Source organism: Streptomyces sp. NPDC046821, from assembly GCF_040645335.1.
Taxonomy (GTDB): Bacteria; Actinomycetota; Actinomycetes; order Streptomycetales; family Streptomycetaceae; genus Streptomyces.
On record NZ_JBEYYB010000009.1, the window covers coordinates 333,371 to 390,093 of the forward strand.

At 71.0% G+C, this 56,723-nt stretch carries 49 protein-coding genes (2 of these 49 running past the window's edge); 21 read left to right on the plus strand and 28 right to left on the minus strand.

Features of this window, described 5'->3' with window-relative positions; translation table 11 throughout:
- Nucleotides 1-385, plus strand: the 3' portion of a protein-coding gene (locus ABZ893_RS20640; RefSeq protein WP_361405533.1) for a regulator. It extends 1,094 nt beyond the left edge of the window; the window shows 385 of its 1,479 coding nt (coding positions 1,095-1,479); its start codon lies off the left edge, out of view; its stop codon occupies nucleotides 383-385.
- 22 nt (nucleotides 386-407) lie between these two features.
- Here the strand turns inward: ABZ893_RS20640 and ABZ893_RS20645 are convergent, their stop codons facing one another.
- The 5 genes from ABZ893_RS20645 to ABZ893_RS20665 form a co-directional block, all read right to left on the minus strand.
- Complete coding sequence (locus ABZ893_RS20645; RefSeq protein WP_361405536.1) at nucleotides 408-2,657, minus strand: alpha-L-fucosidase; 2,250 nt, start codon at nucleotides 2,655-2,657, stop codon at nucleotides 408-410.
- Complete coding sequence (locus ABZ893_RS20650) at nucleotides 2,654-4,903, minus strand: family 20 glycosylhydrolase (protein WP_361405539.1); 2,250 nt, start codon at nucleotides 4,901-4,903, stop codon at nucleotides 2,654-2,656. The genes ABZ893_RS20645 and ABZ893_RS20650 overlap by 4 nt, the downstream gene beginning before the upstream one ends.
- A gap of 181 nt (nucleotides 4,904-5,084) precedes the next feature.
- Entirely contained in the window at nucleotides 5,085-6,431 is a 1,347-nt protein-coding gene (locus ABZ893_RS20655; RefSeq protein WP_361405542.1) for an NAD(P)/FAD-dependent oxidoreductase, read from the minus strand.
- Nucleotides 6,432-6,867: 436 nt separating this feature from the next.
- Nucleotides 6,868-7,674, minus strand: coding sequence for a peptidoglycan recognition protein (locus ABZ893_RS20660; RefSeq protein WP_361405545.1), 807 nt, complete (start codon nucleotides 7,672-7,674; stop codon nucleotides 6,868-6,870).
- A gap of 81 nt (nucleotides 7,675-7,755) precedes the next feature.
- Nucleotides 7,756-8,559, minus strand: a complete 804-nt coding sequence (locus ABZ893_RS20665; protein ID WP_361405548.1) for an SDR family NAD(P)-dependent oxidoreductase — start codon at nucleotides 8,557-8,559, stop codon at nucleotides 7,756-7,758.
- Nucleotides 8,560-8,749: 190 nt separating this feature from the next.
- Between ABZ893_RS20665 and ABZ893_RS20670 the strand changes: the two genes are divergently transcribed.
- Nucleotides 8,750-9,394: a helix-turn-helix domain-containing protein gene (locus tag ABZ893_RS20670; RefSeq protein ID WP_361405808.1), complete on the plus strand. Its 645-nt coding sequence runs from the start codon at nucleotides 8,750-8,752 to the stop codon at nucleotides 9,392-9,394.
- Here the strand turns inward: ABZ893_RS20670 and ABZ893_RS20675 are convergent.
- Both ABZ893_RS20675 and ABZ893_RS20680 read right to left on the minus strand, forming a co-directional pair.
- Complete coding sequence (locus ABZ893_RS20675; protein WP_361405551.1) at nucleotides 9,388-10,530, minus strand: PP2C family protein-serine/threonine phosphatase; 1,143 nt, start codon at nucleotides 10,528-10,530, stop codon at nucleotides 9,388-9,390. The two genes, ABZ893_RS20670 and ABZ893_RS20675, sit on opposite strands and share 7 nt — an antisense overlap.
- Nucleotides 10,531-10,605: 75 nt before the next feature.
- On the minus strand, nucleotides 10,606-11,094 hold the full coding sequence (locus ABZ893_RS20680; RefSeq protein ID WP_361405554.1) for a GNAT family N-acetyltransferase: 489 nt from the start codon (nucleotides 11,092-11,094) through the stop codon (nucleotides 10,606-10,608).
- 63 nt (nucleotides 11,095-11,157) lie between these two features.
- Between ABZ893_RS20680 and ABZ893_RS20685 the strand changes: the two genes are divergently transcribed.
- Nucleotides 11,158-12,090 carry a TIGR01777 family oxidoreductase gene (locus ABZ893_RS20685; protein WP_361405557.1) on the plus strand — a complete coding sequence of 311 codons (933 nt, stop codon included), beginning with the start codon at nucleotides 11,158-11,160 and terminating at the stop codon, nucleotides 12,088-12,090.
- Nucleotides 12,091-12,110: 20 nt separating this feature from the next.
- Here ABZ893_RS20685 and ABZ893_RS20690 read toward each other — a convergent pair whose 3' ends face one another.
- The 9 genes from ABZ893_RS20690 to ABZ893_RS20730 form a co-directional block, all read right to left on the minus strand.
- Nucleotides 12,111-12,629 (minus strand): DUF4240 domain-containing protein, encoded by a 519-nt coding sequence (locus ABZ893_RS20690; protein WP_361405811.1) that lies wholly within the window; start codon nucleotides 12,627-12,629, stop codon nucleotides 12,111-12,113.
- Nucleotides 12,630-12,985: 356 nt separating this feature from the next.
- Nucleotides 12,986-13,957 (minus strand): YafY family protein, encoded by a 972-nt coding sequence (locus ABZ893_RS20695; protein ID WP_361405560.1) that lies wholly within the window; start codon nucleotides 13,955-13,957, stop codon nucleotides 12,986-12,988.
- 378 nt (nucleotides 13,958-14,335) lie between these two features.
- The gene (locus ABZ893_RS20700; protein WP_361405563.1) at nucleotides 14,336-15,121 is read right to left on the minus strand and encodes a VOC family protein; all 786 of its coding nucleotides are present in this window, start codon (nucleotides 15,119-15,121) and stop codon (nucleotides 14,336-14,338) included.
- A gap of 110 nt (nucleotides 15,122-15,231) precedes the next feature.
- On the minus strand, nucleotides 15,232-17,931 hold the full coding sequence (gene aceE / locus ABZ893_RS20705) for a pyruvate dehydrogenase (acetyl-transferring), homodimeric type (RefSeq protein WP_361405566.1): 2,700 nt from the start codon (nucleotides 17,929-17,931) through the stop codon (nucleotides 15,232-15,234).
- A gap of 285 nt (nucleotides 17,932-18,216) precedes the next feature.
- Complete coding sequence (locus ABZ893_RS20710) at nucleotides 18,217-18,840, minus strand: GntR family transcriptional regulator (RefSeq protein ID WP_361405569.1); 624 nt, start codon at nucleotides 18,838-18,840, stop codon at nucleotides 18,217-18,219.
- 114 nt (nucleotides 18,841-18,954) lie between these two features.
- The gene (gene sucB / locus ABZ893_RS20715; protein WP_361405572.1) at nucleotides 18,955-20,712 is read right to left on the minus strand and encodes a 2-oxoglutarate dehydrogenase, E2 component, dihydrolipoamide succinyltransferase; all 1,758 of its coding nucleotides are present in this window, start codon (nucleotides 20,710-20,712) and stop codon (nucleotides 18,955-18,957) included.
- Between the two features lie 132 nt (nucleotides 20,713-20,844).
- Entirely contained in the window at nucleotides 20,845-22,233 is a 1,389-nt protein-coding gene (gene lpdA, locus ABZ893_RS20720) for a dihydrolipoyl dehydrogenase (protein WP_361405575.1), read from the minus strand.
- A 282-nt stretch (nucleotides 22,234-22,515) separates the two neighbouring features.
- Entirely contained in the window at nucleotides 22,516-24,048 is a 1,533-nt protein-coding gene (locus tag ABZ893_RS20725; RefSeq protein ID WP_361405578.1) for a leucyl aminopeptidase, read from the minus strand.
- 130 nt (nucleotides 24,049-24,178) lie between these two features.
- The gene (locus tag ABZ893_RS20730; protein ID WP_361405581.1) at nucleotides 24,179-24,961 is read right to left on the minus strand and encodes an adenosylcobinamide-GDP ribazoletransferase; all 783 of its coding nucleotides are present in this window, start codon (nucleotides 24,959-24,961) and stop codon (nucleotides 24,179-24,181) included.
- 67 nt (nucleotides 24,962-25,028) lie between these two features.
- Between ABZ893_RS20730 and ABZ893_RS20735 the strand changes: the two genes are divergently transcribed.
- On the plus strand, nucleotides 25,029-25,784 hold the full coding sequence (locus ABZ893_RS20735; protein ID WP_361405584.1) for a hypothetical protein: 756 nt from the start codon (nucleotides 25,029-25,031) through the stop codon (nucleotides 25,782-25,784).
- Here ABZ893_RS20735 and ABZ893_RS20740 read toward each other — a convergent pair.
- The 3 genes from ABZ893_RS20740 to cobT form a co-directional block, all read right to left on the minus strand.
- A complete protein-coding gene (locus ABZ893_RS20740; RefSeq protein ID WP_361405587.1) occupies nucleotides 25,691-26,452 on the minus strand; it encodes a hypothetical protein in 762 nt (253 codons plus the stop codon). The genes ABZ893_RS20735 and ABZ893_RS20740 overlap by 94 nt on opposite strands.
- Nucleotides 26,449-28,233, minus strand: a complete 1,785-nt coding sequence (locus ABZ893_RS20745; RefSeq protein ID WP_361405590.1) for a phosphatidylglycerol lysyltransferase domain-containing protein — start codon at nucleotides 28,231-28,233, stop codon at nucleotides 26,449-26,451. The genes ABZ893_RS20740 and ABZ893_RS20745 overlap by 4 nt, the downstream gene beginning before the upstream one ends.
- 107 nt (nucleotides 28,234-28,340) lie before the next feature.
- Nucleotides 28,341-29,534: a nicotinate-nucleotide--dimethylbenzimidazole phosphoribosyltransferase gene (gene cobT / locus ABZ893_RS20750; RefSeq protein ID WP_361405593.1), complete on the minus strand. Its 1,194-nt coding sequence runs from the start codon at nucleotides 29,532-29,534 to the stop codon at nucleotides 28,341-28,343.
- A 193-nt stretch (nucleotides 29,535-29,727) separates the two neighbouring features.
- Here cobT and ABZ893_RS20755 point away from each other — a divergent pair, with 193 nt between their 5' ends.
- The gene (locus ABZ893_RS20755) at nucleotides 29,728-30,819 is read left to right on the plus strand and encodes a methyltransferase domain-containing protein (protein ID WP_361405596.1); all 1,092 of its coding nucleotides are present in this window, start codon (nucleotides 29,728-29,730) and stop codon (nucleotides 30,817-30,819) included.
- A 7-nt stretch (nucleotides 30,820-30,826) separates the two neighbouring features.
- Here ABZ893_RS20755 and ABZ893_RS20760 read toward each other — a convergent pair whose 3' ends face one another.
- Entirely contained in the window at nucleotides 30,827-32,026 is a 1,200-nt protein-coding gene (locus tag ABZ893_RS20760) for a bifunctional adenosylcobinamide kinase/adenosylcobinamide-phosphate guanylyltransferase (protein WP_361405599.1), read from the minus strand.
- Between the two features lie 279 nt (nucleotides 32,027-32,305).
- Between ABZ893_RS20760 and ABZ893_RS20765 the strand changes: the two genes are divergently transcribed.
- Complete coding sequence (locus tag ABZ893_RS20765; RefSeq protein WP_361405602.1) at nucleotides 32,306-32,524, plus strand: hypothetical protein; 219 nt, start codon at nucleotides 32,306-32,308, stop codon at nucleotides 32,522-32,524.
- 78 nt (nucleotides 32,525-32,602) lie between these two features.
- Here the strand turns inward: ABZ893_RS20765 and ABZ893_RS20770 are convergent, their stop codons facing one another.
- The 3 genes from ABZ893_RS20770 to ABZ893_RS20780 all read right to left on the minus strand — a co-directional run bounded on the left by ABZ893_RS20770 (nucleotide 32,603) and on the right by ABZ893_RS20780 (nucleotide 35,184).
- Complete coding sequence (locus ABZ893_RS20770) at nucleotides 32,603-33,703, minus strand: trypsin-like peptidase domain-containing protein (RefSeq protein ID WP_361405605.1); 1,101 nt, start codon at nucleotides 33,701-33,703, stop codon at nucleotides 32,603-32,605.
- A 63-nt stretch (nucleotides 33,704-33,766) separates the two neighbouring features.
- Nucleotides 33,767-34,474, minus strand: coding sequence for a methyltransferase domain-containing protein (locus tag ABZ893_RS20775; RefSeq protein ID WP_361405608.1), 708 nt, complete (start codon nucleotides 34,472-34,474; stop codon nucleotides 33,767-33,769).
- Between the two features lie 83 nt (nucleotides 34,475-34,557).
- Nucleotides 34,558-35,184, minus strand: a complete 627-nt coding sequence (locus ABZ893_RS20780) for a DUF3043 domain-containing protein (RefSeq protein WP_361405611.1) — start codon at nucleotides 35,182-35,184, stop codon at nucleotides 34,558-34,560.
- A gap of 233 nt (nucleotides 35,185-35,417) precedes the next feature.
- Here ABZ893_RS20780 and ABZ893_RS20785 point away from each other — a divergent pair, with 233 nt between their 5' ends.
- The 5 genes from ABZ893_RS20785 to ABZ893_RS20805 all read left to right on the plus strand — a co-directional run bounded on the left by ABZ893_RS20785 (nucleotide 35,418) and on the right by ABZ893_RS20805 (nucleotide 42,015).
- Entirely contained in the window at nucleotides 35,418-36,212 is a 795-nt protein-coding gene (locus ABZ893_RS20785; protein WP_361405613.1) for a PspA/IM30 family protein, read from the plus strand.
- Between the two features lie 102 nt (nucleotides 36,213-36,314).
- Nucleotides 36,315-36,593 (plus strand): hypothetical protein, encoded by a 279-nt coding sequence (locus ABZ893_RS20790; protein ID WP_361405616.1) that lies wholly within the window; start codon nucleotides 36,315-36,317, stop codon nucleotides 36,591-36,593.
- Between the two features lie 120 nt (nucleotides 36,594-36,713).
- Entirely contained in the window at nucleotides 36,714-37,925 is a 1,212-nt protein-coding gene (locus ABZ893_RS20795) for a sensor histidine kinase (protein WP_361405813.1), read from the plus strand.
- Nucleotides 37,922-38,611 carry a response regulator transcription factor gene (locus tag ABZ893_RS20800; protein WP_361405619.1) on the plus strand — a complete coding sequence of 230 codons (690 nt, stop codon included), beginning with the start codon at nucleotides 37,922-37,924 and terminating at the stop codon, nucleotides 38,609-38,611. The genes ABZ893_RS20795 and ABZ893_RS20800 overlap by 4 nt, the downstream gene beginning before the upstream one ends.
- 197 nt (nucleotides 38,612-38,808) lie before the next feature.
- Entirely contained in the window at nucleotides 38,809-42,015 is a 3,207-nt protein-coding gene (locus ABZ893_RS20805) for an efflux RND transporter permease subunit (protein WP_361405622.1), read from the plus strand.
- Nucleotides 42,016-42,219: 204 nt separating this feature from the next.
- Here ABZ893_RS20805 and nadA read toward each other — a convergent pair whose 3' ends face one another.
- Entirely contained in the window at nucleotides 42,220-43,410 is a 1,191-nt protein-coding gene (gene nadA, locus ABZ893_RS20810) for a quinolinate synthase NadA (RefSeq protein ID WP_361405625.1), read from the minus strand.
- Nucleotides 43,411-43,688: 278 nt separating this feature from the next.
- On the opposite strand from nadA, the gene erpA reads away from it, so the two are divergent.
- Nucleotides 43,689-44,045: an iron-sulfur cluster insertion protein ErpA gene (gene erpA, locus ABZ893_RS20815; protein ID WP_127828130.1), complete on the plus strand. Its 357-nt coding sequence runs from the start codon at nucleotides 43,689-43,691 to the stop codon at nucleotides 44,043-44,045.
- 84 nt (nucleotides 44,046-44,129) lie between these two features.
- On the opposite strand, the gene ABZ893_RS20820 is transcribed toward erpA, so the two are convergent.
- Complete coding sequence (locus tag ABZ893_RS20820) at nucleotides 44,130-45,587, minus strand: hypothetical protein (protein ID WP_361405628.1); 1,458 nt, start codon at nucleotides 45,585-45,587, stop codon at nucleotides 44,130-44,132.
- Nucleotides 45,588-45,711: 124 nt separating this feature from the next.
- A complete protein-coding gene (locus ABZ893_RS20825) occupies nucleotides 45,712-45,924 on the minus strand; it encodes a hypothetical protein (protein WP_361405631.1) in 213 nt (70 codons plus the stop codon).
- A gap of 134 nt (nucleotides 45,925-46,058) precedes the next feature.
- Between ABZ893_RS20825 and ABZ893_RS20830 the strand changes: the two genes are divergently transcribed.
- A complete protein-coding gene (locus ABZ893_RS20830) occupies nucleotides 46,059-47,033 on the plus strand; it encodes a carbohydrate kinase family protein (RefSeq protein WP_361405633.1) in 975 nt (324 codons plus the stop codon).
- Nucleotides 47,034-47,037: 4 nt separating this feature from the next.
- Here the strand turns inward: ABZ893_RS20830 and ABZ893_RS20835 are convergent, their stop codons facing one another.
- Nucleotides 47,038-48,423: an aminotransferase class V-fold PLP-dependent enzyme gene (locus ABZ893_RS20835; RefSeq protein ID WP_361405635.1), complete on the minus strand. Its 1,386-nt coding sequence runs from the start codon at nucleotides 48,421-48,423 to the stop codon at nucleotides 47,038-47,040.
- 380 nt (nucleotides 48,424-48,803) lie between these two features.
- Between ABZ893_RS20835 and coxB the strand changes: the two genes are divergently transcribed.
- From coxB to ABZ893_RS20855, 4 genes are all read left to right on the plus strand, one after another.
- Nucleotides 48,804-49,763: a cytochrome c oxidase subunit II gene (gene coxB / locus ABZ893_RS20840; protein WP_361405638.1), complete on the plus strand. Its 960-nt coding sequence runs from the start codon at nucleotides 48,804-48,806 to the stop codon at nucleotides 49,761-49,763.
- Complete coding sequence (gene ctaD, locus ABZ893_RS20845; protein WP_361405641.1) at nucleotides 49,760-51,505, plus strand: cytochrome c oxidase subunit I; 1,746 nt, start codon at nucleotides 49,760-49,762, stop codon at nucleotides 51,503-51,505. The genes coxB and ctaD overlap by 4 nt, the downstream gene beginning before the upstream one ends.
- Nucleotides 51,502-51,900 (plus strand): cytochrome c oxidase subunit 4, encoded by a 399-nt coding sequence (locus tag ABZ893_RS20850; RefSeq protein ID WP_361405643.1) that lies wholly within the window; start codon nucleotides 51,502-51,504, stop codon nucleotides 51,898-51,900. The genes ctaD and ABZ893_RS20850 overlap by 4 nt, the downstream gene beginning before the upstream one ends.
- Nucleotides 51,901-52,035: 135 nt before the next feature.
- A complete protein-coding gene (locus ABZ893_RS20855) occupies nucleotides 52,036-53,289 on the plus strand; it encodes an Ig-like domain-containing protein (RefSeq protein ID WP_361405646.1) in 1,254 nt (417 codons plus the stop codon).
- Nucleotides 53,290-53,369: 80 nt separating this feature from the next.
- Here the strand turns inward: ABZ893_RS20855 and ABZ893_RS20860 are convergent, their stop codons facing one another.
- Nucleotides 53,370-53,768, minus strand: a complete 399-nt coding sequence (locus tag ABZ893_RS20860; RefSeq protein WP_361405649.1) for a hypothetical protein — start codon at nucleotides 53,766-53,768, stop codon at nucleotides 53,370-53,372.
- Nucleotides 53,769-53,955: 187 nt separating this feature from the next.
- On the opposite strand from ABZ893_RS20860, the gene ABZ893_RS20865 reads away from it, so the two are divergent.
- The 4 genes from ABZ893_RS20865 to ABZ893_RS20880 form a co-directional block, all read left to right on the plus strand.
- Nucleotides 53,956-54,576: a heme-copper oxidase subunit III gene (locus ABZ893_RS20865; RefSeq protein ID WP_361405651.1), complete on the plus strand. Its 621-nt coding sequence runs from the start codon at nucleotides 53,956-53,958 to the stop codon at nucleotides 54,574-54,576.
- Nucleotides 54,577-54,651: 75 nt separating this feature from the next.
- Nucleotides 54,652-55,461, plus strand: a complete 810-nt coding sequence (locus ABZ893_RS20870) for a c-type cytochrome (protein ID WP_361405653.1) — start codon at nucleotides 54,652-54,654, stop codon at nucleotides 55,459-55,461.
- Nucleotides 55,458-56,516: a Rieske 2Fe-2S domain-containing protein gene (locus ABZ893_RS20875; RefSeq protein ID WP_361405656.1), complete on the plus strand. Its 1,059-nt coding sequence runs from the start codon at nucleotides 55,458-55,460 to the stop codon at nucleotides 56,514-56,516. The genes ABZ893_RS20870 and ABZ893_RS20875 overlap by 4 nt, the downstream gene beginning before the upstream one ends.
- Nucleotides 56,513-56,723, plus strand: partial view of a cytochrome bc complex cytochrome b subunit gene (locus ABZ893_RS20880; RefSeq protein ID WP_361405659.1) — the start only. 1,424 nt of this gene lie beyond the right edge of the window; only the first 211 of its 1,635 coding nucleotides appear in the window; it begins with the start codon at nucleotides 56,513-56,515; the stop codon falls past the right edge of the window. The genes ABZ893_RS20875 and ABZ893_RS20880 overlap by 4 nt, the downstream gene beginning before the upstream one ends.

Sequence of the window (56,723 nt, forward strand, 5' to 3'; positions counted from 1 at the left end):
AGCGGTGCGGGCCGGGGACGACGTACCGCACTGGGCGCGGTTCTTCGACGAGGCGCAGCTCGCCGACGAGTTCGGGCACTGCCACCGGGATCTCCAGCAGTACCGGGCGGCGGCGCAGCACGCGGAGCGGTCGCTTCAGCTGAGGTCGCCCGGGTACGCGCGCAGCCGGCTGTTCTGCCGGGTCGTGCTCGCGTCCGCGCGGCTCGGGCTCGGCGAGCTGGACCAGGCCTGCACGCTCGGCGCCGAGGCCGCCCACGCGGCCTCCGAGATGCGGTCGGTGCGGGCGCACGAGTATGTGCGGGAGTTCGAGCGCCGCCTCGAGCCCTACCGCGACGCGGCCCCGGTACGGGGGTACCGGGACCGCATCGCCGCGTTGAGTCAGTGACGGACTACTGCCCGGTGACGGACTACTGCAGGGCGCTGCCCCGCACCTGGACCTCCGCCAGGGACAGCGGGTTGGTCGTGGACTCCAGCTGCACCCGTACGTAGCGGCCGGTCGTCCCGGCGGGCAGCGTCACGTGTGACGGCCTGCCCGCCTGTCCCGCGACCCGGACGGCCGTCACCCCCGGGGTGTTGCGGGCCTCGTCGAGACTGTCCGCGGTGATCGGGGAGTCGGACGTCAGGACCCAGAAGTCCGACAGCCGGTCCGAACAGCAGTCGGTGCGGTTCCAGATGTCGACGCCGGTCAGGTCGTCCTTCGCGCCGAGGTCGACCTGCCACCACGCCTGGTTCGACGGCTCCGAGGTGTGCGTGACGGAACCCGAGCCGAAGGCGCCGTCCGTGTTTCCGTCGACGGCACGCGACGCCGGGGCGTCCCAGGCCGTCGACTTCTGGGTGGCGGGCCTGCCGAGCGCCAGGTTCTCCAGCGCGACCTTCACCTTCACCGTCGTCGTGACCGTCATCCCCATGTGCCTTACGGTGATGGGGAGTTCATAGGTGCCGGGCTTCGCGGACCTCGGCGGGGTCACCTTGAACGGCACCTTGGTGTCCGCGCCGGGGCCCTGCGGCGGAACCTCGGACGTGCTGGGCGTGACCGTCCAGCCCTCCGGCGCCCCGAACGTCACCGTCGTGTCCGGCGCCTGCTCACGGGAGGTGTTCGTGACGACGAGCGTGCCGTCCGCCGTGCGGCCCGGGTTCAGCTCCTTCGGCAGCTCGGTACGGGTGCGGGCCAGGCTCCGTACGCCCGGGGTCTCGATCTTGAAGACGTAGGCGTACTTGCCGGTCTCGGCGGGGGTGTCCACCACGACCCGGCCCTTGTCGTCCTTGTGCCACGCGAGCGGGCCCGCGTCGGAGCCGAGCAGGGAGATACGGGTCGTCTGCTTCACGGGGGTGTCCGCGCCCAGCGTGAGCTGCTCGCCGGGCCACTTCAGGGCGGTCGCGTAGAGCGTGCCGTCCTTCACCGTGTAGCGGATGTCGTCGTCCGAGGTCGGCTCCTCGGCGTGGTGCCAGTACGTCGTGCCGTACACGGCCTCCCCGTTGGTCTTCAGCCAGGAGCCGATGTCGCGCAGGCGCTCCTGCTGGAGTTCGGGGATCGTGCCGTCGCCGCGCGGGCCGATGTCGAGCAGCAGGTTGCCGTTCTTGCTGACGATGTCGCTGAGCGAGTCGACGAGCTGGTCGGAGGTCAGGTAGTCCTCGGGCGGCTCGTTCTGGTTGTAGCCGTAGGAGTGCGCGATACCGCGGCTGGCCTCCCACTTGTTCGGGTCGATCTCGGACTTGACCGTGTACTCGGGGGTCTGGAAGTCGAGTTCGGGGGAGTCGAGCGCGCCCGTGTCGATCTTGCAGCGGTTGGCGACCGCGACCTCCTTGGGGTGCGCCCGGTTCTTCGCCTGGTTGTAGTAGTGGGCGAGGACGGGGGCCGTCTTCCAGTAGGACGCCGGCTTCTCCCACTGCCCGTCGCACCACATGATGTCCGGGTCGTACTGGTCGATCAGCTCCCGCATCTGCGGCGCCATGTAGTCACCGACGTAGTCCTTGACCGCGGGCGCGCCGGTGTACGGGACGGTGGCGCCCGTGTACGGGTTGGTGACCGGGTGGCCCGTGTACGACGGGTTGTTCCACTCGTAGAGCGAGTAGTAGAAGCCGGCCTTCAGGTCGCCTTCCTTGCGGGCCGCCTTGAACAGGTCGCCCGCCAGGTCCCGGTGCGGGCCCAGGTCGACGGTGTCGCGCCCGCTCACCTTCGAGTCCCACAGGGCCACGCCCTCGTGGTGCTTGGAGGTCAGCACGAAGTACTTGGCGCCGGCGTCCTTGAAGAGCTTCACCCAGGCGTCGGGGTCGTACTTCTCGGCCTTCCACTGCCCGATGAAGTCGTCGTAGTTCGCGGCCGTCCCGTACGTGTCCTTGTGGTGCTGGTTCGTCGGGCTGCCCGCGTTGTTCATGTACGCCCAGTACCACTCGGCGTAGCTGCCGCGCGGGCCCCAGGCAGGCACCGAGTAGGCGCCCCAGTGGATGAAGATGCCGAACTTGTCGTCGTTGAACCAGCTCGGCGTCGGATGGCTGTTGAGGGACGCGAGTGTGGGTTCGTAGTCCTTCGTGGCCGCGGGCTCCGGAGCGTCCTGGGCGGACGCGGAGCCGCCCAGGGCGGGCAGGCCGAGCAGGGTGGCGCAGGCCGCCGCGACGAGCGCGGTGCGGCGCCGGGCGCGTGATCCGTGGCGTGTCACTTGGTGACCTCCCCGAGCTCGTCGGCCACCTGGCCGTCAGTCAACGCCTCGTCCCAGGTGACGAGTTCGTCGATGTCGCCGCGCAGGCTGACCTTCTCCGTGCCGATGGAGCGCAGGGGCAGCGGGATCGACGCGTCGACCGTGCCGACGCGCGCGCCGTTCGCGTACAGGGTGGTGTGACCCGGGGTCGCGACCCACGTCAGGCGCGTCCACTCGTTCAGCGGCAGCGTGTAGTCGAACGAGTAGTCCTTCACGCCGTACTTCGTGAAGCCGACCTTGCCCGTGCCGTACTGCATGAGCTTGAGCGCGCCGGCCTTCGAGCTGAGCAGGACCTGGTCGGCGGTGCGGGACGACGGGCGGACCGAGACCGACACCGTCCACGGCTCCGCGACGTCCATGCCGCCGAAGCCGACACCGTCACGGTCCGAGTCGAAACGCCACGCCTGCCCCTTCACACCGTCCACCGGCGTCGGGTTGTTGATGATGTACGACGTGCCCGGCAGGCCGCCCGCCGTGTCCTCGGCGAAGATCGTGTTGCCGGGGCTGCCGGCGTACGTCCAGCCCTTCGGGTACGAAGCGTTGTCGAATGTCCAGTGGTGGCTGGGACGGCCCTCCATGCGGGGTGTCACGGGCGTCGGCGTGATGCCGGGCGGGTCACCGATGCGGGCGGCGCGGGCCTGGAAGTCGGCCAGGGTGTCCGGGGTCGCCGAGCCGTTCCAGGCCCGGTCGGCGAGGACCGCGCGCGGGCCGGCGCTCTGCTGCTCGAAGTAGGCGTCGTCCGCCCAGAAGTTGTAGTCGGCCCAGTTCGTCAGGCCGGAGCCGAGCATGTCGGGGGCGCTGCTCGGGGTCCACGTGTCGTACATCCAGGACTGGTCCGGGTACTTGTGGTGGTAGTTGTTCGGCGTGACGTAGAACGGGCCGATCGCGATCTCGTCGTGGCCGGGGATCACCGGCTCGCTGCCGGTGCCCTCCCAGGTGAGGAAGACGACCGGGCCGTGCACGGTCTGCTGGGGCGCGGCCATGTGCTCGGAGCCGTTGTAGACGGCGGTGCGCTTGCCGTGCGAAGTCACCACGTCGTCAAGGGTGTTGATGTACCGGTTGAGCAGGTCGCCGAGGGTCGACACGTCCGGCGCGGAGGCCAGGTAGTCCTTGACGCGCGGGCAGTCGGCGAGCTGGCCGGGGACCTCTTCGGCGCCGATCGAGAACAGCGGCGCGTCGAACCAGCCGGCGAACTCGTCGACGATCTCCTTCGTCTTCGCCACCGCCTTGTCGCTGGTCATGTCGATGATCCAGTCGGCGGTGAGGTGCGAGTGCGTGTGCGCCCCGGTGCAGGCGTTCGGGCCGTCGCCGAAGCCGATGCCGAACGCGTCACTGATCGCCGTCGCGTGGCCGGGGATCTCCAGGCCCGGCATCAGCTGCACGTGATAGCGGGCCGCGAAGGTCTTCAGGTGCTCGATGTCGGCGCGGCTGTAGCTGTGCTCGGGGTCCGCGAGACCCGGGAACTTGGGGCTGTAGAGGCGGAAGCCCTCCGACTCGGAGAGGTGCATCAGCAGGGTGTTGAGCTTCTGGTCGCCCATCCTGCGGATCAGGTTCTCCAGGTACGGGATCTTCCAGTACTTGCGGCCCGCGTCCAGGTGGACCATGCGGACCGGCTGCGCGGGGACGTCGGTCGCGCGCGCGAGGGGGACCGTGCGGTGGTCGTCGGCGGTGGAGCGCAGGAGCTGGAGCAGGGTGCGGGTGCCGTAGAAGAGGCCGTGCGTGGAGGCCGCGCTGATGTGTACGGCGCCGTCCGCGCTGTCGAACTTGTAGCCCTCGGCGCCGAGCCCGGCATCGTTGTCAAGGCCGAGCACGATGTCGCCAGGACCCGCGTGGGCCACGTCGCTCGCGATGACCGGATCGATGCCGGAGACCTGGCCGAGCTCGCCCTGAAGCTGGGTGGCGAGCTGCTGCACGGTCTGCCGGGCCGGGCCGGGGAACTCGGCGCGGCCGGAAGCCAGGGAGGTCTTGACGCGGGCCTCCGGCTGGACCAGGAGGCGGGTGCCGCTGCCGAGTGCCGTCGTGCCGCCGAGTGACGTCCAGTCGGTGGGCCGCGGGATCACGGAGGGCTGCCCGGCGAGCAGGTCGGGCCCCTGCTCGGTGGGCTCGGCTGCGGTCGACGGCACTACAGCTCCGATGAATCCGGTGACAAGGGCTAGGACGAACAGCAGGGCTGACGCCGTTCTTCGCACTGCGGCCTCCAGGGTCATGGGTACGGACGTGGGGACCGTAGAGGGGAGTTGCTGTGGTGGCAAGAGTGCGCGTACGGGAATGGGCGCACCCGCCTCCGGGATGTGCCACGGAGGCGGGCGCGTATGGGGCGACCCCTTAGAGGTCGGATGTGTGGCTACGTCGGCTGTGACCTGCCTGTGAGTCGAATGTGAGGTCGGGTCAGGCGGCGGCCGGCACCGCGCCCGCTCCCCGAGCGAGCGGAATGCCGAGATCCGCGAGGATCGCGTGCGCGGCCCGGCGGCCCGAGTGCAGGGCGCCCTGCACCGTGCTCGTGCCGCGGTGGTCGCCGCACACATAGAGCCCGTCGAGGACCCGCACCAGGCGGCGCAGGTCGTGCGGCGGCGGCATCGCGGGCACCGCCTCCGGGTCGTGGTGGACGGCGAGGGTCTCCCAGCCGTCGGTCGACGTGCCGTACAGCGCGGCGAGTTGGGACCGCAGCGCGCGCTCGGGTGGCGGCGGGCCGAGGACCGTGGAGGAGACGAGCGCCCGTCCCGCCGGGGCGCGTGTCGGGTCGACCTGGCTGATCACCGCGGTGTGCGCGACGGGTCCGAGCCGGTCGGCGTCGAGCAGCAGCGCGGGATCGGTGAGCGGCGGTTCGGGGACCGCGTGGTGGACGACCGTGACGGCGTGGAAGTCCGGTACGCGCAGGCCCGGCAGCAGCTCGGCGGCGGCGCGGGCCCCGGTCGCGAGGAGCGTGGCCCGGCAGCGGATCTCGCCGTGCTCCTCGGTCGTCACCGCGTTCGCCGAGATGGCGTTGACGCGGACGCCGGTACGGACCGTCTCCGGCGGGAGCCCGGCGGCGAGCAGCTCGGGCAGAGCGTCGGCGCCGCCCTCCGGGACGCAGAGGCGGCCGCGCGCGTACGCGTACAGGGCGAGGTCGGCGCACCGGCTCGACGTGGTCAGGTCCGGGTCGCACAGGAGCGCCGTCAGGAGCGGGCGCACGAAGCCGTCGAGGGTGCGGGCGGGCAGGCCGCCCCTGGACAGGGCGTCGGCGGAGGCGAGTTCGGGGCGCGCGAGGAGCCGGGGGACCGGGGTCGCGCCGAGCCGGGCCAGGGCCTTGGCGAGCCGGGCCTGGTCGAGGGGGCTGCCGAGCGGTGCGGTGGGGCGCGGGGTCCGGGCGGTGCGGGGGCGGGGCACCCTGGGGGCGCTCGCGAGGGCGCGTGCCGTGTTGAGTGCGCCCATCGCGCGCCGGGTGGGCGCGGGTTCTCCGGCACGGTGGCGTCTGCCGTCGCTGTGCACGAGCACCCCGGGCGAGAAGGGCCGCAGGACGAGGGAGTCCAGGCCGGGGGAGCGGCGCAGTTCGGGGTACGAGGTGCACAGGAGCCGGCCGATCCGGTCGAGACGGAACCCGTCGACCTTCTCGGTGGACATACGGCCGCCCACACCGGGGCCGGCCTCGAGGACCAGGGTGGGTACGCCGGCCCTGGTCAGGCGGTGGGCGGCCGAGAGTCCCGCGACCCCGGCCCCGACGATGACGACGTTCGCGTGCTGTACGGGCTCGGGCACGTTGCGCCTCCCTGGCGGTGCTGCGGCTGATGAGAGCCGTCCCCGCACCCCGTGCCGTCCGGCCGGCGCGTGAGGGGCGGGCCCGAGGACGTCCTACCCCCCGACGAACCCGTGTACGACTCCGAAACACCCGGGCTGTATCCGGGTCCGTCGAGGGTAGGACCGGCGGCGCCGGAAGGGAGTCGCGCGCGACCCGGGCACGGTCGCACAGGGGGCGCGGTGGCGCTCCGCTGGAGTGGGGGTGGGGCGTGGGTGGAGTGCGGGTGGTGTTTGGGTGCGGCTTCGTGGGGGCTGGTCGCGCCCACGCGGCGGAGCCGCAAATGTCACAGCCCCGCGCCCCTGAAACGCGTGCGCTGCGCGCAGCATTTCCCCGCAGGCGCGCCTGCGCGCAGGCTCCACGGCTTCCCCGCAGGCGTGCAGGCCCCACAGCAGCGCGTCACCGCCCCTGAAGTTGCGCCGCACGATTCCTGATGGCCGGGAGCGCCGCCATCAGGGCCTGGCCCGGGCAGGACGTCTCGTACTCGTCCCGGTGTGCGGCCACTGCGTTGAACTCGGCCTTCGTTCCCTTGGGGAACCGGCTGAGGCTGTTCGTGGAGACGAGCTGGACGCGGGAGCGCGGGTCGATGTCCGAGAGGCCCAGCTTCCACGCGGTGAGGGCGGCGATGGACTCCGCCATGGCCGGCGGAACCGGGGTGCCCGCGCTGAACGTGCCTATGGCCGCGATGCCCGTCGTGCCCTTGTTGAAGCCCTGTGCGTGCGCCCCCACGACCGCCTTGTCGACGCCGCCCGCGCGGCCCTCGTAGATCGTGCCGCAGCGGTCGACGAGGAAGTTGTAGCCGATGTCGTCCCACTGCCGGCCGCCCGCCTGGCCCGCGTACAGGTACCCGATGATGCGGGGCGTGTCGGCGCAGTCGTAGTTGTTCGGGGTGTCCGTGTGGTGCACGAAGACCGCCGTGACGCGGCCGGCGTACCGGGGCGGCGGCTGGTGGACGGCTGCGCCCGCGAGCCACTTCGACCGGGGCACGATCCGCGGCTCGGCCGCGGTGTGCGCGCCGTCGGCGGACCGGCGCACCGGTACCGCCGCCGGAGACAGCACCGGCGCGGACCGTTCGGCGGGGCGTACCCCCGCCGCGTCACCGGTCCGCGCCGCTGGATCCGGCCCGACGGTGACGGCGCAGAGCAGCAGCATCCCGCAGGCCGTGGCCCCGGGCGCGCAGCTCGCCGCCATTCGGATGACACGCATACGTGTCACGATCCGCCGGGCACCCCGGACCCGTCGCGCACATTACGCCGAACGGGTGAGCCGGGGTGTCGTCGCAGCAGGTCAGAAGTGCGTGCCGCCGTCGATACGGATCTCCGTACCGGTGATGAACCTGCCGTCGTCCGAGCCCAGCATCGCGACGACCGACGCCACGGTCTCGGGGCCGGCGAAGCCCTGGCCGAGCGCGGGGGCCAGCTTCATGTACAGGCTCATGTCGGCGTCCTCGGGCAGGCCCGGGCCACGGCTCTGGCCGCTGGCGCCGGAGCCGTCCGTCATGCCGGAGGAGATGGAGCCGGGCTGCACGGACGTGAAGCGGATGTTCTGCTTGCTGTACTCGCTCGCCAGGGCGTGCGTCATGGACTGGATGCCGCCCTTGCTGGCCGCGTACGCGGACATGTACGGGTGGGCGAACCCGGCCGACGTCGAGCTGAAGTTGACGACCGCCGCGCCGTTGCCCTCGAGGAGCGCCGGGATCGACTCGCGGATCATCAGGAACGTGCCGACCAGGTTGATGCGGATGACCTGCTCGAAGTCGGCGAGCGACGTCTCGTGCGTGTGCGAGGAGCGCAGGATGCCGGCCGCGTTGACCAGCGTGTCCAGGCCGCCGAGCGTCTGCACGGCGCTGGCGACGCCCTCGCGCACGGACGCCTCGTCCGCGATGTTCACGACGAGCGTGGTGAGGCGGTCGGCGGTGCCGGCCGCGGTCGCCTTGTCGAGGGTGTCCTTCAGGCCCGCCTCGCTGACGTCGGCGGCGACGGCGCGGGCGCCCTCGGCGAGGACGCGCAACACGGTGGCCTGGCCGATGCCGGAGCCACCCCCGGTGACGAGTACGCGACGGCCTTCGTAGCGGTTCAGGTTCGGGCTCATGTGCTGCTCCACTTCACTCACTTCTGCGATCCGCTTGACTGGGATCTGCTGTCCACCGTACGCCTAGGTGGCACGTATTGCCACAGCGTCACAAAGTGCCAAATTGTTCCCGGGCACATAGGCTTTCCGGGTGAGCCCGACGAACGAGCAGCAGCCGTCCCTGACCGAACGGCGCAAAGCCGCGACCCAGATGGACATCGCCCGTGCCGCCGCCGAGCTCTTCGCCGAGCGCGGGCCCGACGGCACCACCGCCGAGGCCATAGCCCAGCGCGCCGGCATCGCGCTCCGTACCTTCTACCGCTACTTCCGGGGCAAGCAGGAAGCCGTCGGTCCGCTCCTCGCCGCCGGCGGCGACGCCTGGCGTGCCCTCCTCGCCGACGCCGAACCCGGCGGTGACCTGCGTCTCGTCCTGGAGAGCGCCATCGCCGCCACCCTCTCCGCCCCCGGCCCGCACGGCTCCGAGCAGCTGGCGACGACGAGAGGGCTGCTGCGCGCCGCCCAGGACGACCCCGCGCTGCGGGCCGTCTGGTACAGGGTCAACCAGGAGTCGGAGGAGCGTCTCGGCCCGGTCCTCGCCCGGCTCGCCGGCCCCGGCGCGGACCCCCTCGACGTACGGCTCGCCGCCGCCGCGGCCACCGACGCCATCCGGATCGCCCTGGAGACCTGGGCCCTCACCGACGACCCCGCGACCGGCTCGCCCGGCTCCCCGGCGGTCCTCGCGCTGCGCTGCCTTCGCGAACTGACCGGCGGCATCAGCCTGTTGGGGGGCGCAGCGTCGGGATCCGGACACGCGGGCGAAGGGCACGAGGCAGTCGGACAGGGCACCCATCAGTGATCCTCCGCCGGATCGATCTCCTGGGGGACGCGGTCGTCCGCGGGATCGATCTCCGGGGCGAACACGAGCAGGGTCAGATCATCGCGCACGGTCCCCGCGAACCGCACTACGTCGAGCCAAAGTGCGTCGGTCAGCTTCGCCGGATCCTCCGCCCCGAACTTCACCAGCCGTTCAGCGAGCGGATAGAACGCGCCTGACGCGTCCCGCGCCTCGATCAGACCGTCGGTGAGCCCGAGCAGCCGGTCGCCGGGCCGCAGCCGCACCGTCATCTGCTCGGGCGGCGAGAGCCCCGCGATCCCGAGGCCCAGCGGCGCGCCGGACGGCACCCGCAGCTCGATGACCTCGTGCCCGCGCAGGAGCAGCGGCCGCGGGTGCCCGCACGACAGAACCCGTACGACCGGGGCGTCGTCGGGGAACTCCAGGAGCAGCGCCGTCGCGAACAGTTCGTGGTGCTCGTCCTCCGCCGCGTCGACCACGAGCCGCCGGTCGAGGCGCGCCGCGACGCCCGTCAGGTCCGGCTGGTCGAGCACGGCCTCCCGGAACGCGCCGAGCAGCCCCGCGACCGTACCCACCGCGGCGAGACCGTGCCCCTGTACGTCGCCGATCACCGCCCGCACACCCGACGGCCCCCGCCGTACGTCGAAGAGGTCGCCGCCGACCAGCGCGCCACGGGTCGCCGCCCGGTACAGGCCCGCGCAGCGCACCGTGCCGACCCGGTCGCGCAGCGGCGGGAGCACGGCGAACTGGGCGGCCTCGGCGACCGTCCGCACCGTGACGAGCTGGTCCTCGCGCCGGCTGCGGACCCAGGCGATCAGCACGCTGAGCACCGCCACGAACGCGATGGTGAGCTCGTCGGTGTTGCCGGGGTGCCCGAGGTCCATGAAGGGCAGGCTGAGCAGGGCGAGCACGACGGCGCCGAACACCGCGGTGAGGGCGGGCCCGTACGACAGGGCGGCCAGCGGCGGGATCGCGCCGAGCAGGAAACCGAGGTCCAGCTTCTCGTGCGTGGCCAGCTGGACGACGCACAGCGCGACGAGCAGCCCGACCGGCAGCCAGCGCACCCAGCGCGGCGCGGGCGCCCCGCGCAGCCAGGCCCGCTCCCTGCCGCGCCGGCGACGCGACAACGCCCCGGTCATCGGCGGGCTCCTTCCCATGGACCCCTTCACGCTCCTACGGAAGGAGCGTCACCGCACCCCGGACGGGTGCCCGTCTCAGAGAGGGCGTCCCATCAGGACGTCGTCCACGTACGCCCCGTCGAGCAGGAACTCCTCCGGGAGGACACCCTCGACGGCGAACCCCTCGGACTCGTACAGCGCCCGCGCGGGCTTGTTGTGTCCGAGTACCCGCAGCGTCAGGCGGCGTGCGCCCGATGCGCGGGCGTGGTCCACGGACGCGCGGATCAGCGCCCGGCCCACGCCCGCGCCGCGTGCCTCCTCGGCCACCACGAGGCCCTGGATCTGCCGGACATGGCTGTTGACGGCGAGCGCCGTGGGGCGGCCGACGCGCACGTATCCGACGAGCCGCCCGCCGAGTCCGGCGACCAGATGGTCCCGCGGCCCGCACTGCTCGGAGAAGAACGGCCCGTACGGCGCCGTCGGCCGCGGCTGCACCGAGTGCAGCGTCGACCACGCGGCCCGGTCGAGCCCGGCCAGCTCGTCGGCGTCCTCGAACCGGGCGGAACGTATGTACGGCGATGACATGGGCGCCACCTTATGGCGGGTGTACGACCGGCCGCCCCGCATTTCTCACGGCAGGATGGGCCCATGGCCCCGAGCGAACCCGCCCCCGCCCGACGCTCCCGGATCGCCGTCGCCGGCTCCTCCGGACTCATCGGCTCCGCCCTGACCCGGTCCCTGCGCGCCGACGGCCACGAGGTCGTCCGCCTGGTCCGGAGCGAGCCGTCCGCCCCGGACCAGGTCCGCTGGGACCCGCGGCAGGGGTACGTCGACATCCCCGGGGTCGACGGGTGCGACGTCGTCGCCAACTTCGCCGCCGCGGGCGTGGGCGACCACCGCTGGACCGACGAGTACAAGCAGGAGATCCACGACAGCCGCGTCCTCGGCACCGCGACCCTCGCCGAGGCCGTCGCCGCCCTCGACCGGCCGCCCCGCCTCTTCCTCAACGGCAGCGCCGTCGGCTACTACGGCGACACCGGCACACGCGCCGTCGACGAGAGCGCGCCGCCGGGGGCCGGGTTCCTGCCGGAGCTGTGCGTGGAGTGGGAGGCCGCGGCGGCGCCCGCCCGGAACGCCGGTGTCCGGACGGCGTTCGCGCGGTCCGGGCTCGTCGTGTCCCGGAGCGGCGGGGCCTGGGAGCGGCTCTTCCCGCTGTTCCTCGCCGGGCTCGGCGGACGCATGGGCAGCGGCCGTCAGTTCTGGTCGTACATCGCGCTCCACGACCACATCGCGGCGCTGCGGCACATCATCGACACGCCTGAGCTGTCCGGCCCGGTCAATCTCACCGCCCCGCACCCCGTCACGAACGCCGAGGTCACCGCCGCGATGGGGCGCGTGCTTCACCGGCCGACCCTGCTCACGGCGCCCGCGCCCGCCCTGCGCCTCGTCCTCGGCGAGATGGCCGGCGACGTCCTGGGCAGCACCAGGGCCGTACCCACCCGGCTCCTGGAGTCGGGCTTCACGTTCGCCTTCCCCGGCATCGACGAGACGATCCGGGCGGCCAGGCGGGGGAACGGGTGAACGGATGAACTGAGGCCCGGTCAGACCCCGAAGCGCTCCGACAGCTTCGGGTACAGCCGCTCCAGCTCCACCGCGTTCTCGAAGTCGACCGGTGTGCCCTCCGGCTCCACCGGCGCGGCCGGGATCCCGAGGTCCGGCGCCACGGCCCCGGTCAGCTCCTCGTACGCCTCGTCGGCCGCGTAACCGAGTTCCTCGCCGTCCCCGTCGATCTCCTCGTCGAACTCGCCCAGCAGGTCCGCGAGAGAGTCCGGCTCGTGCAGCGCGCCCTCGAAGACCTCCCGGCCCTGGCCGATCAGCCAGCAGCGGAAGAAGTCGAACGCGTCGTCGCTCGCCCCGCCGAGCAGCACCCAGGCGGCGCCCCACAAGTCCCAGCGGTAGGCGCGGTGATAGCGGGACTCGAAGTGACGGGCGAAGTCGAGCACCGACTCGGGGTCGGCCTGCAGCAACCTGTCGACCAGCAGCTCGGCGTGGTCCTCGGGATCGCCCTCGGCCGCCTCACGCGTGCTGTCCACGATCTCCCAGAACTCCGTCTCGTCCATCACGGGACAAGCATCGGCCTTACGTGACTCCCACGCACCCCGAGTGCCACGCGCGTGCCGCTTCGTTATACAGACCCCGGTGAGAGGCGATGGCGTCACGGATATCGGTGGGCGATGTGTGGGGCGGCGTCACGGATATGGGTGGGCCATGCGCGGGGCGGCGTCACGGATATTGGTGGGCCATGCGCCGGGCGGCGTCACCGATACCGGTCGGCCATCCTCCGCGCCGCCTCGGCGAAGCGTTCGCGCAGGGCCGGTGGCCTCCGCGTCGGGGCCGGGTGCGAAGAGCTGGGTGTACGCGGCGTCGCCTGCTGCGCGCGGGCCGACGTGCGCGCACCCTCGCCGAAGGCGCCGCCTTACCTATACCGGTCGGCCATCCTCCGCGCCGCCTCGGCGAAGCGTTCGCGCAGGGCCTGTGGGCCGATGACCTCCGCGTCCGGCCCGAGCCCGAGGAGCTGGGTGTACGCGATGTCCTCGGACTCCACGGGGACGGTCACCGTCACCCAGCCCTGGTCGTCGGGCTCGCCCGCCGATTCGCGGGCCGCGCGCGCCGACACCGGTTCGATGACGTGCCGGAGGCGGTGCAGGCCCTCCGGTGAGAGGCGCAGGACCACCTCCGCGCGCAGGATCGACTGCGCGAACTCCTCTGCGCGCTCCTCCCAGAAGCCCGGCAGGTCGAAATCCTCGTCCCGCTCGAAACGCTCCTCGCCCGCCTCGACGCCGGTGAACCGGTCGATCCGGTACACCCGGTACGCCCCGTCCCCGGTGACCCGCGCGCAGACGTACCAGACGCCCGCCTTCAGCACGAGCCCGTACGGCTCCAGCTCCCGCTCGACCTCGGTCCCGTCCCGGCGGTACCGGGCGCGCACCATCCGGTCGTCCCACACCGCGTCCGCCACCGCAGGCAGCAGCTCCGGCGTCCGCGGCTCCTGGAACCAGCCCGGCGCGTCCAGATGAAACCGCTGCGTCGCCGTCCGCGAGGCGTCCCGCAGCGAGGGCATGAGCGCCGCCGACACCTTCAGACGCGCGGCCGACGCGGCGTCCGCCAGGCCCATCTCGCGCAGCGCGCCGGGCACCCCGGACAGGAACAGGGCCTGCGCCTCCCCGCGCGCCAGGCCGGTGAGCCGCGTCCGGTAGCCGCCGATCAGCCGGTACCCGCCGGCCCGGCCCCGGTCCGCGTACACCGGCACGCCCGCCTCGGACAGCGCCTGCGCGTCCCGCGTCACGGTCCGCTCGGAGACCTCCAGCTCGCGCGCCAGCTCACCCGCCGTCATGGACGGCCGGTTCTGCAGCAGCAACACCATCTTGATCAGCCGGGCAGCACGCATGGGCCCATGATGCCGCCGCCCACCGACAACGCCGCCGCCGAGCCGCACGCGCGGGCCCACCCAGAGCGAAGCATCCGGTCAGCGCATCGGGTCACCGGGATGAGCCGCTCCGCCGCCAGCCATCACAACGGCCCGGCCAACGCCACCCGCCCCGGGTACGAGCACCAGGTCCAGCCCCACCCGCCACCGGCGCGGGCTTCCCGTCAGCGCCTCCTCGGACACGGCGAGTCGCCCTCGCCATCGCCGGGCACCTCATCGGACACAGCGGGGCGCGTGCCAACGCCACCCGCACGCGTCACGACGACCCGGCCACGCCACCCGCACCCGCCACCACGGCCCCCGCCAACACCCCCACCCGCCCCCAGCAAGAGCGCCCCGTCACCCCGCCCCCGCCCCCGCCCCATAAGCAATCACCGCGAACGACGCCCCCCACGCATCCGCCAGCACCGCGAAGCGGCCCGGTTCGATGGTCGTCGGGTGGACCAGGACCCGGCCGCCCAATTCCCCGCAACGCGCCGCCGTCGCATCCGTGTCCGCGACCGCGAGATACACCGTCCAGCGCGCGGGCACATCCTCCGGGAACGAAGCCGACGCCGTGTCCAGCATCCCGCCGAAGGGCTCGTCGTCGACGCTCCACTCGGTGTACTCGCCCGCTCCGAGCGTCCGGCGCCGCGCGCCCCAGCCGAGTACGGACTGGTAGAAGTCCTCCGCGCCGTCCGGGTCGTGCGTCACCAGCTCGAACCAGCAGAAGCTGACCGGCTCGTTCACGACGCCGAAACCCGGGTGGTTTACCGGCTGCCACAGGCCGAACGCCGCCCCCGACGGGTCCTGGCAGACCGCGAGCTGGCCCTGTTCCATGACGTCCGTCGGACCGGCGGCCACGGACCCGCCGTTCCCCTTCACCCGCGCCACGACCGCGTCGATCCCGGACGACTGGAAGTACGGCAGCCAGGCCGCGGGCTGCTTCGGGTCCCGAAGAACACCTACGCCCCCGACCAGCGCGTCCCCGGGTCCCCTGAACATGCCGTAACCGCCCGCCCGCGAATCCGGCACCACTTCGCTCCGCCAGCCGAACAGCCCCTCGTAGAAGAGCCGGGCCGCGTCCGTGTCGGGTGTGGAGAGATCGACCCAGCAAGGCGCCGAAGGGGTCTTGGTGATCTTCATGGACGGCATCTCCCATGAAAGACGGCCCCCCGGGGAACCTCCGAACCCCCTCATTCACGCACGCGTGCCCCGCCCCGGCAATCGGGACGGGGCACACATGACGCCAGTTACTACAGGCCGTAGCGCTCGCGCGCTTCCTTCACGTCCGAGGCCTTGACCTCGCCGCGGCGGGCGAGCTGGGCCAGGGCCGCGACGACGATCGACTGCGCGTCGATGCCGAAGTGACGGCGGGCCGCCTCACGGGTGTCGGACAGACCGAAGCCGTCCGCACCGAGCGAGGAGTAGTCCTGCTCGACCCACTGCGCGATCTGGTCGGGGACCTGACGCATGTAGTCGGTGACGGCGAGGACCGGGCCCTCGGCACCTTCGAGCGCCGTACGGATGTACGGGGTGCGCTCCTCGCCGCGCAGGATCGCCTCGTCCGCCGCCAGGGCGTCACGGCGCAGCTCGGTGAAGGAGGTCGCGGACCACACGTCGGCGGCCACACCCCACTCCTCGGCGAGCATCTTCTGGGCCTCGAGCGTCCAGTGGATCGCCGTACCCGAACCGATCAGCTGGATGCGCGGGGCGTTCGCGGCCGCGACGTTCACACCGGCCGACTCGGCGGTGTTGAAGCGGTACAGGCCCTTGATGATGCCCTCGTCCACGCCCTCGGGCTTGGCCGGCTGCGGCATCGGCTCGTTGTAGACCGTCAGGTAGTAGAAGACGTTCTGGTCCTCGTCCGGCGCGGCCTCGCCGTACATGCGGCGCAGACCCTCCTTGACGATCGTGCCGATCTCGTACGCGAACGCCGGGTCGTAGGTCAGCGCGGCCGGGTTGGTCGCGGCGATGACCGGCGAGTGACCGTCCGCGTGCTGCAGACCCTCACCCGTGAGCGTCGTACGGCCCGCGGTGGCGCCGACGAGGAAGCCGCGGCCGAGCTGGTCGCCGAGCTGCCACATCTGGTCGGCCGTGCGCTGCCAGCCGAACATCGAGTAGAAGATGTAGAAGGGGATCATCGCTTCGCCGTGCGTGGCGTACGCGGAGGACGCGGCGATGAAGTCCGCCATGGAGCCGGCCTCGGTGATGCCCTCGTTGAGGATCTGGCCGTCCGTGGCTTCCTTGTAGTACATCAGCTGGTCGCGGTCGACCGGCTCGTACGTCTGCCCCTTGGGGGAGTAGATGCCGAGCGACGGGAACAGCGACTCCATGCCGAAGGTGCGCGCCTCGTCCGGGACGATCGGCACCCACCGCTTGCCGGTCTGCTTGTCGCGTACGAGGTCCTTGACCAGGCGTACGAAGGCCATGGTCGTGGCCATCGACTGCGAGCCGGAGCCCTTGTCGAAGGACGCGAACGCCTTGTCGGCCGGGGCCGGCAGCGGGGCGATGGCGTGCGTACGGCGGGCCGGGGCGGGGCCGCCGAGGGCCGCGCGGCGCTCCTGGAGGTAACGGACCTCGGGGGAGTCGGCGCCCGGGTGGCCGTAGGGCACCTGGCCGTCGACGAACTGGCTGTCCGAGATGGGCAGTTCAAGGAGGTCACGCATGTCCTTGAACTCGTCCACCGTCAGCTTCTTCATCTGGTGGTTGGCGTTCTTGGACTCGAAGCCCTTGCCGAGCGTGAAGCCCTTGACCGTCTGGACCAGGATCACGGTCGGCGCGCCCTCGTGCGACAGGGCCGCACGGTAGGCCGCGTACACCTTGCGGGGCTCGTGGCCGCCGCGCGAGAGGTGGAAGCACTCGGAGATCTTGTCGTCCGTGAGGAGCTTGCCCAGCTCGACGAGCGCGGGCTCGGAGCCGAAGAAGTGCTCACGGATGTACGCGGCGTCGCGCGTCGCGTACGTCTGGAACTGCGCGTCCGGCACCTCACGCAGGCGGCGGACGAGCGCGCCCGTGGTGTCGAGCTGGAACAGCTCGTCCCAGGCGGAGCCCCAGAGCGTCTTGATGACGTTCCAGCCGGCGCCGCGGAACTGGGCCTCCAGCTCCTGGACCACGCGGAAGTTGGCGCGGACCGGGCCGTCGAGGCGCTGCAGGTTGCAGTTGATGACGAAGGTCAGGTTGTCCAGACCCTCACGCGAGGCGAGCGCCAGCGCGGCCGTGGCCTCGGGCTCGTCCATCTCGCCGTCACCGAGGAACGCCCACACGTGCGAGGAGGAGACGTCCTTGATCTTGCGGTTCGTCAGGTAGCGGTTGAACCGCGCCTGGTAGATCGCCGACAGCGGGCCGAGGCCCATGGAGACGGTCGGGAACTCCCACAGCCAGGGCAGGCGCCGCGGGTGCGGGTAGGACGGCAGACCGTTGCCGCCGGACTCCTGACGGAAGAGGTCGAGCTGCTGCTCGCTCAGGCGGCCGTCGAGGAACGCGCGGGCGTAGATGCCGGGGGAGGCGTGGCCCTGGATGTACAGCTGGTCGCCGGAGCCGTCCCCCTCCTTGCCCTTGAAGAAGTGGTTGAAGCCCGTCTCGTACAGCCAGGCCGCGGAGGCGAACGTGGCGATGTGGCCGCCGACGCCGTGCTTGGAACCGCGGGTCACCATCGCGGCCGCGTTCCAGCGGTTCCACGCGGCGATCTTGAGCTCGAGCGCCTCGTCACCCTCGATCGCCGGCTCGGCGGCGGTCGGGATGGTGTTGACGTAGTCCGTCTCGAGCAGCTTGGGCAGCGCCAGGCCCGCGCCCTCGGCGCGCTCCAGCGTGCGGCGCATCAGGTACGCGGCACGGTGCGGCCCGGCCGCCTTGGTGACGGCGTCCAGGGAGGCCTGCCATTCGGCGGTCTCCTCGGGGTCGCGGTCCGGGAGCTGGTCGAGCTCGCTCGGCTGGATGCGGGAGGGGTCGGTCATGTCGCCGCCTTCCTGAGTCGGAAAGGGTTCCCTTGGGGGAAGGGTCGGGGGTGCCCTAGGTCTTTGGCAGGACAGGGCTTACGGGTCCCTGGTGGAGACCCGTCGGCGACTCTAACTCCCTGATCGATGATCGATCAAAGGGTTGAAGGGGAAAACTTCATCAGACGGCAAAAGTGGGCATCCGGTGCCATTCAATGGGGCACCGGGTGCCTTGTTTTCCAAGGTTCGAAAGCCGTTTTCCGCAGGACGGAAGCGTGTGTTCACAACTTCTGAGCGAACCACGGCTCAGGCGCGCGGCGCGCAGCCGAGAACGTGCGACTTCACCAGCTCCGCGATGGCCGGGTCCCGGCGCCGGAAAGCGGCGACCAGTTCCTCGTGCTCCTCGGCGTACGACTGCTGCACCGTGCCGAGCCAGCGGATGGACAGGGCCGTGAACACCTCGATGCCGAGGCCCTCCCAGGTGTGCAGGAGCACGGAGTTGCCCGCGGCCCGCACCAGCTCGCGGTGGAACCCGACGGTGTGCCGCACCTGGGCGGCCGAGTCGGCGTCGTCGTCGGCCCGGTGGAGGGCCGCCACGTGGGGTTCGAGGGCCGAGCAGTCCTCCGCCAGACGTCCGGCCGCGAGCTCCGCCGCGATGGCCTCCAGACCGGCTCTGACGGGGTAGCTCTCCTCCAGGTCGGCGGCCGTCAGATTCCGCACCCGGACGCCCTTGTTGGGCGCGGACTCGATCAGCCGCAGGCTCTCCAGCTCCCGCAGCGCCTCCCGCACCGGCGTCTGGCTGACCTCCAGCTCCGTGGCGATCCGGCGCTCCACGATGCGCTCGCCCGGCTTCCAGCGTCCGCTGACGATCCCCTCGACGATGTGCTCGCGGATCTGTTCGCGCAGCGAGTGGACGACGGGCGCGGTCATGATGGCTCCTCCGGCAGGGGTATGGCCCCAAGGTGCGTTGACCTTTAGACAATACGGCGGCGCCCCCGCCCGGAGGAGGTCCGGACGGGGGCGTACGCGGTGATGAGACGAGCGTTACAGGCCGAGCTCGACCTCGAACTCGCCGGCCTCCAGGATCGCCTTGACCGTGGTCAGGTAGCGGGCGGCGTCGGCGCCGTCCACCAGACGGTGGTCGTAGGAGAGCGACAGGTACGTCATGTCACGGACGGCGATGGTCTCGCCGAGGTCCGGGTGGTTGATGACGACCGGGCGCTTCACCGTGGCGCCGATGCCCAGGATGGCGGCCTGGTTCGGCGGGACGATGACGGTGTCGAAGAGCGCACCGCGCGAGCCCGTGTTGGAGATCGTGAAGGTCGCGCCGGACATGTCGTCCGGCGTGAGGCCGCCACCGCGGGCCTTGCCGGCCAGCTCGGCGGTCTTCTTCGAGATCCCGGCGATGTTCAGGTCGCCCGCACCCTTGATGACCGGCGTCATCAGACCCTTCTCGGCGTCCACGGCGATGCCGATGTTCTCCGAGTCGAAGTACGTGATGGTGCCTTCGTCGTCGTTGATCCGGGCGTTGACGACCGGGTGGGCCTTCAGCGCCTGGGCGGCGGCCTTGACGAAGAACGGCATCGGGGAGAGCTTGACGCCCTCGCGGGCGGCGAAGCCGTCCTTGGCCTTGGCGCGGAGCTTCATCAGCTTCGTGACGTCGACCTCGACGACCGAGGTCAGCTGGGCCTGCGAGTGCAGCGCCTTCATCATGTTGTCGCCGATGACCTTGCGCATACGGGTCATCTTGACCGTCTGGCCGCGGAGGGGAGAGGCCTCCAGGGCCGGGGCCTTGGCGGCCGGAGCGGCAGCGGCGGCCGGGGCCGGCGCGGCCTTCGCGGCCTCGGCGGCGGCGATGACGTCCTGCTTGCGGATACGGCCACCGACGCCCGAACCCTTGACGGTCGCCAGGTTCACGCCGTTCTCCGACGCGAGCTTGCGGACCAGCGGGGTCACGTAGGCACCGTCGTCACCGGCGACCGCGGCGGGGGCCGGGGCGGCGGGGGCGACCGGAGCCGGGGCGGCCGGCGCGACCGGGGCCGCGGGGGCGACCGGGGCAGCGGCGACGGGGGCCGGAGCCGGGGCAGCGGGAGCCGCGGGGGCGGCAGGCGCGACCGGAGCCGGAGCCGGAGCGGCGGCCGGAGCGGCCGGGGCGGCGGGCGCGGCGGCGGCCGGAGCGGCACCGGGCGCACCGACGACGGCGAGCTTGGCGCCGACCTCGGCGGTCTCGTCCTCACCGACGACGATCTCGAGGAGAACGCCGGCGACGGGGGAGGGGATCTCGGTGTCGACCTTGTCCGTGGAGACCTCGAGCAGGGGCTCGTCCTCCGCGACCTCCTCGCCGACCTCCTTCAGCCAGCGGGTGACGGTGCCCTCGGTGACGGACTCACCGAGCGCGGGCAGCACGACGTCCGTGCCGGAAGCGGCACCGGCCGGAGCGGCCGGGGCGGCGGGCGCGGCCGGAGCCGCGGGGGCCTCGGCGACCGGGGCGGGGGCGGCCGGAGCGGCAGCCGGGGCCGGGGCCTCGGCAGCGGCGGGGGCCGGGGCGGCGGCGGGCGCGCCCGTGCCGTCGTCGATGACGGCCAGCTCGGAGCCGACCTCGACGGTCTCGTCCTCGGCGACCTTGATGGAGGCCAGGATGCCGGCGGCGGGCGAGGGGATCTCGGTGTCGACCTTGTCGGTCGAGACCTCGAGCAGCGGCTCGTCGACCTCGACGCGCTCGCCCTCGGCCTTCAGCCAGCGGGTGACGGTGCCTTCGGTGACGCTCTCACCGAGTGCCGGAAGGGATACGGAAACCGACATGGTTTCTGTTGCTCCTTAATGGGGTCTCCCCTGCTCGAGCTGAGTCGATGGCTCGGGGAAGTGCGGAAGTCTGTGGTCGTCGTCGCGCCCAGGGGACGACAGGGGACGACTGGGTCCAGCCTGAGGCCTTGATCAGTCGTGCGAGTGCAGCGGCTTGCCCGCGAGTGCCAGGTGGGCCTCGCCGAGCGCCTCGTTCTGCGTCGGGTGGGCGTGGATGAGCTGGGCGACCTCGGCGGGCAGCGCTTCCCAGTTGTAGATCAGCTGGGCTTCGCCGACCTGCTCGCCCATACGGTCACCGACCATGTGGACGCCGACCACGGCACCGTCCTTGACCTGGACGAGCTTGATCTCGCCCGCGGTCTTGAGGATCTTGCTCTTGCCGTTGCCCGCAAGGTTGTACTTCAGAGCGACGACCTTGTCCGCACCGTAGATCTCCTTGGCCTTGGCCTCGGTGATACCGACGGAGGCGACCTCGGGGTGGCAGTACGTCACCTTCGGCACGCCGTCGTAGTCGATCGGGACGGTCTTGAGACCGGCCAGACGCTCCGCGACCAGGATGCCCTCGGCGAAGCCGACGTGCGCGAGCTGCAGGGTCGGGGCGAGGTCACCGACGGCCGAGATGGTCGGCACGTTGGTCTGCATGTACTCGTCGACCAGGACGTAACCGCGGTCCATCGCGACGCCCTGCTCCTCGTAACCGAGGCCGGCCGAGACCGGGCCGCGGCCGATGGCGACCAGGAGGACCTCGGCCTCGAAGGTCTTGCCGTCGGCGAGGGTCACGCGGACGCCGTCCTGCGTGTACTCGGCCTTCTGGAAGAAGGTGCCGAGGTTGAACTTGATGCCGCGCTTGCGGAACGCGCGCTCCAGGAGCTTGGAGCTGTTCTCGTCCTCGACGGGCACGAGGTGCTTCAGGCCCTCGACGACGGTGACGTCGGTGCCGAAGGACTTCCACGCGGAGGCGAACTCGACGCCGATGACGCCGCCGCCCAGGATGATCGCGGACTGCGGGACGCGGTCCAGCTTCAGCGCGTGGTCCGAGGAGATGATGCGGTTGCCGTCGATCTCCAGGCCCGGCAGCGACTTCGGCACGGAGCCGGTCGCGAGGAGCACGTGGCGGCCGGTGACGCGCTGGCCGTTCACGTCCACGGAGGTCGGGGACGACAGACGGCCCTCACCCTCGATGTACGTCACCTTGCGGGACGCGATGAGACCCTGCAGGCCCTTGTACAGGCCCGAGATGACCTCGTCCTTGTACGCGTGCACCGCGTCGATGTCGATGCCCTCGAAGGTGGCCTTGACGCCGAACTGGCTGGCCTCGCGGGCCTGGTCGGCGATCTCGCCCGCGTGCAGCAGGGCCTTCGTGGGGATGCAGCCGTTGTGCAGGCAGGTGCCGCCGACCTTGCCCTTCTCGATCAGGGCGACGTCCAGGCCCAGCTGCGCGCCGCGCAGGGCCGCGGCGTAACCGCCACTGCCACCGCCGAGGATCACTAGGTCGAAAACGGTGCTGGCGTCGTTCGCCACGTCACGTCCTCCATGCATGTGCGCCGTACGCCGGTCTCCTGTGACCGTGCGGCGGCTGGTGTCCGGCCGCTTTTTTGCTTCGGCCCTGTGGTGGGGGCCCTGTCCTGCCGAGGACCCATCTTTGCACTTGTCGGCGGCGGACGGGACGCCGGGCCCAGGCGTGAGACAGCCGTTACACCGGAAACCCGGCCGACCGGCGCCGCGAAGCTGCGGATTTCGTCGTCAGCGAACAGCCCCCGGGCGCCTTCGCACCCAGGGGCTGTCGAACCGTGCCGAGTCGCGTCAGCCCAGGTCACCGTCGGCGGTGCGCTCCGCGAGGCGCACCAGCGTACGGACCGCGGAGCCGGTGCCGCCCTTGGGCGTGTAGCCGAACGGGCCGCCCTCGTTGAAGGCCGGGCCGGCGATGTCGAGGTGGGCCCACGTGATGCCCTCGCCGACGAACTCCTGGAGGAAGAGACCGGCGACCAGGCCGCCGCCCATGCGCTCGCCCATGTTGGCGATGTCGGCGGTGGACGAGTCCATGCCCTTGCGCAGGTCGGCGGGGAGCGGCATCGGCCAGGACGGCTCGCCGACCTCCTCGGCGACCTCGTGGATCGTCGTACGGAAGGCGTCGTCGTTCGCCATGATGCCGAACGTGCGGTTGCCGAGCGCCAGCATCATGGCGCCGGTCAGGGTCGCCACGTCGACGATCGCGTCCGGGGTCTCCTCGGAGGCCTTGGCGATGGCGTCGGCCAGGACCAGGCGGCCCTCGGCGTCCGTGTTCAGGACCTCGACGGTCTTGCCCGAGTACATGCGCAGCACGTCGCCGGGGCGGGTGGCCGAGCCCGACGGCATGTTCTCGGCGAGCGCCAGCCAGCCGGTGACGTTGACCTTGAGGCCGAGGCGCGCGGCGGCGACGACGGCGGCGAACACGGCGGCGGCGCCGCTCATGTCGCACTTCATCGTCTCGTTGTGACCGGCCGGCTTGAGCGAGATGCCGCCCGAGTCGTACGTGATGCCCTTGCCGATGAAGGCGAGGTGCTTGTCCGCCTTGGACGACGTGTACGACAGCTTCACCAGGCGCGGCGGGGCCTCCGAGCCGGCGCCGACGCCGAGGATGCCGCCGAAGCCGCCCTTGGTGAGCGCCTTCTCGTCGAGGATCTGCACCTTGATGCCGTGCTCCTTGGCCGCGACGGAGGCGACGGCGGCGAAGGCCTCGGGGGTGAGGTCGTTCGGCGGGGTGTTGATGAGGTCGCGGGCGCGGTTGAGCTCCTCGGTCACGGCGAGGGCGCGCTCCACGGCGGCCTTGTGCGCCTTGTCGCGGGGCTTGCCGCCGAGCAGGGCGACCTCGGCGAGCGGCGCCTTGCCGTTCTTGCCGCCGTTGCCGTTCTCCTTGTACGCGTCGAAGGAGTACGCGCCGAGCAGGGCGCCCTCCGCGATCGCGCCGGCGTCACCGGAGTCCTCGATCGGCAGCGCGAACGCGGCCTTCTTCGAGCCGGCCAGCGCGCGGGCGGCGCACCCGGCGGCGCGGCGCAGGGCCTCGGCGCCGTACGACTCGTCCTTCTCGGGCACCGGACCCAGGCCGACGGCGAGGACCACGGGGGCCTTGAAGCCGGAGGGCGCGGGGAGCTTCGTCACCTCGCCCTCACCGCCACTGGCGCCGAGGGTCGCGAGGACGGCGGCGAGCTTGCCGTCGTACGCCTTGTCCACGGCCTCCGCGCCGGGTGCGACGACCAGGTCCCCGGACTTGGATCCAGAGTCCTTCGCCACACCGACGACGATCGCGTCGGCACGCAGACCGGCCGCGCCGGAGGTGCTGAGAGTCAGAGCAGTCACGGTGGTGAGGTCCCTACTTTCATGGTGTCTGAAGGAGTTCTGACAGGCCGTGGGGTGGATGTCCCCCCGGGGGAGCCTACGCCCGCGTGCTCGCGGCCGCGCCGAGCGGTGCTCGACCGCCACCGGTGGGTCAGCCGAAGGTGAGCACGACGAGGGCTGCCGTGGCGGCGGTCTCGGCGACGCCGCCGAACACGTCGCCGGTCACACCGCCGAAGCGGCGCACGCAGTGGCGCAGCAGGAGTTCGGCCGCGCCGCACGCCAGGACGGCCGCCGCGGCGCCACGTATCGCCCCGTACGTCCCTCCGCCGGCGGCGCCCGCGGCCGCGGCGGCGCACACGACGACGGCGGAGGCGAGCAGCGCCCCGCGCACCGGCACCGTCCCGGCGACGGCCGCGCCCAGCCCCTCGGGCCGCGCCGGCGGGACACCCGCGCGCGAGGCCAGGGTGAGCGCGAGCCGGGCGGTGAGCGCGGAGACGACGGCGGCGAGCGCACCGCGCACCCACGAGCCGGCGTACAGCTCGGCGAGCGCGGCCACTTGGGCGAGCAGGACGAGTACGAGCGTGATGACGCCGAACGGGCCGATGTCCGACTGCTTCATGATGCGCAGCGCGTCCTCGGCGGGCTTGCCGCTGCCGAGTCCGTCGGCGGTGTCGGCGAGCCCGTCCAGATGCAGTCCGCGGGTGAGCGCCGCCGGGACGCTCACGCTCGCCACGGCGGCGAGCAGCGGCCCGGCGCCGAGCAGGATCAGCACGGCGCCGAGCGCGCCGGAGGCGAGACCCACGACGAGCCCGGCGACGGGCGCGCAGAGCATCCCGGCACGGGCCGCCTCACGGTCCCAGCGGGTGACGTCGACGGGCAGCACGGTGAGCGTGCCGAATGCGAAACGGAGGCCGTCGGCCGGGGAAGCGGGCATCCGCGCAGGCTACCCAAGGGGCCTTTCACAGCGGGCGGCGCCCAGCCTCCGGCGGCAGGATGGCCGCATGGGTCACTGGTGGTACCGGAACATCATCGAGCCGGGGAAGCTGCCGTTGCTGCTCACGCTGGCCTCGTTCCTGGTGACGTTCCTGGTGACCCGGACGATCACGCGGCTCATCCGCGCGGGCCGCGGGCCCTTCCGGAACGTCAACCCGGGCGGGATGCACATCCACCACGTCGTGCCCGGCGTCGTCCTCACCCTCATCGGCGGCTTCGGCGCGGTCGGCAGCGGCCGTTACGGGGTCGCCGCCTCCGTCTGCGCGGTGATCTTCGGGGTGGGTGCGGGCCTGGTCCTCGACGAGTTCGCGCTGATCCTGCATCTCGCCGACGTCTACTGGAGCGAACAGGGGCGGCAGAGCGTCGAGGTGGTGATCCTGGCCGGGGCGCTCGGGCTGCTCGTCCTCAGCGGTTTCTCGCCGCTCGGCGTGAACGACGTGACGGCACCGGAGGCGGAGGAGCGCGGCAGCGCGATCTTCACGCTCGTCATCAACTTCGTGTTCGTGATCCTCGCGATGTTCAAGGGGAAGCCCCGCATGGCGATCCTCGGCGTGCTGGTGCCGTTCGTCGCGCTGATCGGGGCCGTCCGGCTCGCCCGGCCCGGCTCGGCGTGGGCCCGGCGCTGGTACCGGCGGCGCCCGAAGGCCAGAGCCAGAGCGCGGCTGCGCTCCTACCGGCACGACCGGCGCTGGGTGCGCCTCGGCAGGTCCTTCCAGGATCTCATCGGGGGCACGCCGGATCCGGAGCGGTCGCTGCCCCGCTGACGTAACGAGCTCCGGCGGCGGCGTACGGCGAGGGCCCGGCCCGCCGCCGCGACGACGAGGACCGCGCCGACCGCGGCGACGTGCTCCCTGCCCGCGAGGTTCGGCTTCACCACCGCCTCGGAGATCATGACCAGGGCGATCAGGGCCGCCGTCCACCGGGCGCGGTAGAGCCAGCACGTGTACAGCGCGAGTCCCACGACGGCCGCCGACGGCCCCGTGTCGACCATCCGGGCGTCGGACGCGGGCAGCCCGAACAGTCCGTGCGGGCCGAGCCACACGCCGAAGCGCGCGTAGAGGGTGCCGGCGAGTGTGGCCGCGTACCCGACCGTGAGGGTGAGGGCGCGGCCGAGGCAGATCTCGGCGACGCCGAACACGATCAGGACCTGCGCGAGCGCACCCCACACGGGCAGGTCGAGCGCGGGCACGAACAGGGACAGCGGGGTCCGGAGCAGGGCCAGCCACAGCGGGTCCTCGGCCCGCACGGCGCCGATGTTCTCCACGAACTGGAAGCCCCAGGACCGGTTCTGGACGAACTGGAACAGGGCCGTGAGGCCGACCGCGCCGAGCGTCATCGGCACCGCGCGCCACTTCCGGGTGACGAGCGCCGTGCGCACCGTCGTCCACAGCGGGCCCCACTCGGCGCGGGCCAGTGCCGCCGCGGACCTCATGGCCGTGACTCCAACGGTTGCAGGTGTCTGTGATGCATCCAGTTCGGCAGGCCCGGCGCCTCCAGGAAGCCCTCCGCGCGGGCGGACGCCAGAGCGATCCGGGGCAGGTCGGCGCTCTTCTCGAAGAGCAGGAAGCGGGGCTCCCAGATGGGCCGGTACTTCGCGTTGGCGCGGTAGAGAGATTCGATCTGCCACCACCGTGAGAAGAAGCTGAGCAGTGAGCGCCACAGGCGCAGCACCGGGCCCGCGCCGAGCCGCGAGCCACGTTCGAAGACCGACCGGAACATCGCGAAGTTGAGCGACACCTGAGTGATCCCGATTTCCTCGGCCCGCTGGAGCAGTTCGATGACCATGAACTCCATCAGTCCGTTCTCGGCGTCCCGGTCACGCCGCATCAGATCGAGCGACAGGCCCTGCGGCCCCCACGGCACGAAGGACAGTACGGCCTTCAACTCGCCCTGGCCATCGGTGCATTCGAGCATCACGCAGCGTCCGTCCTCGGGATCGCCGAGCCGGCCGAGCGCCATCGAGAAGCCGCGCTCGGTCGCCCCGTCGCGCCAGTCGTCGGCGCGCCTGAGCAGATACGCCATCTCGTCCTCCGGGATGTCCTCGTGGCGCCGGATCCCTACCTCGTACCCCGCGCGCTTCACCCGGTTGAAGGCCTGGCGGACGGTGCGCATGGCCCGGCCGTCCAACGTGAAGTCGTCCGTCTCGACGATCGCTTCGTCGCCCAGTTCGAGGGCGTCGAGGCCGTGCCGGGCGTAGATGGTGCCCGCCTCCTCGCTCGCGCCCATGACGGCCGGGGTCCAGCCGTGTTCGCGGGCCTCCATGAGCCAGGGCTCGATCGCGCCGGGCCAGGCCTCGGGGTCGCCGATGGGGTCTCCCGACGCGAGCGAGACTCCGCCGACGACGCGGTAGGCGACCGCCGCCTTGCCGGTCGGCGACCACACCACGCTCTTCTCGCGGCGCAGCGCGAAGTAGCCGAGCGAGTCCCGGTCGCCGCCCTTGTCGAGCAGTACGCGCAGCCTCGCCTCGTCGTCGGGGGTGAGCGGGTCGACGGCCTTGCGGGAGCGGAACGCGGCGTACACGACGGCGAGCAGGAGGAGGGTGCTCAGGATGTTGATGACGACGTTGACCCAGTTCGGCGTGGTGATGTACGGGTACTTGGACTCGTCGGTCGCGACCGAGATGAGCCGCAGCGTGCCGTAGCGCCAGCGCTCCAGGAACGTCGAGTGGTCCTCGCCGTGCGCCTGATTGGTGACGGTCACGAGGAACGTCGCGAAGAGGGACGTCACGAGGAGCCCGCCGAGGCCGACCGCGGCCGCCAGCTTCGGGTTCGAGCGGTCGCCCTTGGCGTAGAACTCGCGGCGGCCGATCAGCAGCGCGGCGACGAAGGCGCCGGTCAGGACGAGGGAGATCCAGTTCTGCGCGAGCCCGCGCACCTCGGGGAAGACCATCACGAGGGCGAACAGGAGGAAGAAGAGCCCGCTCAGGACGAGGTTGAGGATCCACGCGGCGCGCTTGCGGCGGCGCATCGTGATCGCCAGGAACCAGGTGAAGACCCCGGAGGCGAAACCGGCGGTGAGCAGGTACGGGGTGAAGTAGTCGTTGGTGTTGTGCCGTTGCAGGTCCTGGCCGAGGGTGACCCATACGGCGCTCAGCAGATTGATGAACGTGACGATCCGCAGGTACCAGACGGTGAAGGCGGCGGCCCGTTTCGTGGTGGGGGTGGAGACGCGGGCGCGGCGCGGGGGCGGAGCGGTCGTCTGTACATCAGCCATAGGCAGGGAGCATATGGGGCATTTGTGGTGATATGAGGTCGCGAAACGGCGGGCCGCAGCGGTACTTGACCCGCTGTGACCCGCCGTCAGGAAGTGTGCGGCGCGCGCTACTCGCCGGCGCCGGCCGCCTCGGCCTCCGGTGACCCGGGTGCGTCGGAAGCCCGAGCCTCGGAGGCTGCGGCCTCCGCCGGCTCGGTCGTCTCGGCAGCCGGCGCCTCCGTCGACTCGCCCGCCCCGGACCCCGCGGTCTCCGCGGCCGGCGCCTCCGGCAGCTGTCCCGCCAGCGCCGCCGCGGCCTGCACCAGCGGCAGCGCGAGCAGCGCCCCCGCACCCTCGCCCACCGTCACGCCCTGGTCGAGCAGCGGCTCCATGGCCATCCGGTCGAGCGCCTTCGCCTGCGCCGGCTCCCCGCTCGCCTGGCCCGCCAGCCACCAGTCCGGCGCCCGGAACGCGACCCGCTGCCCCACGAGCGCGCACGCCGCCGACACGACGCCGTCCAGGATCACCGGCGTACGCCGTACCGCGCACTGCAGCAGGAACCCGGTCGCGGCCGCGAGATCCGCGCCGCCCACCGTGGCGAGCAGCGCCAGCTGGTCGCCGAGCACGGGCCTGGCCCGCCGCAGCGCGTCCCGCACCGCCGCGCACTTGCGCATCCACGCCAGGTCGTCGATCGGGGCGCCGCCGCGGCCGGTCACCACGGACGCGTCCGTCCCGCAAAGCGCCGCGATCAGCGTCGCCGCCGCCGTCGTCCCGCCCACGCTCACATCGCCGAGCACGACCAGATCCGTGCCGGAGTCCGCCTCCTCGTCGGCGACAGCCATGCCCGCCCGGAACGCGGCCTCCGCCTCCTCGATCGTCAGCGCGTCCTCGATGTCGATACGCCCGGACGACCTGCGCACCCGGTGCCCCGCGACCTCGGCGGGCAGCTCGCCCGGATCGCAGTCCAGCGACATGTCGACGACCCGCACCGGAACGCCCAGACGCGCCGCGAGGATCGCCGACGCGCTGCCGCCCTCGACGACCTGCCGCACCAGCGCCGCCGCGCCGCCCGCGGGCCGCGCCGACACCCCGAGTTCGGCGACCTTGTGGTCGCCCGCGAACAGCACCACGCGCGGCCGCTCGACAGGCCGGACCGGCACCTTGCCCTGGGCGGCCGACAGCCACTCGCCCAGCTCGTCCAGGCGGCCGAGCGCGCCGGGCGGCACCGTGAGCCGGGCACGGCGTTCCTCGGCGTCGCGGCGCGTCCCGCCGTCGGGGCGCTCGATCAGATCGGTGAAGTCGTCGAGATTCAGCGGGCTCATTCGCCGAACAGTACCGGCCGCCGCGCCGCCGGGCCCATGACGTGGGGCGACGTGGTGTCACGCCATGCGACGCACCGGGTCCGCAGCGTCATTGCGGGTCCCTCCCTGATCCTTTACGTTCCTGGATGCCCGGAATGTCGTACCGCTTCCCGCGCGGTGTCGCGTACCTCGGACCGTCCCCCAGGAGTTCGTGATGACCCCCACGACCGAGGCCGTCGCGCAGCGGCGGCCCGCCTACCTCACCGAACTCGCCCAGGGCACCGACCGGTTCCACGAGCCGCGCAGGACCGACTGCCCCTGGTGCGGCTCGACCCGCCTGCGCACCCGGCTGCGGACCACCGACCTCCTCCAGCACAAGCCCGGCACCTTCGTCGTCGACCAGTGCCGTGCCTGCTCCCACACCTTCCAGAACCCGCGCCTGAACCGCGAGGGCCTGGACTTCTACTACCGGGACTTCTACGACGGGCTCAACGCAGGGCACTGCGCCCGGCTCCTCGAGGCCGAGGACTCCGCGCGCCACTCCGCCCGCCGCCACCGCGCCGCCGCCCGCGCCCTGCTGCCCCTCATCGAACCCGAGAGCTGGCTCGACGTCGCCACCGGCCAAGGTCACTTCCCTGCCGCCGCCAAGGAGATCCACCCCTACACCGCCTTCGACGGGCTCGACACCGGCGCCGCCGTCGAGGAAGCCCGCAGGGCCGGCCGCATCGAGGAGGCCCACCGCGGCACCCTCACCGAACTCGCCCCCGCGCTCGCCGGCCGCTACGACGCGCTCAGCATGTTCCACCACCTGGAGCACGCCACCGACCCGCGCGAGGAGCTGAAGGCCGCCCGCACCGTCCTGCGCCCCGGCGGCCACCTCGTCGTCGAGGTCCCCGACCCCGAGAGCCGCTACGCGAAGCTCCTCGGCAAGTGGTGGGTGTCGTACTTCCAGCCCCAGCACCTGCACCTCATCCCGATGGACAACCTCCGCCGCGAGCTGGAGCGCCTCGGCTACACCGTCGTCGCCACCGACCGCCGCGAGGCCCACGTCCCGCTCGACCTCACCGCGGGCCTCGCCCTCTTCCTCGGCCACTGGCTGCCCCGCGCCGACGCCCCCTGGCGCCGCAAGGCCCCGACCCCGCTCCAGCGCCGCCTGCGCACCGCCCTCATCTACGCCGCCGTGCCCCTCGTCGCCGCCGCCTACGCGGCCGACCGGCTCCTCGCCCCGCTCGCCGCCCGCACCCGCTTCGCCAACGCCTATCGGATCGTCGCCCGCCGTAACCCCGGTAAGAGCACAGCAGACTGACCCCGCATCAGCCGCGCAGCGTGAGCGCCTGCCCGGCCACCACGAGCAGCACGTGTTCGCACTCGGACGCGAACGCCGCGTTCAGACGCCCCAGTTCGTCCCGGTAGCGGCGCCCCGACGCGGTGGCCGGGACGACCCCCGAACCAACCTCGTTCGACACGGCGACGACCGTGCGCCGGGTGGCCCGTACCGCCGCCGTCAGCTCGGACACCCGCTCCCGCAGCGCCCGTTCCCCGCCGCCCGCCCACGTCTCGTCGTCCCAGGCGCCCACGTCGTCCATCGCGTACGTCAGCCACAGCGACAGGCAGTCGATCAGCAGCGGCGGCCCGTCCTGCCCGAGGAGCGGCACGAGGTCGCACGTCTCGACGGTGCTCCACGAGCCGGGCCGCCGCTCACGGTGCAGCGCCACCCGCTGCGACCACTCGGCGTCCCCGCCGCGCGTGCCGCCCGTCGCCACATACAGCACCCCCGGGAACGCCTCCAGGCGCCGCTCGGCCTCGACCGACTTGCCCGACCTGGCCCCGCCGAGCACGAGCGTCCTGCGCGGCACGTCCGGCACGTCCTCGTACACCCCGACCGTCAGCGTCGTCCCGTCCGGCACCGCCCGTGCGCCCGCGGCCGCCAGACGCCGCGTCAGCTCAGGGCCGGGCGGCACGTCGTGGTCGATGTGGACCGCGAGCACGTCCGTCGTCGGGCCGAGCGACCCCGTCGCCCGCAGCCGCGACAGCGCGTCCGGCCGGGCCACCACGTCGGCGAGCACCATCTCGTACGGCCGCTCGGCGTGGGCGGAACCCGCGGGCGCCGCGCCCGGCGGCAGATACAGCAGCCGCTCGCCGTCCGGGCCCGTCACCTCGTAGCCCGTCCCCGGCGCGTCCATCGCCACGGCCCGCACCCGATGTCCGGTGAGCAGCGCCAGCTCGCTGCCGTCCGGCACCCGCGCGGGCGTCACGAGCCCCGCCGGTACTTCGACGGGCGGCCCGTCGTGCGGATGCGACAGCAGCACCTGCCGTACGCCGCTGAGGCTGTGGCCCGAACGGGCGGCGGCGAACGCGGCGCCCGGCGTCAGGTCGAGCAGCAGCGTGCCGTCGATGAGAAGCGCGGTCGCGGCGCGCGCGCCGGGCCCGACGGCGGTGGCGCAGGCGGCGCAGGGACAGTCGGGGCGGGGCAGACCGGTGGGCGCGCCGGTGCCGAGCAGAGTGAGTTCCACGGGAAGATCCTCCCGCGCCACCGCGAACGGCGCTCGCCCGGATAGGGCCTGTCCGGCGGATCAGGCCGGATTCCGGAGGCAGCGAACCGGTCACGCCGGTGAGCGGGGTCTGGTGCGTGCAGCTGCAAGGCGGAGGATTGAGGCATCGCGGAGCGATGGTGATTGACGACAACGCGGCAGATGCGCGTGCCAGGGCCCGCGTTCCCGGCATGATCCGCCGGACAGGCCCTAAGCTTCTGACTCGTTGGTTACTGGTCCGTTGACTCTCAGGAGGCTGACATGGCGGCATGGACGTGGAGGTTCGAGAAGTCGGACGGGACGGAGGTCCAGCCGGCGGTGCAGCCCGAGGAGTTCACGACTCAGGGCGACGCCGAGTCGTGGATCGGCGAGTACTGGAAGGCCCTCGCGGAAGGCGGCGCCGACCAGGTCAGGCTCTTCGAGGACGAGGCGGAGATCTACGGCCCGATGGGGCTGCACGCGGAGGACGCGCCGGCGTAAGGCGTTTCGAGCACGACGAAGGGCGGCTACCCGGCATGGGTGGCCGCCCTTCGTACGTGACGTTCCTCCGTCTCGTTCCTACATGTCGCCCAGCGTCACGTCCGCCGTCTTCTGGGTCCCGTTCCGCGTGTACGTCACCGTGACCTTGTCACCCGGCTTCCGGGCCGCGATCTCCTCCGAGAGCGAGTCCACCGTCGTGACGGCCGTGCCGCCGAACTTGATGATGATGTCCCCGGCCTTCAGTCCCGCCTTCTGCGCGGCCCCGCCGTTCGAGACCTGGACGATGGCCACCCCGGCCGGCTGGTACGAGTTGTCCAGGACCGTACGGCCCGTGATGCCGAGCGCCGCCCGGCCCGAGTCCGTGACCTTGCCCTGCTTGATGACCTGGTCGGCGACCGTGGTGACCATGGACGAGGGGATCGCGAAGCCGATGCCGGGCGCCGCGCCGCCGCCGAGGTCGGGGTCGGTCGCGGCGAGCGTGGGGATCCCGATGACCTGACCGTTGAGGTCGACGAGCGCGCCGCCGCTGTTGCCCGGGTTGATCGAGGCCGACGTCTGCACCATGTTCGCGATGACGGCGCCGGTCCCGCCGCCCTGCTGGCCCTCGCTGACGGTCCGTCCGGTCGCGGAGACGATGCCCTCGGTGACGCTGGAGGAGAGGCCGAGCGGCGAACCCATCGCGAGCGTGATCTGGCCGACCTGGACCTTGGACGAGTTCGCGAAACTGGCCGCCTTGAGCCCGGCGGGCACCTTGTCCAGCTTGATGACGGCGAGGTCCTGCTGGGGATAGGCGTAGACGAGCGTCGCGGTCAGCTCGTTCTCGCTGTTGGACGCGGTGACCTTGAACGTCTTCTCGTTGCGGACCACGTGCGCGTTGGTGACGATGTGGCCCTGGCCGTCGTAGACGATCCCTGAGCCGAGTTCGTTCGACGCCTGGATCTGGACGACCGACGGCAGGACGTTCTTGATGACCTTGATGTAGTTGTCCTGCAGATCGCTGCTGCTCGCGGGCGCGGCCTGCTCCGTCGTGCCGGGCTGCTTCGTGGCCGGGCCGGACGCGCCGGCCCCCGCACAGCCGCCCGCCAGCGCCACCGAACACAGGACGGCGGTCACCAGGACCAGGAGGCGCGGGGTACGGGCACGGCGGCCGAAGGGGGAGCGGGCACGAGAAACATCCATGCCCGGATTGTCACCGTCGTCCCGTCGCCCCCGCCCGCGCTGGTCCGCCGAACAGGGGGTGCGTCAGCCGCGTACGCCGCACAGGTGGAGCAGCGCCGCCACCCGGCGGTACGGCTCCGTGCGCCCGGCACGCTCCTCCGCCGCGAGCAGCGTCTGGAACTCGCCCTGCGACGGGACCGGCGCGTCGTCGGCCGCCGTGTCCGTGAAGACCCGCACGCCGTACCAGGCGCGCAGCGGTGCGCCGATCCCGGCCAGTGTCGCGGTGAGCGCGTCGAGCCGGTCGGCCCGCACGTCGAGCCCGAGCCGGTTGCGGTAAGCGACGGTGTCGAAGGAGCCGAGCGCGCCCTGCCAGTCACCGGCGAGGCCGGGCCGCATGGCGAGCCCGTCGCCGTTGCGCACGAGGAGCGAGAGCAGGCCGCCGGGGGCCAGCATCCGGGCGAGCCCCGCGAGGAGCGCGTCCGGGTCCTCGACGTACATCAGCACCCCGTGGCACAGGACCACGTCGAAGCTGCCGGGGAGGAAGTGCACCCCGGTGTCGCGCCCGTCGCCCTCGACCAGGCGCACCCGGCCGCGGATGCCCTCGGGCTCCTCGGCGAGCGCGGCCCGCGCCGCGGCCACCATCGCGGGATCCTGCTCGACCCCGGTCACCTTGTGGCCGGCACGGGCGAGACGCAGAGCCTGCGTCCCCTGGCCCATGCCGACGTCGAGCACCCGCAGCCGCTGCCCGACGGGGTAGCGCGCGGCCAGCTGCTCGTCGAGCTGCCGTGCCACGAGCTCCTGGCGTACCGCGTTGCGCAGACCACCCAGCTTCTCCAGCCAGGCCGACGCCGCGGCGCCGGTGAAGGCGTCTGTGCTCAGGGCCGCTCTCCGCGCTTGACCTTGGGCTTGGGCAGCCGCAGACGGCGCATCTGGAGCGAACGCATCAGGGCGTACGCGACGGCGCCCTTCTTGGCATCGTTCGGGAACTTCTCGGCCAGGGCCTTCTTCAGGCGGAAGCCCGTCACGGCCGAGTCCAGCACGATCAGCACGATCACGATGAGCCAGAGCAGCAGCGCGATGTTCTGCAGGGCGGGGATGCGGATCATGGTCATCACGAGGATGACGACCGCCATCGGCAGGAAGAACTCCGCGACACAGAAGCGCGAGTCGACGTAGTCGCGCGCGTACTTGCGCACCGGGCCCTTGTCGCGGGCGGGCAGGAAGCGCTCGTCACCGCTGGCGAGCGCCTGGCGCTGCCGCTCCATCGCGGCACGGCGGTCGTCGCGCTGCCGCTTCGCCGCCTCCTTGCGGTTCGTCGGCGTGTTGGCCACGCTGCGGCGCTGGGTCTGGGCCTCGCTGCGCTTGGGCGTGGGGCGGCCCTTGGGGGCCTGCGGGTCACGGGGCTGCGTGGAGTCGGTCACCGGCGCCTTGGCGGCCTGGGCCTTCTCGTCCTTGGATCGGCTACGGAACACAAAAGCCAAGGGTACGTGGTGCGGCGGCATGGACCAGAGGGGAGTGGGGAACGATCCGGCAACACCCTGCGTCCCTCACCTCGTGTACCGGGGGACACGTACTCCCTGCGCCGGATCCGGAGCAGTCCGGAGTCGTCCTCGGGGATGAGCGCATCCGCACCTGAACAGTGCGGTAATGGAGGCAGGACCCGTACTGTGGGTTCTGTCGCAGTGTGTGGTGCTGGACGTCTGCTGAATCTGTCAGAAGGGGGCGCGCGAAGCCCATGAGCGGTGTCATGAAGCGTATGGGGATGATCTTCCGCGCGAAGGCGAACAAGGCCCTGGACCGGGCCGAGGACCCGCGCGAGACCCTCGATTACTCGTACCAGAAGCAGCTGGAACTGCTCCAGAAGGTGCGGCGGGGCGTCGCCGACGTGGCGACCTCGCGCAAGCGCCTCGAACTGCAGCTCAACCAGCTCCAGACCCAGTCGACCAAGCTGGAGGACCAGGGCCGCAAGGCGCTCGCGCTCGGCCGCGAGGACCTGGCCCGTGAGGCGCTCTCGCGCCGGGCCGCTCTCCAGCAGCAGGTCACCGACCTGGAGACGCAGCACACGACGCTCCAGGGTGAGGAGGAGAAGCTGACCCTCGCGGCGCAGCGCCTCCAGGCCAAGGTCGACGCCTTCCGCACGAAGAAGGAGACGATCAAGGCGACCTACACGGCGGCCCAGGCGCAGACCCGGATCGGCGAGGCCTTCTCCGGCATCTCCGAGGAGATGGGCGACGTGGGCATGGCCATCCAGCGGGCCGAGGACAAGACGGCCCAGCTCCAGGCTCGGGCCGGCGCGATCGACGAGCTGCTGGCCTCCGGTGCCCTGGAGGACCAGACCGGCGGCAAGGACGACATCCAGAGCGAGCTGGACCGCCTCTCCGGCGGCAGCGACGTGGAGCTGGAGCTCCAGCGGATGAAGGCCGAGCTGGCGGGCGGTTCCTCGTCCTCGCAGCAGGCCATCGAAGGCGGCCAGAACGGCCAGTCCGCGAACGGGCAGCCGCAGGACACCCCTCGCTTCGACAAGCAGTAGTTCGACAAGCAGTAGCCGTCCTGCGGAGCCGGTGGTCCTGCGTAGCGAGCAGTCCCACGAAGCAGTAGTCCCACGCGCAAGTCCCACGCCGAGGAGGGCGTCATGATCGTACGGATCATGGGGGAGGGGCAGGTGGAGCTGGCCGACAGCCACTTCGCCGAACTCAACAAGCTCGACGACGAGCTCATGGCCGAGGTGGAGAAGGGGGACGGCCAGGGGTTCCGCCGTACTCTCCACTCCCTCCTGGACACGGTCCGCTCCTACGGCACCCCGCTGCCCGACGCCTCCCTCGAACCCTCGGAACTCATCCTTCCGGGGCCGGAGGCGACCCTGGAGCAAGTCCGGGCGATGCTGCGCGACGACGGGCTGATCCCTGGCTGAGCAGCCGGGGCGGGCCCGCACGGGCCTTACGCGGACGAGCGTGCCGCACGCGCGGGAGGGGGCGATACCGTGGCGCCGGTGACCCCCTTCGTACGCTGGGCCAGGACGCACCCCCGGGCCATGGACGCGGCCCTCGCGGCGGCGGTGCTGTGCTGCATGGTCTTCGCCTCGTTCGTGGATCCGCACGGCGGCCCCGACGGCACCCCCACCTTCGGCACCCGCTCGCCCGGCGTCATCGGCGTCGTCCTCATGGTGCTCGGCGCCGCCGCCCTCGTCGTCCGGCGCCGCGCCCCCATGACGGTCCTCGCGGCCACCGCCGCCGTCACCCTCGCCGAACTCGTCACCGGCGAACCCCGCGCCCCCGTCGCCATGAGCGCCGTCATCGCGCTCTACACCGTCGCCGCCAGCACCGACCGCCCCACCACGTGGCGCGTCGGCCTCGCGACCATCACCGTCCTCACCGGTTCCGCCATGCTGGCCGGCCCCCTGCCCTGGTACGCCCAGGAGAACCTCGGCATCTTCGCCTGGACCGGCATGGCCGCCGCCGCGGGGGACGCCGTCCGCAGCCGGCGCGCCTTCGTCGACGCGATACGGGAGCGGGCCGAACGGGCCGAGCGCACCCGCGAGGAGGAGGCCCGGCGCCGCGTCGCCGAGGAGCGGCTGCGCATCGCCCGCGACCTGCACGACGTCGTCGCGCACCACATCGCCCTGGTCAACGTGCAGGCGGGCGTCGCCGCCCACGTCATGGACAAACGGCCCGACCAGGCCAAGGAAGCCCTCGCGCACGTCCGCGAGGCCAGCCGCTCCGCACTCGGTGAACTCCGTGCCACCGTCGGCCTGCTCCGGCAGTCCGGCGACCCCGAGGCCCCCACCGAACCGGCCCCGGGACTCGGCTGCCTCGAAGACCTCGTCGCCACCTTCCGCAACGCGGGCCTGCCCGTCGAGGTCGCCTGCGCCGAGCGCGCCACCGGCCTCCCCGCCGCCGTCGACCTGGCCGCCTACCGCATCATCCAGGAGGCCCTGACCAACGTGCGCAAGCACGCGGGCGCCGACGCCAGGGCCGAGGTCAGCGTCATCCTCGTAGGACCGAACATCGAGGTCACCGTCCTGGACAACGGACCCGGCACGGAAGACGGCCGGCCCGGCGCCGGACAGCCCGTGCCCGACAGCGGCGGCCACGGACTCCTCGGTATGCGCGAGCGGGTCGCCGCGGTCGGCGGCAGCTGCACGGCCGGACCGCGGTACGGAGGCGGGTTCCGCGTCCATGCGATCCTGCCCGTCCAGGCCCACGCCACCGCGGGCCGCGCCACGCACACGGGGGACGCTGGATGACGATCCGGGTACTGCTCGCCGACGACCAGGCCCTGCTACGCAGCGCCTTCCGCGTCCTCGTGGACTCGGAACCCGACATGCTCGTCGTCGGCGAGGCCTCGGACGGCGCCGAGGCGGTCCGGCTCGCCAAGTCCGAGCAGGCCGACGTCGTCCTCATGGACATCCGGATGCCCGGCACCGACGGACTCGCCGCGACCCGCCTGATCAGCGCCGACCCCGCCCTCGCGCACGTCCGCGTCGTGATGCTGACGACCTTCGAGGTCGATGAGTACGTCGTCCAGTCGCTGCGCGCCGGCGCCTCCGGCTTCCTCGGCAAGGGCGCCGAACCCGACGAACTCCTCGGCGCCGTGCGGATCGCCGCCGCGGGCGAGGCGCTTCTGTCGCCGGTCGCGACCAAGGGCCTGATCGCCAAGTTCCTCGCGCAGGGCGAGGCGTACGACGAGACGGGCGGGCCCGGCGGCGCGCTCGGCGAACGTCTCGCCGCGCTCACCACCCGCGAGCGCGAGGTCCTCGTCCAGGTCGCCGGCGGCCACTCGAACGACGAGATCGCCGAACGCCTCCAGGTCAGCCCCCTCACGGTCAAGACCCACGTGAACCGCGCCATGGCCAAGCTCGGCGCCCGCGACCGCGCCCAGCTCGTCGTCATCGCGTACGAATCGGGCCTGGTACGTCCACGGGTGGAGTGAACGCCCGATTCCGTGTACTGCGGCCGCAGTATGCGGCGCATAAGAACGGGACCTGGGAGCGACGGAACCCGCCTCGGACATGCCTGAGGGTGTAGGTGGTCCCGCATTGCCTCCGGACGCGTAAGCGCGTATTACGCGCATATCCGGACGCCCGGGGCCTCCTCCTGCCGCGCTCGCCACAGAGAGAGACCCTCACCATGTCCTGGCTGTCCAGATTCAGCCTCGCTCAACGGGCCCTGATCGGGCTGATGTCGATCATCGCGATCGTCTTCGGCGCCATCGCGATCCCTCAGCTCAAGCAGCAGCTGCTGCCCTCCATCGAACTGCCCATGGTGTCCGTCCTGGCCCCGTACCAGGGCGCGTCTCCCGACGTGGTCGAGAAGCAGGTCGTCGAACCCCTCGAAACGTCCCTCCACGCGGTCGACGGCATCACCGGCGTCACCTCCACGGCGAGCGAGGGCAACGCCGTGATCATGGCCCAGTTCGACTACGGCAACGGCTCCAAGCAGCTCGTCGCCGACGTCCAGCAGGCCGTGAACCGCGCCCGCGCCCAGCTCCCCGACAACGTCGACCCGCAGGTCATCGCGGGTTCCACGGACGACATGCCGACCGTCGTCCTCGCCGTCACGTCGGACAAGGACCAGCAGGCGCTCGCCGACCAGCTCGACAAGACCGTCGTCCCGGCCATCAAGGACGTCTCCGGCGTCGGCCAGGTCACCGTCAGCGGCGTGCGCGACCTCCAGGTCACCGTCACCCCCGACGACGGCAAGCTCGCCCGCGCCGGCGTCACCTCGATGGCGCTCGGCCAGTCGCTCCAGGCGGGCGGCGCCACCATGCCGGCCGGCTCCTTCGACGAGAACGGCAGCAACCGCACCGTCCAGGTCGGCGGCGGCTTCACGTCCCTCAAGCAGATCCAGGACCTGATGATCACCGGCCAGGGCGTGCGCAAGCCCGTACGCCTCGGTGACGTCGCCAAGGTCGAGCAGCAGCCCGCCGCGGCCACCTCCATCACCCGCACCGACGGCCGGCCCAGCCTCGCCGTCGTGGTCACGATGGACAAGGACGGCAGCGCGGTCGCGATCTCGAACGCGGTCAAGGACAAGCTGCCCGGCCTGCGCCAGGACCTCGGCGCCGGCGCGAAGCTCACGGTCGTCAGCGACCAGGGCCCCGCCGTCTCCAAGTCGATCGACGGCCTGACCACGGAGGGCGCGCTCGGCCTCGTCTTCGCGGTCCTCGTCATCCTGGTGTTCCTGGCGTCGATCCGCTCGACCCTGGTCACCGCGGTCTCGATCCCGCTCTCGGTCGTCCTGGCCCTGATCGTCCTGTGGACCCGCGACCTGTCGCTCAACATGCTCACCCTCGGCGCGCTGACCATCGCGATCGGCCGCGTCGTCGACGACTCCATCGTCGTCCTGGAGAACATCAAGCGGCACCTCGGCTACGGCGAGGAGCGCCAGGAGGCGATCCTCAAGGCGGTCCGCGAGGTCGCCGGCGCCGTCACGTCGTCCACCCTCACCACCGTCGCCGTCTTCCTGCCCATCGGCCTCGTCGGCGGCATGGTCGGCGAACTGTTCGGCTCGTTCTCGCTGACGGTCACGGCGGCCCTGCTCGCCTCCCTGATCGTCTCGCTGACGGTCGTCCCGGTCCTCTCGTACTGGTTCCTGCGCCCGCCGAAGGCGATCAAGGGAGTCGACCCGGAGGAGGCCCGCCGCCAGGCCGAGGACAAGGAGGCCCGCTCCTGGCTCCAGCGCCTGTACGTGCCCGTGCTGCGCTTCGCGACCCGTCGCCGCCTCACCAGCGTCTTCCTCGCGATCGTGGTCCTCGTCGGCACGTTCGGCATGGCACCCATGCTGAAGACGAACTTCTTCGACCAGGGCGAGCAGGAAGTCCTGTCCGTCAAGCAGGAGTTGAAGCCCGGCACCAGCCTGGCGACGACCGACGCCGCGGCCAAGAAGGTCGAGAAGCTGCTCGGCGGCATCGACAACGTCAAGGACTACCAGGTCACCATCGGGTCCTCCGGATTCATGGCGGCGTTCGGCGGCGGCACCGGCACCAACCAGGCGTCGTACCAGGTCACGCTCAAGGACAAGGCGACCGCCAAGAAGACCCAGGACCGCATCGAGAAGGGGCTCAAGGGGCTCTCCGGGATCGGGCGGACCACGATCTCGGCCGGTGCCGGCTTCGGCAGCCAGGACCTGAAGGTCGTCGTGAAGGCGGCCGACGGCCAGGTGCTCCGCGAGGCGGCCGACAAGGTCCAGGCCGAGGTCGCGAAGCTCCACGACGTCACGGACGTCACCAGCGACCTGTCGCAGTCCGTCCCGCGCATCTCCGTCAAGGCCAACTCCAAGGCCGCGGCCGCCGGTTTCAACGACACCACGCTCGGCGCGGCCGTCGCCCAGGCCGTACGCGGCACCACCAGCGGCAAGGCGATCCTCGACGACACCGAGCGCGACGTCGTCGTGAAGTCGGCGAAGCCCGCCACCACCATGGACGAGCTCAAGAAGCTCCCGATGGGCCCCGGCGGTCTGACGCTCGGCGACATCGCCACGGTGCAGCTGGTCGACGGACCGGTCTCCATGACCCGGATCGACGGCGCCCGCGCCGCGACGATCACGGCCAAGCCGACCGCCGACAACACCGGCGCCGTCAGCGCCGACCTCCAGACGAAGATCAAGGCCCTCAAGCTGCCCGCGGGCGCTACGGCCACGATCGGCGGTGTCACGTCCGACCAGAACGACGCGTTCAAGAACCTCGGCCTCGCCATGCTGGCCGCGATCGCGATCGTGTTCATGCTCCTGGTCGCCACGTTCCGCTCGCTGGCCCAGCCGCTGATCCTGCTGGTCTCGATCCCGTTCGCGGCGACCGGCGCGATCGGCCTGCTCATCGCGACCGGCACCCCGATGGGTGTCCCGGCGATGATCGGCATGTTGATGCTCATCGGCATCGTGGTCACCAACGCGATCGTCCTGATCGACCTGATCAACCAGTACCGCAAGGAGGGTTACGGCACGATCGAGGCCGTCATCGAGGGTGGCCGCCACCGTCTGCGCCCGATCCTCATGACGGCCCTGGCGACGATCTTCGCTCTGCTGCCGATGGCCCTCGGGGTCACCGGTGAGGGCGGGTTCATCGCTCAGCCGCTCGCGGTCGTGGTGATCGGCGGTCTGATCACGTCGACGCTTCTGACGCTGCTGCTCGTGCCTACGCTCTACGCGATGCTGGAGCTTCGCAAGGAGCGGCGGGCGAAGAAGCGTGAGGCCAAGCGCTTGAAGCGTGAGGCCAGGCGGGCGGAGAAGGATGGGGCGCCGGCCGAACCGGCCGCGCCGGAGGCCTCCGAGTCCGGCGAGCCCGGCGAGCCCGCCTCGGACGCCGAGTCCGGTGAGCCGGAGCCTGCCGGGGTGTGACCGGCGGTTGAATGCCTAGAGCCCGGTGCGGACACCTGTGTGGTGTTCGTACCGGGCTCTTCGCCGTTGGGGCGGGGGTGCGTTGCCTGGTGCGGCTCGCCTGTGGCTCGTCGCGCCCACGCGGCGGAGCCGCAGATCGATACAGCCCCGCGCCCCTTTGGGGCGCACTCCTACGGGAAGCGACAGTTACCCAGGGCGCGTTACCTACGGCAGCGCCAGCATTCGTTCCAGGGCCAGCTTGGCGAACTGCTCTGTCTCGCGGTCCACCTCGATGCGGTTGACCAGGTTGCCCTCGGCGAGGGACTCCAGGGTCCACACCAGGTGGGGCAGGTCGATGCGGTTCATCGTCGAGCAGAAGCAGACCGTCTTGTCGAGGAAGACGATCTCCTTGTCCGGGTGCGCGTTCGCGAGGCGGCGCACCAGGTTCAGCTCGGTGCCGATCGCCCACTTCGAGCCGGCCGGGGCCGCGTCGAGCGCCTTGATGATGTACTCCGTCGAGCCGACCTCGTCCGCCGCGGCGACGACCTCGTGCTTGCACTCGGGGTGCGCCAGGACGCGTACGCCGGGGATCCGCTCGCGCACGTCGTTCACCGAGTCGAGCGAGAAGCGCCCGTGCACCGAGCAGTGCCCGCGCCACAGGATCATCTTCGCGTTCCGCAGCTCCTCGGCGGTCAGGCCGCCGTTCGGCCGGTGCGGGTTGTACAGGACGCAGTCGTCCAGGGACATGCCCATGTCGCGCACCGCGGTGTTGCGGCCGAGGTGCTGGTCGGGCAGGAACAGGACCTTCTCGCCCTGCTCGAAGGCCCAGTCCAGCGCCCGCTTCGCGTTGGACGAGGTGCAGATCGTGCCGCCGTGCTTGCCGGTGAACGCCTTGATGTCCGCCGAGGAGTTCATGTACGAGACGGGCACGACCTGCTCGGCTATGCCGGCCTCGGTCAGCACGTCCCAGCACTCGGCGACCTGCTCGGCGGTGGCCATGTCGGCCATCGAACAGCCGGCGGCCAGGTCGGGCAGGACGACCTTCTGGTCGTCACCGGTGAGGATGTCGGCGGACTCGGCCATGAAGTGCACACCGCAGAAGACGATGTACTCGGCGTCCGGCCGGGCGGCCGCGTCACGGGCGAGCTTGAAGGAGTCGCCGGTCACGTCCGCGAACTGGATGACCTCGTCGCGCTGGTAGTGGTGGCCGAGCACGAAGACCTTGTCCCCGAGCTTCTCCTTCGCCGCGCGAGCGCGCTCCACCAGGTCCGGGTCGGACGGGGAGGGCAGGTCCCCAGGGCACTCCACGCCACGCTCGCTCCGCGGGTCGGCCTCTCGGCCGAGCAGCAGGAGGGCCAGCGGAGTCGGCTGGACGTCCAGGTCAACAGGGGTCTGGGCCGTGGTCACGTCACGCACCCTTTCTTGGTATGACATTCGTGCGGCGAGGCTTCTCGTCGAAATGACGCTATCTATCATAACTGCTTCACGTCAGAATGACGATGGCCATCGTGTCGATGTGACGCAATCCGCGCCGACAGGCCTGTCCCCGGGGCGCGCCGGGTGTGCGAGCATGAAAGGGCAAGGAAGCCGAGTCGCCGAGAGGCGAAAGACGAACGCCAGGGCCGGAATGAAACCGCGGCCCCGCCGGTTGGAACGTCGGCAAGCAGTCTCCGTACAACCCTGGAGAGAAGCAGATGTCCGTATCGGACGAGACCACCACCGTGAGCGACGGCATCCTCCTGTCCGACGCCGCCGCGGAGAAGGTCAAGGCCCTCCTTGACCAGGAAGGGCGCGACGACCTGGCGCTGCGCGTCGCCGTGCAGCCCGGAGGCTGCTCCGGCCTGCGTTACCAGCTCTTCTTCGACGAGCGCTCCCTCGACGGGGACGTCGTCAAGGACTTCAACGGTGTCAAGGTCGTCACCGACCGCATGAGCGCCCCGTACCTCGGCGGCGCCTCCGTGGACTTCGTCGACACCATCGAGAAGCAGGGCTTCACGATCGACAACCCGAACGCCACGGGCTCCTGCGCCTGCGGCGACTCGTTCAGCTAAACCCTGAACACCCGCTAGGCCTGTAAGCGCGAAGCGGCGGTTCCCTGCTCGAGGGGGAACCGCCGCTTCGCGTGTGTACGGGTGTCAGCGCTGAGGCGCCGGCTCGTACCCCCGCTGCCCGTCCGCGTGCGGCACCGCCCGGTTCTGCGAGTCGACGACCTTACGGCCGTCGAGCGGCGCGTCCAGGGTCACCTTCAGCGTGTAGAACTTGGCCATCATCACGCAGATCTGGCCCTTCTTCTCCGTGTGCGTGATTTTCAGCGAGACCGTGCCGTCGTGCTCCGAAGCCGTGGCCGCGTACGTCCCGCACACGCCTCCCGTGAAGTGCGCCGTCAGCGTCCGGCCCTCCACCGTGTAGCCCTCGGGGCGGATGTCGCGCGTATCGGTCCCCGGGTCGCCGGGCCGCACACTCGGCCGCGGGCTCGGCTTCTCGGTCGGCCCGGCCCCCGGCGCCTCGGGAGACGCCAGGAACTTCGGGTCCACGGCAGGATGCGCCACCGTGTACCCCTCCCGCGCCCCCGGCGCCTTCACCTGGAACAGCCAGGACGGTACGAGGATCTGCCGCCCCTGCGAGAACTGCGCCGAGAGCCCGAACGTAGCCCCCGTGACCTGGGTGACCTGCGTCGAAGGTGCCTTCGGCGGCGCGGGGCACGGCGCCTCGTCCCGGTCCTTCAGCGGCACAGGACTCGCACACCCGCCGATCCCGACGCGACCCTGCCCGATCGCCGCAGAGTTGAGCTGGTCGAGCGTCTTCCTGGCACTGATCACGGGGTATGTGTCGCCCTTGACCGGCTTCGTCAACTGGCCGCTGCCGCCCACCACTTGACCGTCCGACCCGACCTGGACGCCCGTCGTCCAGCCGTACGTGGGCAGCCCGCCCACGCGCGGCTCCGCGTTCACCACCCGTACGGCGCCCATGAGTTGGCCCGCGTCCAGCTTCGCGTCGTCCTGCCCGACCGCCTTGAAGACCGGAGCGGCAGCCTTCTTCGCCGCGGCCTCGCTGACGGCGTCCCCCGAACTGCCGTTGCCGGAAGCCGGCTTGGGGTTCGCGGACGGTGCGTAGCGCGCGTACGTCCACGCGCCCGGCGCCTTCTGGCTCACCTGGAGCGAGGGGCCGGAGCCGTCCTTCGCCGGGCCCACCTTCCATGCGCCGTGGTCGAGGCGCGGGGTGCCCGGCGCGTCCAGGGCGCGGGCGAGCGCGGCGACGTCCGCCGAGGTCACGTCGCCCCGCGTCCCGTAGACCGGGGCGTCGCCCGGGCCCGAGGGGAGCGTGCCGGCGGCCTGATAGCGCGTGCCGTACGGATCGGGCTCGCCCGGCGCGATGCCCGAGGTGGAGCCGGTGCCGCCCGCCGCGTGGCCGTCCAGGGCGAGCGGCGGGGGAGTGGGACCGCCGGATGCCGGGGAGCCGCCACGCGCGCCGTCGTCCGCCGACGCCGCGAAGTACGCGCCACCGCCGCCGACGAGCAGTACCGCCGCCGCGACCGAGGCCACGGTCAGCGGAGACCGCCGCCGGTGCCGATCCTGCGTCTGCTCGGTGCTCACCGCATCGCTCCTTCAACTGCCACGTCGTACGCGTGCCCCCGTTCGGGGACAGCGGTGAGACGCGGCGGGGGAGCGAGCGGTTCCCTTCCCGGCCGGGCCTGGGGCCTTTCGCTGGGACCAGGCCCTAGTCCCCGTAGTCGGACATCGCGTCGATGAGCTTCGCCGACTTGGACGGTACGTCCACGCCGTGGATGTGGGAGGGGGTGACGGGAGCCTGCTGGTCCCGTGCGTGGGCCGACCAGTGGGGGGACATCCGGGCGCAGTCGCCGCGGAGCGATGCGAGGCCGCCTTCGAGGTCGAGCGGAGCGGACGCGGTACGGACCTTGAGGTTCGTCATGACAGAAACGCTATGCAGATCATGGCCCGCGAAGAAAGCCCTACTATCGGGTAGTTTTGCCTCTTCAGGCCAGGCCCCATAAACCGGTAGCGTGAAGCGTCAACCCCCTCCCCGCAGGAAGACGTGACCTCGCCGTGCGAATCGCAGTCACCGGCTCCATCGCCACCGACCACCTCATGACCTTCCCCGGCCGCTTCGCCGACCAGCTGGTCGCCGATCAGCTGCACACGGTCTCCCTCTCCTTCCTCGTCGACAATCTCGACGTCCGCCGGGGCGGTGTCGGCGCCAACATCGCGTTCGGCATGGGCCAGCTCGGCACGGACCCGATCCTCGTCGGCGCCGCGGGTTCCGACTTCGACGAGTACCGCGCCTGGCTCGACCGGCACGGCGTCGACACCGCCTCCGTCCGGATCTCCGAGGTCCTGCACACGGCCCGTTTCGTCTGCACGACGGACGCCGACCACAACCAGATCGGCTCCTTCTACACCGGCGCCATGAGCGAGGCCCGCCTCATCGAGCTCCAGTCCGTCGCCGAGCGCGTCGGCGGCCTCGACCTGGTCCTGATCGGCGCGGACGACCCGGAGGGGATGCTCCGCCACACGGAGGAGTGCCGCAGCCGGAACATCCCGTTCGCCGCCGACTTCTCGCAGCAGATCGCCCGCATGGAGGGCGACGAGATCCGGACACTTCTCGACGGCGCGACGTACCTCTTCTCGAACGAGTACGAGAAGGGCCTCATCGAGAACAAGACCGGCTGGACCGACGAGGAGATCCTCGGCAAGGTCGGCCACCGCATCACGACCCTCGGCTCGCGCGGCGTCCGCATCGAGCGCGTCGGCGAGGACCCGATCGAGGTCGGCGTCCCCGAGGAGACGGCCAAGGTCGACCCGACCGGCGTCGGCGACGCGTTCCGCGCGGGCTTCCTGTCGGGCCTCGCCTGGGGCGTCACGATGGAGCGCGCGGCTCAGGTCGGCTGCATGTTGGCGACCCTCGTCATCGAGACCCTCGGCACGCAGGAGTACGAGCTGCGCCGCGCCTCCTTCATGGACCGCTTCCGCAAGGCGTACGGCGAAGAGGCCGCGACCGAGGTGCAGGAGCACCTGGGCTAGGACGTCAGGAGAGCCGGCGGACCACGTAGGCGGCACCGCGCTCCGCCGGCTCCTCACCGACGTACTCCTGGCCCCGCATCTCGCACCACGCGGGGATGTCGAGCCGCGCCGCCTCGTCGTCGGAGAGCACGGTCACGGTCCCGCCCACGGGTACGTCGCCGATCACCTTCGCCAGCTCGATGACGGGGATCGGGCACCGCTTCCCGAGCGAGTCGACCACGAGCGAGGCGGCCCCCTCGGCGGGCGCGGCAGCCGTCACACCCGACGCCCCGAGCCGCTCCCGTACCGCCGAGACCGTCCCCGGCAGCACCTCCAGGAACCGCTCCACGTCGTCCTCCGCCGTCCCGAACGGCAGCGACACCCGCACGTTCCCCTCGCTCAGCACCCCCATCGCCTTGAGCACATGGCTCGGCGTGAGCGTGCTGCTCGTGCACGACGACCCGGACGACACGGAGAAACCGGCCCGGTCCAGCTCGTGCAGCAATGTCTCCCCGTCGACATAAAGACACGAGAAGGTGACCACGTGCGGCAGCCGTCGCACCGGGTCACCCACGACCTCTACGTCCGGCACCAGACCCGGCACCCGCGCCCGGATCCGCTCGGTCAGCTCCCGCAGCCGCGCGTCCTCCGCCGCCGCCTCGGCCCGCACCGCGCGCAGCGAGGCCGCCGCCGCCACGACCGCCGGAATGTTCTCGAAACCGGCCGCCCGCCCGGACTCCCGCTCGTCCGCCGGACCTTGAGGCGCGAACCGCACCCCCTTGCGCACGACGAGCAGCCCGACGCCGGCCGGTCCGCCCCACTTGTGCGCGCTGCCCGTGAGCAGCGACCAGTCGCCCGCCACCGGACCCCACGCGAGGGACTGCGCCGCGTCCACGAGCAACGGCACCCCGGCCGCCCGGCAGGCCGCCGCCACCTCGGCCACCGGCTGCACGGTGCCCACCTCGTGATTGGCGGACTGCAGACAGGCGAGCGCGGTGTCCTCCCGCAGCGCACGGGTGAACGCCTCGGGCGAGACGGCCCCCGACCGGTCGACCCCTACCTCGGTCACCGATCCGCCATCCGCCTCCAGGGCGGCCGCCGAATGGAGCACGGAGGAGTGCTCGACGGCGGATACGACCAGATGCCGACCGACACGCCGACGCCCGGCGAGCGCTCCGGCCACACCGGAATGAACGGCCCGCGTCCCCGAAGGAGTGAAAACGAGTTCGTCGGGACGGCAGCCCACGGCGTCCGCGGCGGCCTCACGGGCCGCGTCGAGCAGCAGCCGGGCCCGCCGCCCCTCGCGGTAGAGCCGGGCCGGGTCGGCCCAGCCCTCGTCGAGCGAGGCGTGCAGGGCCTGCCGGGCCACGGGATGGAGCGGGGCGGAGGAAGCCGCATCGAAGTAGGACACACAGCAACGCTAAGGCCCCGGGCGAACCCGCCGCCCTCAAGGGGTGCGAGGAAGCGCGCCGACGGGCCGGGAACCGGCACACGCGGCGAGCACGCGACAACATCTACCCAAACCGCACACGCCGGACGAGCCGTATTTCCGGGCCGAATTCACCTCCGCCGACCCCCCGTCAGATCCCCCCGGAACGGTAACTTCCACCTCTTCTGAGTGACCCCTGGCGCGTTAGGCACCCTCCCCGCGCGACCTCAAATAGCGTCCAGTAGGGTTTGGTCCGCATAAACATCCAAACCCCTGCCCGTGTGCCAGGGCGGCGAGCGACCAGCGAGATGGCGGCCGTAGCCAACCAAAGAGCGCGGGCGAGACTCTCGGGAAGGCGCTACGTGAGTCCCAACGGCTCCGACCGCTCGTCGCGGCGCCCGATGCGGCGGAAGCTGCCGCAGGTGCTGACTGCGGGCCTGATCCTGGTCACCGCTACAGGTTGTTCATACAAGGACTTTCCTCGTCTTGGTATGCCGACCCCGGTCACCGAAGAAGGTCCCACGATCCTCTCCCTCTGGCAGGGCTCGTGGGCGGCAGCGCTCGCCACGGGCGTGCTGGTGTGGGGTCTGATCCTGTGGAGCGTCTTCTTCCACCGGCGCAGCCGCACCAAGGTCGAGGTTCCTACTCAGACGCGGTACAACATGCCGCTCGAGGCGCTGTACACGGTGGTTCCACTCATCATCGTCTCCGTCCTCTTCTACTTCGTGGCACGAGACGAGTCGAAGCTCCTCAGCCTCTCCCCGAAGCCGGCCCACACCATCAACGTGGTCGGCTACCAGTGGAGCTGGGGCTTCAACTACGTCGAGAACGTGCCCGGCTCCACGGGTGACGCGAAGACCTCCCCCGAACTGGCCGGTATTCCGGACCGCTTCGTCAAGGACTTCCCGGCCAACGCCGGAGGCGTCTACGAGGCCGGTACGCCGGCTTCCAAGAACCCGCAGACCGGCAACCCCGGCCCGACCCTCTGGCTCCCCAAGGGCGAGTCGGTCCGGTTCGTCCTGACCTCGCGCGACGTCATCCATGACTTCTGGGTGGTGCCGTTCCTCATGAAGCAGGACGTCATCCCGGGCCACACCAACGCCTTCCAGGTGACCCCCAACAAGGAGGGCACCTTCCTGGGCAAGTGTGCCGAGCTCTGCGGTGTCGACCACTCGCGAATGCTGTTCAACGTGAAGGTCGTCTCTCCTGAGCGCTACCAGCAGCACCTCAAGGACCTGGCGAAGAAGGGGCAGACCGGTTACATCCCGTCCGGCATCGCGCAGACGAGCCACGAGAAGAACCGGGAGACGAACAACCTGTGAGCATCCTCAATGAACCTCAGGGGGCGGGCGCCGCAGGCGCCGCCGAAGAGGGCTATGAGAACGAGCTGCCGGTCCGTCGCCGGCAGCCGGGCAACGTCATCGTCAAGTGGCTGACCACCACTGACCACAAGACGATCGGCACGCTCTACCTGGTCACGTCGTTCGCGTTCTTCTGCATCGGCGGCGTCATGGCGCTGTTCATGCGCGCCGAACTCGCTCGTCCCGGCAATCAGTTCATGTCGAACGAGCAGTTCAACCAGGCGTTCACGATGCACGGCACGATCATGCTGCTGATGTTCGCGACGCCGCTGTTCGCCGGATTCGCGAACTGGATCATGCCGCTGCAGATCGGCGCGCCCGACGTGGCGTTCCCGCGGCTGAACATGTTCGCGTACTGGCTGTACCTCTTCGGCTCGCTCATCGCGGTCGGCGGCTTCCTCACCCCGCAGGGTGCGGCCGACTTCGGCTGGTTCGCCTACAGCCCGCTCTCGGACGCCGTCCGTTCGCCGGGCATCGGCGCCGACATGTGGATCATGGGTCTGGCCTTCTCCGGCTTCGGCACGATCCTCGGCTCGGTCAACTTCATCACCACGATCATCTGTATGCGCGCTCCTGGCATGACGATGTTCCGTATGCCGATCTTCGTGTGGAACGTGCTGCTGACCGGTGTCCTGGTCCTGCTCGCGTTCCCGGTCCTGGCCGCCGCGCTGTTCGCCCTGGAGGCGGACCGCAAGTTCGGTGCCCATGTGTTCGACGCCACCAACGGCGGCGCGTTGCTATGGCAACACCTCTTCTGGTTCTTCGGACACCCAGAGGTGTACATCATCGCCCTACCATTCTTCGGAATCATTTCCGAAGTGATCCCGGTGTTCTCACGCAAGCCGATGTTCGGTTACTCCGGCCTCATCGGCGCGACCATCGCGATCGCCGGTCTCTCCGTGACCGTGTGGGCGCACCACATGTACGTCACCGGTGGCGTGCTGCTCCCGTTCTTCTCCTTCATGACGTTCCTCATCGCCGTACCGACCGGCGTGAAGTTCTTCAACTGGATCGGAACGATGTGGAAGGGCTCGCTGTCCTTCGAGACACCGATGCTCTGGGCGGTCGGCTTCCTGATCACCTTCACCTTCGGTGGTCTGACCGGCGTCATCCTGGCGGCCCCGCCGCTGGACTTCCACATCTCGGACTCGTACTTCGTGGTGGCGCACTTCCACTACGTGGTGTTCGGCACCGTCGTGTTCGCGATGTTCGCCGGCTTCCACTTCTGGTGGCCGAAGTTCACCGGCAAGATGCTCGACGAGCGGCTCGGCAAGATCACGTTCTGGACGCTGTTCATCGGCTTCCACGGCACGTTCCTGGTGCAGCACTGGCTGGGCGTCGAAGGTATGCCGCGTCGTTACGCGGACTACCTCGCGGCCGACGGCTTCACCGCGCTGAACACGGTCTCGACGATCTCCTCGTTCCTGCTCGGCCTGTCGATCCTCCCGTTCCTCTACAACGTGTGGAAGACGGCGAAGTACGGCAAGAAGGTCGAGGTCGACGACCCGTGGGGCTACGGCCGTTCGCTCGAATGGGCGACGTCCTGCCCGCCGCCGCGGCACAACTTCCTCACCCTGCCGCGCATTCGCAGTGAATCGCCGGCGTTCGACCTGCACCACCCGGAGATCGCCGCGCTGGACCAGCTCCAGAACGCCGGCCACGGGGACAAGTCCCTCGCTGGTGGCAAGGAGGCCGGCAAGTGAAGGTCCAAGGAAAGATGTTCATCTGGCTGAGCGTCTTCGTGCTCGCCATGGCGATCGTCTACGGCGTGTGGTCGAAGGAGCCCGCCGGTACCACGGCGCTGTTCCTGGCCTTCGGCCTGTGCATCATGGTCGGCTACTACCTGGCCTTCACGGCCCGGCGGGTCGACACGGGCGCGCAGGACAACAAGGAGGCCGACGTCGCGGACGACGCCGGCGAGGTGGGCTTCTTCAGCCCGCACTCCTGGCAGCCGCTCTCCCTGGCCGTCGGTGGCGCGCTCGCGTTCATGGGCGTCATCTTCGGCTGGTGGCTGCTGTACTTCTCGGCCCCGATCATCCTGATCGGCCTGTGGGGCTGGGTCTTCGAGTACTACCGCGGTGAGAACCGGACCCAGTAAGGGACCCGTTCACCGGCAAAGGGCCCGGACACTCCTGAAGGAGCGTCCGGGCCCTTTCGCGTGCCCGAAGCACAACACCCCTCGTACGGCTCACCCGACGGGCCGGGAACGGGCAAGGTTCATACCGTGAGAGGCATGAGCCACTCACCGAGAATCCGCACGGTAATGGGCTGCACCCTGCTGGTGGCCGCACTCGGTGCGAGTGCGGCGGCCTGCGGCAGCTCCAGCCACCCGCTCGCCGAGAAGCCCTACGACGCGGCCAGCCAGATCGACTTCAGCGGCCCCTCCGGCAGCAAGAAGGCCGACCCGGACAAGCCCCTCGAAGTGAGATCGCAGGGCGACGGGGCACGCATCACCGACGTGACGGCCACCGACGGCATAGGCCGCTATGTCGCGGGCGAACTGTCCGCCGACGGAAGCAGATGGCACAGCACCGCTCCGCTGGCCGCAGACGCCCACTACACGGTCAGCGTCAGCACCGAGGACGGGGACGGCGACCCCGGGCGCAAGGTCATCACCTTCGACACGGCGAGCCCCGGCAAGAAGAAGACCCTCAGCGTCAAGTTCGGCCCCGACGCGGGCAAGTACGGCGTCGGCCAGCCCATCACCGCCGAACTCAGCGCCCCCGTCAAGGACAAGGCCGCACGGGCGGTCGTGGAGCGGGCCCTGAAGGTCGACTCCCAGCCCGCCGTGGCCGGCTCCTGGACCTGGGTGGACGACAAGAAGCTGCACTACCGCCCCGAGGAGTACTGGCCCGCCAACTCGACCATCGACGCGCACAGCAACCTCGCGGGCATAAAGGTCGGCGACCTCTGGGGCGGCGCCTCCAAGCCCCTGCACCTCACCACCGGCGACCGCATAGAGGCGATCACCGACGCGAGCGCCCACACGATGACGGTCTACCGCAACGGCAAGGAGATCAACGAGATCCCTGTGACCACCGGTAAGCCCGGCTTCGAGACGCGCAACGGCGTCAAGGTCGTGCTCGGCAAGGAGTACTTCGTACGTATGCGCAGTGCCAGCATCGGCATAGCCGACGGCTCCTCGGACTCGTACGACCTCCCGGTGTACTACGCCACCCGGGTGACCTGGAGCGGTGAATACGTGCACGCCGCTCCCTGGTCCACGGGCTCACAGGGAGCCGCGAACGTCAGCCACGGCTGCACCGGCATGAGCACCAGCAACGCCGAATGGTTCTTCAACACCGTCCGCGAGGGCGACATAGTCAAGGTCGTCAACAGCGGCGGCGCCGAGATGGACCCCTTCGGCAACGGCTTCGGCGACTGGAACCTCAGCTGGAAGAAGTGGGAGAGCGGCAGCGCCGTCCAGGCCGCCGCGCAGAACGGCCACAACGCCGTCGACCAGGCACGACTCAGCCCAGAGGTGTGAGACTTCTGACTCCTGACCGCACAGGGACGGGGCGGGCCTCAGCACCCCTGAGGCCCGCCCCGTCCGCGTACCGAAAACTCTCAGGCGTTCACGAAACGCTTGCGCAGCACGCCGGCCAGAGCGCCCGCGAACTCGACCGGGTCGACCGGAAGGGTCACCGCCGCCTCGGCACGGCTCCACGTGGCCAGCCAGGCGTCCTGCGGACGGCCCATGAGCAGCAGCACGGGCGGGCAGTTGAAGATCTCGTCCTTGATCTGCCGGCACACGCCCATCCCGCCCGCGGGAACGGCCTCGCCGTCCAGGACGCACGCGTCGATGCCGCCCTTGTCCAGCTCCTTGAGGACCGCCGGGAGCGTCGCGCACTCGACGAACCGGACCTCGGGGACGTCGGCGGCTGGCCGGCGACCCGTCGCGAGGCGGACCTGCTCACGGGTGCGTGCGTTGTCGCTGTAGACCAGGACCGTCGCGGTCGACTGCATCGTTCCTCCGAGACTTCGGCGTCTTTGACTCATCAAGGTGGGGAAGCGTTGCGCGGAGCCTACTCCTCCCGACACCCCGTCAACACCGGTTCGGACGGCGCTCCAATGGGCCATATGGGCTGGACACACCCCACAGACACCCCGAACGGCACCCCCCGGAGTGAGCGCGAGATAAGCGACCGACATAATGTCGGTCGTGGCGACAGCAACGACAGTAGAAACCGGGCACGCGCACCCGTCGGTCAATCGGCCGAACCTCACCAGCGTCGGAACCATCATCTGGCTGAGTTCCGAGCTGATGTTCTTCGCGGCCCTCTTCGCGATGTACTTCACCCTGCGATCGGTGACCGGACCAGCGCACTGGAAGGCAATGGCCGAGTCGCTGAACGTTCCGTTCTCAGCGACGAACACCACGATCCTGGTGCTCTCCTCTCTCACCTGTCAGCTCGGCGTCTTCGCCGCCGAGCGCGGGGATGTGAAGAAGCTCAGGACATGGTTCATCGTCACCTTCATCATGGGTGCGATCTTCATCGGCGGTCAGATCTTCGAGTACACCGAGCTGGTCAAGAAGGACGGTCTCTCGCTGTCCTCCGACCCGTACGGCTCGGTGTTCTACCTGACGACTGGCTTCCATGGACTGCACGTGACAGGTGGCCTCATCGCCTTCCTGTTCGTCCTCGGCCGTACCTACGCGGCCAGGAAGTTCACCCATGAGCAGGCGACCGCGGCCATCGTCGTGTCCTATTACTGGCACTTCGTCGATGTCGTCTGGATCGGCCTTTTCGCCACGATCTACTTGATCAAGTAGTGGGGCGCGTCGATCCCGACGTTCCGATTCATCCAGCAAGCACCGACGCAGAAGATCCTGACACCGGGGTAATCCGTGAAAAAGCTCTCCGCACGACGACGCCATCCGCTGGCGGCGGTCGTCGTCCTACTCCTCGCGCTGGCGGTCACCGGGGGGCTGTACGCCGCGTTCGCACCCGCGAGCAAGGCGCAGGCCGACGAAACCGCCCAGTCCCTCGCCATCGACGAGGGCAAGAAGCTCTACGCCGTCGGCTGCGCCAGCTGCCACGGCACGGGCGGTCAGGGCAGCTCTGACGGGCCGCCCCTTACGGGCGTGGGCGCCGCGGCCGTCGACTTCCAGGTCGGCACCGGGCGTATGCCCGCGCAGCAGCCGGGCGCGCAGATCCCGAAGAAGAAGGTCATCTACTCGCAGGCCGAGATCGACCAGCTCGCGGCGTACGTCGCGTCGCTCGGCGCCGGTCCGTCCATCCCGACGAAGAACCAGGTCAGCCCGGAGGGTGCGGACATCGCCAACGGTGGCGAGCTGTTCCGTACCAACTGCGCGCAGTGCCACAACTTCACCGGTGAGGGCGGCGCGCTGACGCACGGCAAGTTCGCCCCGAGCCTCGAGGGCGTGGCCCCGAAGCACATCTACGAGGCCATGCAGACCGGCCCGCAGAACATGCCGTCCTTCCCCGACACGACGATGCCGGAGAAGAGCAAGAAGGACATCATCGCGTACCTCGACGCGGTCAACGGCGACAAGACGGAGAGCCCCGGCGGTCTGAAGCTGGGCGGGCTCGGCCCCGTCAGTGAAGGCCTCTTCGCCTGGATCTTCGGTCTCGGCGCGCTGATCGCCGTCGCCGTCTGGGTAGCCGCTCGGACCGCAAAGGCCAAGAAGTCATGAGTAGCCAAGAGATTCCAGAAGAGAACCTGCCCAGCGCGCAGGACGCCGACCAGCCGCACGGCTCGGTCGCGGTGAAGGAAGACCCCTTCGCCGACCCGGGGCTGCCGCCCCACGAGCACCGTACGCAGGACATCGACGAGCGGGCTGCCAAGCGCTCCGAGCGCGTCGTGGCCATGCTGTTCACGGTCTCGATGCTCTCCACCGTCGCCTTCATCGCGTCGTTCGTGACGCTGAAGGCCGACAAGAGCATCTTCGTGTTCCCGCTGGGGCACATCAGCGCGCTGAACTTCGCGCTCGGTGTCACCCTCGGTCTGGCGCTGTTCTGCATCGGCGCGGGCGCGGTCCACTGGGCCCGCACCCTGATGTCCGACGTGGAGGTCGCCGACGACCGGCACGCCATCGAGGCGGAGCCGGCGGTCAAGGCGAAGGTCCTGGCGGACTTCAAGCAGGGCGCCAAGGAGTCGCAGTTCGGCCGTCGCAAGCTGATGCGCAACACGCTCTTCGGCGCGCTCGCGATGGTCCCGCTCTCCGGCGTCGTCCTGCTGCGTGAGCTCGGCCCCCTCCCGGAGACCAAGCTCCGGCACACGGCCTGGAAGGCCGGCAAGCTCATCGTCAACGTGAACACGAACCAGCCGCTGCGTCCCTCGGACATCGCGGTCGGCTCGCTCACCTTCGCCAAGCCCGAGGGCCTGGAGGAGCACGCCGAGGACTTCCAGCAGGTCATGGGCAAGGCCGCCCTGATGCTCATCCGTATCCAGCCGGACGAGATCAAGGACAAGCAGGAGCTTGCCTGGGGCCACGAGGGCATCGTCGCGTACTCGAAGGTCTGCACCCACGTGGGCTGCCCGATCTCCCTGTACGAGCAGCAGACGCACCACGCGCTCTGCCCCTGTCACCAGTCCACCTTCGACCTCTCCGACGGCGCCCGCGTCATCTTCGGTCCCGCCGGCCACGCGCTTCCGCAGCTGCGGATCGGTGTGAGCGACGACGGTTACCTGCAGGCGCTCGGCGACTTCACCGAGCCCGTCGGTCCTGCCTTCTGGGAGCGCGGATGAGCACTAACGCGAGCAACGAGCCCTCCCGCGGGAAGGCGCCCGCCGGTGAGCGGGTGGCCGACTGGGCGGACGGACGCCTGGGGATCTACTCCCTGGCCAAGTCCAACATGCGCAAGATCTTCCCGGACCACTGGTCCTTCATGCTCGGTGAGATCTGCCTCTACAGCTTCATCATCATCATCCTCACGGGTGTGTACCTGACGCTGT

Bases quoted from the DNA above. Each gene is read 5' to 3' on its own strand.
- ABZ893_RS20790 (WP_361405616.1), top strand. From the start codon at position 36,315: ATGATCGTACGGATCATGGGGGAGGGGCAGGTGGAGCTGGCCGACAGC.
- cobT (WP_361405593.1), bottom strand. From the start codon at position 29,534: ATGAGCCCGCTGAATCTCGACGACTTCACCGATCTGATCGAGCGCCCC.
- erpA (WP_127828130.1), top strand. From the start codon at position 43,689: ATGTCCGTATCGGACGAGACCACCACCGTGAGCGACGGCATCCTCCTG.
- aceE (WP_361405566.1), bottom strand. From the start codon at position 17,931: ATGACCGACCCCTCCCGCATCCAGCCGAGCGAGCTCGACCAGCTCCCG.
- ABZ893_RS20685 (WP_361405557.1), top strand. From the start codon at position 11,158: ATGGCCCCGAGCGAACCCGCCCCCGCCCGACGCTCCCGGATCGCCGTC.
- ABZ893_RS20730 (WP_361405581.1), bottom strand. From the start codon at position 24,961: ATGCCCGCTTCCCCGGCCGACGGCCTCCGTTTCGCATTCGGCACGCTC.
- ABZ893_RS20650 (WP_361405539.1), bottom strand. From the start codon at position 4,903: ATGACCCTGGAGGCCGCAGTGCGAAGAACGGCGTCAGCCCTGCTGTTC.
- ABZ893_RS20785 (WP_361405613.1), top strand. From the start codon at position 35,418: ATGAGCGGTGTCATGAAGCGTATGGGGATGATCTTCCGCGCGAAGGCG.
- ABZ893_RS20735 (WP_361405584.1), top strand. From the start codon at position 25,029: ATGGGTCACTGGTGGTACCGGAACATCATCGAGCCGGGGAAGCTGCCG.
- ABZ893_RS20755 (WP_361405596.1), top strand. From the start codon at position 29,728: ATGACCCCCACGACCGAGGCCGTCGCGCAGCGGCGGCCCGCCTACCTC.
- ABZ893_RS20740 (WP_361405587.1), bottom strand. From the start codon at position 26,452: ATGAGGTCCGCGGCGGCACTGGCCCGCGCCGAGTGGGGCCCGCTGTGG.
- ABZ893_RS20700 (WP_361405563.1), bottom strand. From the start codon at position 15,121: ATGAAGATCACCAAGACCCCTTCGGCGCCTTGCTGGGTCGATCTCTCC.
- ABZ893_RS20825 (WP_361405631.1), bottom strand. From the start codon at position 45,924: ATGACGAACCTCAAGGTCCGTACCGCGTCCGCTCCGCTCGACCTCGAA.
- ABZ893_RS20800 (WP_361405619.1), top strand. From the start codon at position 37,922: ATGACGATCCGGGTACTGCTCGCCGACGACCAGGCCCTGCTACGCAGC.
- ABZ893_RS20865 (WP_361405651.1), top strand. From the start codon at position 53,956: ATGTCGGTCGTGGCGACAGCAACGACAGTAGAAACCGGGCACGCGCAC.
- ABZ893_RS20770 (WP_361405605.1), bottom strand. From the start codon at position 33,703: ATGGATGTTTCTCGTGCCCGCTCCCCCTTCGGCCGCCGTGCCCGTACC.
- ABZ893_RS20745 (WP_361405590.1), bottom strand. From the start codon at position 28,233: ATGGCTGATGTACAGACGACCGCTCCGCCCCCGCGCCGCGCCCGCGTC.
- ABZ893_RS20675 (WP_361405551.1), bottom strand. From the start codon at position 10,530: ATGACCGGGGCGTTGTCGCGTCGCCGGCGCGGCAGGGAGCGGGCCTGG.
- ABZ893_RS20680 (WP_361405554.1), bottom strand. From the start codon at position 11,094: ATGTCATCGCCGTACATACGTTCCGCCCGGTTCGAGGACGCCGACGAG.
- ABZ893_RS20765 (WP_361405602.1), top strand. From the start codon at position 32,306: ATGGCGGCATGGACGTGGAGGTTCGAGAAGTCGGACGGGACGGAGGTC.
- ABZ893_RS20690 (WP_361405811.1), bottom strand. From the start codon at position 12,629: ATGGACGAGACGGAGTTCTGGGAGATCGTGGACAGCACGCGTGAGGCG.
- ABZ893_RS20860 (WP_361405649.1), bottom strand. From the start codon at position 53,768: ATGCAGTCGACCGCGACGGTCCTGGTCTACAGCGACAACGCACGCACC.
- ABZ893_RS20855 (WP_361405646.1), top strand. From the start codon at position 52,036: ATGAGCCACTCACCGAGAATCCGCACGGTAATGGGCTGCACCCTGCTG.
- ABZ893_RS20660 (WP_361405545.1), bottom strand. From the start codon at position 7,674: ATGCGTGTCATCCGAATGGCGGCGAGCTGCGCGCCCGGGGCCACGGCC.
- sucB (WP_361405572.1), bottom strand. From the start codon at position 20,712: ATGTCGGTTTCCGTATCCCTTCCGGCACTCGGTGAGAGCGTCACCGAA.
- ABZ893_RS20695 (WP_361405560.1), bottom strand. From the start codon at position 13,957: ATGCGTGCTGCCCGGCTGATCAAGATGGTGTTGCTGCTGCAGAACCGG.
- ABZ893_RS20805 (WP_361405622.1), top strand. From the start codon at position 38,809: ATGTCCTGGCTGTCCAGATTCAGCCTCGCTCAACGGGCCCTGATCGGG.
- ABZ893_RS20795 (WP_361405813.1), top strand. From the start codon at position 36,714: ATGGACGCGGCCCTCGCGGCGGCGGTGCTGTGCTGCATGGTCTTCGCC.
- ABZ893_RS20665 (WP_361405548.1), bottom strand. From the start codon at position 8,559: ATGAGCCCGAACCTGAACCGCTACGAAGGCCGTCGCGTACTCGTCACC.
- ABZ893_RS20780 (WP_361405611.1), bottom strand. From the start codon at position 35,184: ATGCCGCCGCACCACGTACCCTTGGCTTTTGTGTTCCGTAGCCGATCC.
- ABZ893_RS20670 (WP_361405808.1), top strand. From the start codon at position 8,750: ATGGACATCGCCCGTGCCGCCGCCGAGCTCTTCGCCGAGCGCGGGCCC.
- ABZ893_RS20875 (WP_361405656.1), top strand. From the start codon at position 55,458: ATGAGTAGCCAAGAGATTCCAGAAGAGAACCTGCCCAGCGCGCAGGAC.
- ABZ893_RS20710 (WP_361405569.1), bottom strand. From the start codon at position 18,840: ATGACCGCGCCCGTCGTCCACTCGCTGCGCGAACAGATCCGCGAGCAC.